46 protein-coding genes (2 of these 46 running past the window's edge) are annotated in these 57,671 nt (G+C 38.0%); 18 read left to right on the top strand and 28 right to left on the bottom strand.

What is annotated here, in order from left to right; genetic code table 11:
* The 5 genes in view from G3I01_RS15530 to G3I01_RS15510 are tightly spaced (at most 2 nt apart) and all read left to right on the top strand, a layout consistent with a single transcriptional unit that may run on beyond the window.
* Positions 1 to 1,277, top strand: the end of a protein-coding gene (locus G3I01_RS15530) for a VCBS repeat-containing protein (RefSeq protein ID WP_219549360.1). The gene continues 2,014 nt to the left of window position 1, outside the view; the window shows 1,277 of its 3,291 coding nt (coding positions 2,015-3,291); its start codon lies beyond the left edge, outside the window; it ends in the stop codon at positions 1,275 to 1,277.
* Entirely contained in the window at positions 1,270 to 4,578 is a 3,309-nt protein-coding gene (locus tag G3I01_RS15525; RefSeq protein ID WP_219549358.1) for a VCBS repeat-containing protein, read from the top strand. The genes G3I01_RS15530 and G3I01_RS15525 overlap by 8 nt, the downstream gene beginning before the upstream one ends.
* Positions 4,571 to 7,855, top strand: a complete 3,285-nt coding sequence (locus tag G3I01_RS15520) for a VCBS repeat-containing protein (protein WP_219549356.1) — start codon at positions 4,571 to 4,573, stop codon at positions 7,853 to 7,855. Before G3I01_RS15525 ends, G3I01_RS15520 begins: the two co-directional genes overlap by 8 nt.
* Complete coding sequence (locus G3I01_RS15515; protein ID WP_219549354.1) at positions 7,852 to 9,213, top strand: vanadium-dependent haloperoxidase; 1,362 nt, start codon at positions 7,852 to 7,854, stop codon at positions 9,211 to 9,213. The genes G3I01_RS15520 and G3I01_RS15515 overlap by 4 nt, the downstream gene beginning before the upstream one ends.
* 2 nt (positions 9,214 to 9,215) lie before the next feature.
* Positions 9,216 to 10,136: a hypothetical protein gene (locus G3I01_RS15510; RefSeq protein WP_219549352.1), complete on the top strand. Its 921-nt coding sequence runs from the start codon at positions 9,216 to 9,218 to the stop codon at positions 10,134 to 10,136.
* 10 nt (positions 10,137 to 10,146) lie between these two features.
* On the opposite strand, the gene G3I01_RS15505 is transcribed toward G3I01_RS15510, so the two are convergent.
* Complete coding sequence (locus G3I01_RS15505) at positions 10,147 to 11,019, bottom strand: YegS/Rv2252/BmrU family lipid kinase (protein ID WP_219549350.1); 873 nt, start codon at positions 11,017 to 11,019, stop codon at positions 10,147 to 10,149.
* A gap of 71 nt (positions 11,020 to 11,090) precedes the next feature.
* On the opposite strand from G3I01_RS15505, the gene G3I01_RS15500 reads away from it, so the two are divergent.
* Positions 11,091 to 12,056: an App1 family protein gene (locus G3I01_RS15500; RefSeq protein WP_219549348.1), complete on the top strand. Its 966-nt coding sequence runs from the start codon at positions 11,091 to 11,093 to the stop codon at positions 12,054 to 12,056.
* 56 nt (positions 12,057 to 12,112) lie between these two features.
* Here the strand turns inward: G3I01_RS15500 and G3I01_RS15495 are convergent, their stop codons facing one another.
* The 4 genes from G3I01_RS15495 to G3I01_RS15480 all read right to left on the bottom strand — a co-directional run bounded on the left by G3I01_RS15495 (position 12,113) and on the right by G3I01_RS15480 (position 17,077).
* Positions 12,113 to 12,967 (bottom strand): dienelactone hydrolase family protein, encoded by an 855-nt coding sequence (locus tag G3I01_RS15495; RefSeq protein WP_219549346.1) that lies wholly within the window; start codon positions 12,965 to 12,967, stop codon positions 12,113 to 12,115.
* A 15-nt stretch (positions 12,968 to 12,982) separates the two neighbouring features.
* Positions 12,983 to 14,335 carry a M28 family metallopeptidase gene (locus G3I01_RS15490; RefSeq protein WP_219549344.1) on the bottom strand — a complete coding sequence of 451 codons (1,353 nt, stop codon included), beginning with the start codon at positions 14,333 to 14,335 and terminating at the stop codon, positions 12,983 to 12,985.
* A 105-nt stretch (positions 14,336 to 14,440) separates the two neighbouring features.
* Entirely contained in the window at positions 14,441 to 14,725 is a 285-nt protein-coding gene (locus G3I01_RS15485) for a YtxH domain-containing protein (protein WP_257710649.1), read from the bottom strand.
* Between the two features lie 138 nt (positions 14,726 to 14,863).
* On the bottom strand, positions 14,864 to 17,077 hold the full coding sequence (locus tag G3I01_RS15480) for a bifunctional alpha,alpha-trehalose-phosphate synthase (UDP-forming)/trehalose-phosphatase (protein ID WP_219549340.1): 2,214 nt from the start codon (positions 17,075 to 17,077) through the stop codon (positions 14,864 to 14,866).
* A gap of 95 nt (positions 17,078 to 17,172) precedes the next feature.
* Here G3I01_RS15480 and G3I01_RS15475 point away from each other — a divergent pair, with 95 nt between their 5' ends.
* Positions 17,173 to 18,969 (top strand): glycoside hydrolase family 15 protein, encoded by a 1,797-nt coding sequence (locus G3I01_RS15475; RefSeq protein ID WP_219549338.1) that lies wholly within the window; start codon positions 17,173 to 17,175, stop codon positions 18,967 to 18,969.
* Here G3I01_RS15475 and G3I01_RS15470 read toward each other — a convergent pair.
* The 9 genes from G3I01_RS15470 to purL all read right to left on the bottom strand — a co-directional run bounded on the left by G3I01_RS15470 (position 18,966) and on the right by purL (position 34,977).
* Positions 18,966 to 20,012 (bottom strand): mechanosensitive ion channel domain-containing protein, encoded by a 1,047-nt coding sequence (locus G3I01_RS15470; RefSeq protein WP_219549336.1) that lies wholly within the window; start codon positions 20,010 to 20,012, stop codon positions 18,966 to 18,968. The two genes, G3I01_RS15475 and G3I01_RS15470, sit on opposite strands and share 4 nt — an antisense overlap.
* An 88-nt stretch (positions 20,013 to 20,100) precedes the next feature.
* Positions 20,101 to 21,861 (bottom strand): mechanosensitive ion channel domain-containing protein, encoded by a 1,761-nt coding sequence (locus tag G3I01_RS15465; RefSeq protein WP_219549334.1) that lies wholly within the window; start codon positions 21,859 to 21,861, stop codon positions 20,101 to 20,103.
* 121 nt (positions 21,862 to 21,982) lie between these two features.
* The gene (locus tag G3I01_RS15460) at positions 21,983 to 23,038 is read right to left on the bottom strand and encodes a M43 family zinc metalloprotease (protein ID WP_219549332.1); all 1,056 of its coding nucleotides are present in this window, start codon (positions 23,036 to 23,038) and stop codon (positions 21,983 to 21,985) included.
* 159 nt (positions 23,039 to 23,197) lie between these two features.
* Positions 23,198 to 25,006, bottom strand: a complete 1,809-nt coding sequence (locus G3I01_RS15455; protein WP_219549330.1) for an acyl-CoA dehydrogenase family protein — start codon at positions 25,004 to 25,006, stop codon at positions 23,198 to 23,200.
* 110 nt (positions 25,007 to 25,116) lie between these two features.
* Complete coding sequence (locus G3I01_RS15450) at positions 25,117 to 26,307, bottom strand: acetyl-CoA C-acyltransferase (protein WP_219549328.1); 1,191 nt, start codon at positions 26,305 to 26,307, stop codon at positions 25,117 to 25,119.
* Between the two features lie 61 nt (positions 26,308 to 26,368).
* Entirely contained in the window at positions 26,369 to 28,774 is a 2,406-nt protein-coding gene (locus tag G3I01_RS15445) for a 3-hydroxyacyl-CoA dehydrogenase/enoyl-CoA hydratase family protein (RefSeq protein ID WP_219549326.1), read from the bottom strand.
* 18 nt (positions 28,775 to 28,792) lie between these two features.
* Positions 28,793 to 29,245 carry a MarR family transcriptional regulator gene (locus G3I01_RS15440; RefSeq protein ID WP_219549324.1) on the bottom strand — a complete coding sequence of 151 codons (453 nt, stop codon included), beginning with the start codon at positions 29,243 to 29,245 and terminating at the stop codon, positions 28,793 to 28,795.
* A gap of 160 nt (positions 29,246 to 29,405) precedes the next feature.
* The gene (locus G3I01_RS15435; RefSeq protein WP_219549322.1) at positions 29,406 to 31,187 is read right to left on the bottom strand and encodes an AMP-dependent synthetase/ligase; all 1,782 of its coding nucleotides are present in this window, start codon (positions 31,185 to 31,187) and stop codon (positions 29,406 to 29,408) included.
* A gap of 124 nt (positions 31,188 to 31,311) precedes the next feature.
* Entirely contained in the window at positions 31,312 to 34,977 is a 3,666-nt protein-coding gene (purL, locus tag G3I01_RS15430) for a phosphoribosylformylglycinamidine synthase (RefSeq protein ID WP_219549320.1), read from the bottom strand.
* A gap of 134 nt (positions 34,978 to 35,111) precedes the next feature.
* Here purL and G3I01_RS15425 point away from each other — a divergent pair, with 134 nt between their 5' ends.
* Positions 35,112 to 35,678, top strand: coding sequence for a DUF4377 domain-containing protein (locus G3I01_RS15425; RefSeq protein WP_219549318.1), 567 nt, complete (start codon positions 35,112 to 35,114; stop codon positions 35,676 to 35,678).
* A gap of 26 nt (positions 35,679 to 35,704) precedes the next feature.
* Here G3I01_RS15425 and G3I01_RS15420 read toward each other — a convergent pair whose 3' ends face one another.
* The gene (locus G3I01_RS15420; protein WP_219549316.1) at positions 35,705 to 36,916 is read right to left on the bottom strand and encodes a methyltransferase domain-containing protein; all 1,212 of its coding nucleotides are present in this window, start codon (positions 36,914 to 36,916) and stop codon (positions 35,705 to 35,707) included.
* A gap of 158 nt (positions 36,917 to 37,074) precedes the next feature.
* Here G3I01_RS15420 and G3I01_RS15415 point away from each other — a divergent pair, with 158 nt between their 5' ends.
* Positions 37,075 to 38,139, top strand: a complete 1,065-nt coding sequence (locus G3I01_RS15415) for an oxidoreductase (protein WP_219549314.1) — start codon at positions 37,075 to 37,077, stop codon at positions 38,137 to 38,139.
* Positions 38,140 to 38,213: 74 nt separating this feature from the next.
* Here the strand turns inward: G3I01_RS15415 and G3I01_RS15410 are convergent, their stop codons facing one another.
* The 3 genes from G3I01_RS15410 to G3I01_RS15400 are packed head-to-tail and all read right to left on the bottom strand — an operon-like array spanning position 38,214 to position 39,785.
* Entirely contained in the window at positions 38,214 to 38,669 is a 456-nt protein-coding gene (locus G3I01_RS15410) for a hypothetical protein (RefSeq protein WP_219549312.1), read from the bottom strand.
* A 2-nt stretch (positions 38,670 to 38,671) separates the two neighbouring features.
* Positions 38,672 to 39,205, bottom strand: a complete 534-nt coding sequence (locus tag G3I01_RS15405; RefSeq protein WP_219549310.1) for a hypothetical protein — start codon at positions 39,203 to 39,205, stop codon at positions 38,672 to 38,674.
* 31 nt (positions 39,206 to 39,236) lie between these two features.
* Entirely contained in the window at positions 39,237 to 39,785 is a 549-nt protein-coding gene (locus tag G3I01_RS15400) for an RNA polymerase sigma factor (RefSeq protein ID WP_219549308.1), read from the bottom strand.
* 352 nt (positions 39,786 to 40,137) lie between these two features.
* Here G3I01_RS15400 and G3I01_RS15395 point away from each other — a divergent pair, with 352 nt between their 5' ends.
* Positions 40,138 to 40,506: a hypothetical protein gene (locus G3I01_RS15395; protein ID WP_219549306.1), complete on the top strand. Its 369-nt coding sequence runs from the start codon at positions 40,138 to 40,140 to the stop codon at positions 40,504 to 40,506.
* A gap of 32 nt (positions 40,507 to 40,538) precedes the next feature.
* On the opposite strand, the gene G3I01_RS15390 is transcribed toward G3I01_RS15395, so the two are convergent.
* The 4 genes from G3I01_RS15390 to G3I01_RS15375 are packed head-to-tail and all read right to left on the bottom strand — an operon-like array spanning position 40,539 to position 45,645.
* Entirely contained in the window at positions 40,539 to 42,362 is a 1,824-nt protein-coding gene (locus tag G3I01_RS15390) for an ABC transporter ATP-binding protein (RefSeq protein ID WP_219549305.1), read from the bottom strand.
* Between the two features lie 10 nt (positions 42,363 to 42,372).
* The gene (locus G3I01_RS15385; RefSeq protein ID WP_219549303.1) at positions 42,373 to 44,103 is read right to left on the bottom strand and encodes a phospho-sugar mutase; all 1,731 of its coding nucleotides are present in this window, start codon (positions 44,101 to 44,103) and stop codon (positions 42,373 to 42,375) included.
* 49 nt (positions 44,104 to 44,152) lie between these two features.
* Entirely contained in the window at positions 44,153 to 45,112 is a 960-nt protein-coding gene (locus tag G3I01_RS15380) for a glycosyltransferase family 2 protein (RefSeq protein WP_219549301.1), read from the bottom strand.
* 14 nt (positions 45,113 to 45,126) lie between these two features.
* Positions 45,127 to 45,645: a DUF4199 domain-containing protein gene (locus G3I01_RS15375; protein WP_219549299.1), complete on the bottom strand. Its 519-nt coding sequence runs from the start codon at positions 45,643 to 45,645 to the stop codon at positions 45,127 to 45,129.
* Between the two features lie 149 nt (positions 45,646 to 45,794).
* Between G3I01_RS15375 and G3I01_RS15370 the strand changes: the two genes are divergently transcribed.
* Positions 45,795 to 46,049 (top strand): type B 50S ribosomal protein L31, encoded by a 255-nt coding sequence (locus tag G3I01_RS15370; RefSeq protein WP_108171751.1) that lies wholly within the window; start codon positions 45,795 to 45,797, stop codon positions 46,047 to 46,049.
* A gap of 121 nt (positions 46,050 to 46,170) precedes the next feature.
* The gene (locus tag G3I01_RS15365; protein ID WP_219552849.1) at positions 46,171 to 47,343 is read left to right on the top strand and encodes a GlmU family protein; all 1,173 of its coding nucleotides are present in this window, start codon (positions 46,171 to 46,173) and stop codon (positions 47,341 to 47,343) included.
* On the opposite strand, the gene G3I01_RS15360 is transcribed toward G3I01_RS15365, so the two are convergent.
* Positions 47,340 to 47,555: a hypothetical protein gene (locus G3I01_RS15360; protein ID WP_219549297.1), complete on the bottom strand. Its 216-nt coding sequence runs from the start codon at positions 47,553 to 47,555 to the stop codon at positions 47,340 to 47,342. The genes G3I01_RS15365 and G3I01_RS15360 overlap by 4 nt on opposite strands.
* Positions 47,556 to 47,749: 194 nt before the next feature.
* On the opposite strand from G3I01_RS15360, the gene mtaB reads away from it, so the two are divergent.
* On the top strand, positions 47,750 to 49,081 hold the full coding sequence (mtaB, locus tag G3I01_RS15355) for a tRNA (N(6)-L-threonylcarbamoyladenosine(37)-C(2))-methylthiotransferase MtaB (protein ID WP_219549295.1): 1,332 nt from the start codon (positions 47,750 to 47,752) through the stop codon (positions 49,079 to 49,081).
* Here the strand turns inward: mtaB and G3I01_RS15350 are convergent.
* Positions 49,078 to 49,374 carry an N-acetyltransferase gene (locus G3I01_RS15350; protein ID WP_219549293.1) on the bottom strand — a complete coding sequence of 99 codons (297 nt, stop codon included), beginning with the start codon at positions 49,372 to 49,374 and terminating at the stop codon, positions 49,078 to 49,080. The two genes, mtaB and G3I01_RS15350, sit on opposite strands and share 4 nt — an antisense overlap.
* 11 nt (positions 49,375 to 49,385) lie before the next feature.
* Positions 49,386 to 50,099, bottom strand: coding sequence for a pirin family protein (locus G3I01_RS15345; RefSeq protein WP_219549291.1), 714 nt, complete (start codon positions 50,097 to 50,099; stop codon positions 49,386 to 49,388).
* Positions 50,100 to 50,200: 101 nt separating this feature from the next.
* Between G3I01_RS15345 and G3I01_RS15340 the strand changes: the two genes are divergently transcribed.
* Complete coding sequence (locus G3I01_RS15340) at positions 50,201 to 50,908, top strand: alpha/beta hydrolase (RefSeq protein ID WP_219549289.1); 708 nt, start codon at positions 50,201 to 50,203, stop codon at positions 50,906 to 50,908.
* 2 nt (positions 50,909 to 50,910) lie between these two features.
* Positions 50,911 to 51,867 (top strand): lytic transglycosylase domain-containing protein, encoded by a 957-nt coding sequence (locus G3I01_RS15335; RefSeq protein ID WP_219549287.1) that lies wholly within the window; start codon positions 50,911 to 50,913, stop codon positions 51,865 to 51,867.
* Between the two features lie 6 nt (positions 51,868 to 51,873).
* Here G3I01_RS15335 and G3I01_RS15330 read toward each other — a convergent pair whose 3' ends face one another.
* Together G3I01_RS15330 and G3I01_RS15325 are read right to left on the bottom strand one after the other, a co-directional pair.
* Positions 51,874 to 52,575 carry a TlpA disulfide reductase family protein gene (locus G3I01_RS15330; RefSeq protein WP_219549285.1) on the bottom strand — a complete coding sequence of 234 codons (702 nt, stop codon included), beginning with the start codon at positions 52,573 to 52,575 and terminating at the stop codon, positions 51,874 to 51,876.
* 125 nt (positions 52,576 to 52,700) lie between these two features.
* Positions 52,701 to 53,216, bottom strand: coding sequence for a DUF2892 domain-containing protein (locus tag G3I01_RS15325; RefSeq protein WP_219549283.1), 516 nt, complete (start codon positions 53,214 to 53,216; stop codon positions 52,701 to 52,703).
* Between the two features lie 151 nt (positions 53,217 to 53,367).
* On the opposite strand from G3I01_RS15325, the gene rpmH reads away from it, so the two are divergent.
* From rpmH to G3I01_RS15310, 3 genes are all read left to right on the top strand, one after another.
* Positions 53,368 to 53,526 (top strand): 50S ribosomal protein L34, encoded by a 159-nt coding sequence (gene rpmH, locus G3I01_RS15320; RefSeq protein WP_011708966.1) that lies wholly within the window; start codon positions 53,368 to 53,370, stop codon positions 53,524 to 53,526.
* A 117-nt stretch (positions 53,527 to 53,643) separates the two neighbouring features.
* The gene (carB, locus tag G3I01_RS15315) at positions 53,644 to 56,496 is read left to right on the top strand and encodes a carbamoyl-phosphate synthase large subunit (protein WP_219549281.1); all 2,853 of its coding nucleotides are present in this window, start codon (positions 53,644 to 53,646) and stop codon (positions 56,494 to 56,496) included.
* 100 nt (positions 56,497 to 56,596) lie between these two features.
* A complete protein-coding gene (locus tag G3I01_RS15310) occupies positions 56,597 to 56,995 on the top strand; it encodes a DUF423 domain-containing protein (protein ID WP_219549273.1) in 399 nt (132 codons plus the stop codon).
* An 8-nt stretch (positions 56,996 to 57,003) separates the two neighbouring features.
* On the opposite strand, the gene G3I01_RS15305 is transcribed toward G3I01_RS15310, so the two are convergent.
* A protein-coding gene (locus tag G3I01_RS15305) for a bile acid:sodium symporter family protein (RefSeq protein WP_219549271.1) crosses the window boundary here: on the bottom strand, positions 57,004 to 57,671 show its 3' portion. 283 nt of this gene lie beyond the right edge of the window; only the last 668 of its 951 coding nucleotides appear in the window; the start codon falls outside the window, past its right edge; its stop codon occupies positions 57,004 to 57,006.

The raw sequence follows: 57,671 nt of genomic DNA, 5'->3' as shown, positions 1-57,671 counted from the left end.
ATCCTGGTAAAATGTGGCTTCAGGATGCTACCGGTAGTTTTGAAATTGATGAAAGAATTCAAATTAATTCAAAATCCAAAGAACCGGTAGGGCAGGTATTCTTGGATTTCAATAATGACAATGCGCTGGATCTTATTGTTGTTTATGGGGGAGTAGACCCCAATAATATCGATAAGAATTATCCGGAGCTTTACTTAAATAAGCATGGGGATTTGGAAAAAACGAGGATCCTTGAGAATATAGATATCAATGCTTCTGTAATAAGAGCGGCCGATTTTAATAATGATGGTTTTGAAGATATTTTTATCGCTAGTAATTCAGATTATGGAAGTTATGGAGATAGCCAGGATGCGATAATTCTACTCAATGAAAGTGGATCTGGTTTTGTTAGATCAAATGGATTTTCAAGGTCATTGAAAGATCTGGGAATGGCTTATGACGCAAAAATCGAAGATATAAATAATGATGGTTTACCAGATGTAGTGATCGCTGGTCATTATATGCCTTTAACTTTATTGCTAAATAACGCGAATGGAGAATTTATAAAAAAAGAAATAGCGAATACAGAGGGTTGGTGGAACTCTGTTGTGATCGAAGATTTTGATAAGGATGGTGATCTTGATCTCATAGCGGGTAACTGGGGTCTTAATAGCAGGTTGAAGGCTAGCGTAAAAAAACCTTTAAAGCTTTATCTGAATGATTTTGATGAAAACGGGAAAGTAGACCCTATTCTCACTTATTTTTATCAGGGCAGGGAAACTCCTCTGGCCACCAAAGATGAGCTGGCAAAGCAGATCCCTCAATTGAATAAATCCTTTTTATCCTACACTGCTTTCGCAGAAGCAGACTTTAATGATTATTTTTCAAAAGAGAAAATTGATAAAGCGAAATTAAAGAAGGTCGTAACCCTTGAAACTACTTTGTTTGAAAATAAAGGGAATCTTGAATTTTCGAAAAAGACCTTACCAAGGGAAATACAATTTTCTTCTGTCCATGATATTTTATTAACCGATCTGGATAGCGACGGTTTAACAGATCTCGTCCTGGGTGGGAATAACTATCATGTGAATACTCAGTTAGGCAGGTTGGATGCCAGTAAAGGTTTGATTCTTAAAAATAAAGGTGATCTGGATTTTGAATTAATCGGGAACAAACTTTACATTAATGGAGCGGTAAAATCAATAAATAAAGTAAAGGTTTTAAATGAGGATTTTCTCATTTTCGGAATAAACAATGACCAGACACAGTTTGTGAAATACCCCAAATTCAATGATTAAAAGAACGTTTAAAATTTTGATGATCCTTCTGGCGGTTTCCTGCGGAAGGGATACTGAGCAACCTGAAGCACAGCCTTCCGAAGACTTTCTTTTTACTGAAATGCCTTCAGATTCTACAGGAATAGATTTTATTAATAAAGTTGAAAACGAGAAGGACTTTAATATTTTCAATTATAGAAATTTCTATAATGGAGGAGGAGTAGGAATTGGCGATCTTAATAATGATGGTTTGCCTGATGTTTACCTTACTGCTAATAGAAAAAAGAACAAACTTTATTTAAATAAAGGAAATTTCAAATTTGAAGATATCACGGAATCTTCTGGAGCAGAGGGTAGCAAGTCATGGTCTACAGGGGTAACTATGGTAGATATAAATGCCGACGGGTTTTTAGATATTTATGTATGTAATGCAGGAAACCTGGAAGGGGACGATAAAAAGAATGAGCTTTTCATCAATAATGGTGACCTGACTTTTACCGAAAAAGCAGCTGAATATAATCTTGACGATAGTGGTTTTGGTACCCACGCAGCTTTTTTCGATTATGATTTAGATGGAGACCTGGATGTATATATACTTAACAACAGTTTTATTCCGGTAAGTAGTCTTGGCTATGTTAATAAAAGGGAAACCCGAAGTGAAGACTGGGATATACCTGAAGTGCTCAAAGGCGGAGGAGATAAATTACTAAGAAACGACATTGGCAAGTTCACTGATGTTAGCGAGGAGGCTGGAATCTACGGAAGCTTAATCGGTTTTGGTTTGGGTGTTACCATTGGTGATATTAACGGTGATATCCTTCCAGATATCTATGTTTCCAACGATTTTTATGAACGTGATTACCTTTATGTAAACCAGGGAGATGGCACCTTTAAAGAGCAAATAAAGGATTATATGCAGCACCTTAGCCTTTCTTCAATGGGAGCTGATATGGCCGATCTTAACAACGATGGCTTGCCTGAAATATTTGTGACAGATATGCTTCCCGAGGATGATGCACGCCTCAAGGAAACCGGTGATTATGAAAGATATGATCTGTTTCAGCTAAAGAAAAGCAGGGATTTCTATAATCAGTATATGCAAAATACCTTGCAATTAAATAATGGCGACGGTACATTTTCTGAAATTGCCCATTATAGTGGGGTGGCTAAAACCGACTGGAGTTGGGGGGCTTTGTTATTCGACATGGATAATGATGGCTATCGCGATATCTTCGTGAGTAATGGTATTTATCACGATCTTACCAATAATGATTTCATGGATTTTTTCGCCAATGATATCATTCAGAAAATGAGCATTACGGGAAAAAAGGAGGATATAGATAAGGTCATTAATAAAATGCCTTCTACACCAATCCCAAACTATGCGTTAAAGAATGGCAAGGAGCTCGTATTCGAGAACAAAGCCGAGGATTGGGGCTTAGATAATCCAGGTTTTTCTAATGGGGCTGCCTATGCAGACCTGGATAATGATGGGGACCTTGATCTTATTGTAAATAACTTCAATATGCCTGCTTTCGTTTATCGAAATAACAGCGAAAAGGAACAGCAGAACTTTATCAAAGTTAAAGTAAAAGGTGAAGATCAAAATACGATGGCGGTAGGCAGTATAATTGATTTATTCGCTGATGGGGAAATTATAAGGCAGGAATTGATTCCCACCCGTGGTTTTCAGTCTTCAGTAGATTATGTTCAAACCATTGGACTGGGAGATAAAAAGAAGATAGATTCGGTACAGATCATATTTCCAGATAAAAAACGCATGGTGGTAAAAGATCCGGAATTGAATTCCACTTTGGTTCTAGATCAATCCAAAGCCAACCAGAAATGGTCAAAAAGCTTTGAAGATAAAAAGACCTGGTTTGAAGAAATAGATACGAATTTCGAACCTCAAATAGAAGACCGTCATGTAGATTTTGATTATGAAGGTTTGATTCCTAAAATGCAATCCAGGGAAGGTCCCGCCATGGCCGTTGCAGATCTGGATAATGATGGCAACGATGATGTTTATATTGGTGGTGCTTTTGGGACTTCTGGCAGGATCTACCTTCAAGATAAGGCTGGACAACTTAAACAGATAGCTTTTGACGCCGGTGAGAATTTTGAAGATACAGATGCTGAATTTGTAGATATTGATGGTGATAAAGATTTGGATCTTTTAGTAAGCTCTGGAGGTAACTTCAAGAATGCCAGAACTGGTCTTCGCGTATATATAAACAATGGAAATCTTCAATTCAGCGATTACAAAATAGTGGCTTATTCACCGAATAATACCTCCAGCGTAGAAACAGCAGATATTGATAATGATGGAGACATGGATATTTTCCTTGGCGTGTATACCGTTCCCGGGATCTATGGACTTAAGGTTTCAAGTGTACTTCTGGAGAACGATGGAAAAGGAGAATTTAAAGATATTACCGAATCGGCAGCGCCTGAATTAAAGAATGTCGGAATGGTAAAAGCCGCGGTTTTTGAAGATCTGAATGGAGATGGTCAGAAAGACCTGACTGTGGTTGGGGAGTGGATGAGTCCTAAGGTCTTTATGAATCAGGAAGGGAGGTTTAAACTGAAGGAAAATGAGTTATCAGATTATGCAGGGTTATATAATAGTGTTCTAGTGAAAGATCTTAATAATGATGGTTTTCCAGACCTTGTTCTTGGAAATAGGGGTTCAAATGCCAGCTACCAGGCCTCTCAAACTGAACCCGCTAAAATGTTTGTGACAGACTTTGACCTTAACGGGACAACAGAGCAGGTTTTTACCAAAACCATTGAAGGCCGGGATATTCCCTTACATACTAAACGTGAATTGGCCGGACAGATCGTGTCAATTAAGAAAAAGAACATGAAGTTTAGCGAGTATTCGAATAAATCTGTGCAGGAACTTTTTGGATCTGAAATATTGGAAAATGCTGAAGTAAGTGTGATCAACAATTTTAAAAGTATTATAGCCTATAATGACGGAAAAGCTAATTTCAGAATAGAAGCCCTGCCGCCTCAGGCTCAATATTCCTGTATTTGTAGTATTAGTTCTGGTGATTTTAATAATGATGGAAACCGGGATTTGATACTTGCCGGGAACAATTATTCATTAAAACCCCAGTTTGGAAGGCTGGACGCCAGTTTTGGTACTATATTACTGAATGATAAAGAAGGTTTTAAGGTTGCAGATTCAGAAGATTCAGGATTGCTTTTAAAAGGCGAGGTTAAATCAATGAAATGGCTGAAAGATAAGAATGGCAATGAATACCTGCTAGCAGGAATCACCAATGCCAAACCCAAATTATTTAAGCGTAATGAGTAAAATTTCATGGGGCTTTCTTTTATCAATTTTGATCCTTCTTTCTTCCTGTGCAAAGGAAAAAAATGAAAATCTGGTGAAGGATAAGGATCATCTTTTTACCAAACTGAGATCTGAAGAAACTGGCATTGATTTTCGAAACGACCTTACCGAAACAGATTCTTTAAACATCCTGGAATACCTCTATTATTACAATGGAGGTGGAGTTGCGATTGGTGATATCAATAATGATGGTTTGCAGGACATCTTTTTCACCTCGAACCAGGAAAAGAACCGTTTATTCCTTAACCAGGGAAGTATGAAATTTCAGGATATTTCAGAATCTTCAGGGATTACGGGTAATTCAGATTGGAATACCGGGGTGACCATGGCCGATGTTAATTCTGATGGACTACTGGATATTTATGTTCTTGCCGTAAGTGGAATTCACGGTTTAAAAGGGAAGAACGAATTATTCATAAACAACGGTGACAATACTTTCACTGAAGCTGCCGGGAAATATGGTATAGGATTGGAAAATTACGGGACGTCGGCCTCTTTTTTCGATTATGACAATGATGGTGATCTGGATCTCTATGTTTTGAACCACGCTGTGCATACAGATGAATCCTTCAGTCCTTCTAATATCAGGGAAAGACGATCAGAATCTAGCGGTGATAAATTGTTCGAATTCAGGGATGGAAAATTCTATGATGTAAGTGAAAAAGCCGGAATTTATGGAGGTCCTAATGGTTATGGTCTGGGAATAGCTACTGCCGACATGAATAATGATGGTTACACAGATATCTATGTGAGTAACGATTTTCATGAAGACGATTACCTGTACATGAACAATGGAGATGGGACTTTCACTGAACAGATAAAAAATAAAATGACCCAGGTTAGCCGATTTTCGATGGGTAGCGATGTAGCAGATATAAACCACGATGGCTATCCAGATATTTTATCGGTAGATATGTTACCGGAGGATGAGACTGCCTTAAAGGCATCTGTTGGCGATGAAGATATTAATATCTTAAATCTCAGGATGAAATATGGTTATCACCGTCAGTTTAGCCGTAATATGCTGCAGTTAAATAATCGTGGTGAGAATTTTCAGGAAATAGCCTTGCTAAGTGGAATTGAGGCAACAGATTGGAGTTGGTCTCCTCTCTTTGCCGACTATGATATGGACGGAGAAAAGGATCTTTTCATTTCCAATGGAATCGTGCGCAGGCCTAATAACCTTGACTATATAAAATTTATCTCTAATTCGCAGATCAATAAAAAAAGTAATGATTCTGAATTTATGGATAAGGAGTCTTTGAATTTAATGCCTGAAGGGAAGGTGAATAATTATTTTTTTCAAGGAACAGCCAACCTGGATTTTGAGGATCTTTCTTCAGAATGGGTGATTGCTGAGGCTTCCTTTTCAAATGGTAGCGCCTATGGAGACCTGGACAATGACGGTGACCTGGACCTTGTAACCAATAACATAAATGCTGAAGCCTTTATTTATGAAAATTCGGCTTCTGAAAGGAACAACTTTCTCAGGATCCAGTTGAAAGGGAAGGAAGGGAATACATTTGGGCTAGGGGCAAAAGTATATGCGTTTAATGAAGGGAAATTACAGTATCAGCAGCTCTTTAATAGTAAAGGATTTCAATCTTCCTCAGAACCTATAATTCATTTTGGTTTCGGAAATGCCATGACTGTAGATTCCCTGCATATTATCTGGCCTACAGAAGAATTTCAAAAATTATATGAGGTTAAGACAAATCAAAAAATGATCTTGAGTCCGCCTGAAAATTCAGATAAGGCGAGGTTTGTATTAGAAGAATCTAAAGAAGGCAAGATGTTTGAACCCATAGATAGCATCCCGGGTTTCCTTTACAGTCATAAAGAGAACTCCTATAATGACTTTGATCGGCAAAAGCTTATTCCTTATCGAATTTCAGATGAAATGCCGGTAGCAGCCACTGGAGACCTTAATAATGATGGTTTAAAGGATATTTTTATAGGAAATTCCAGGGGAGTTAAGTCAGAGGTCTATTTACAAAACAAGGCTGGTCTTGAAAAGGCAGATTTTCCATTTCTTAACGAAACTACCAATGCGGAAGTTCGCGGAGTGGAGATCGCTGATTTTAATAATGATGGTAAAAATGATCTTTTTTATGTAACCGGCGGTGGAGAGTTCAATGGAAAATTTGATGTATTAAAAGATAATTACTGGATCCAAAATGATGGTGGCTGGAAAAAGATCGAGCTCCCAGAATATTATTCAGATGCCGGGGTGGTTGTTTCTGCAGATATGGATAAGGATGGCGATCTTGATATCTTCGTAGGAGGACGCGCTATTGCTGGTGATTTTGGTAAAACCCCTGAATCATTCTTACTGGAAAACATAAACGGTAATTTTCGGCTTGTGGAGAATGACGAGCTCAAAAATGCCGGTATGATCACAGATGCGGTTTGGAATGATATGGATGGGGACGATTTTCCAGAACTTATTCTGGTAGGGGAGTGGATGGCCCCGAGGATATTCAAAAATACTGAGGGTAAATTAAATCCTTTAAGTGATTCAGAATTGGATAACTTAACCGGACTGTGGCAGGCAATAGAACCTTTTGATATAGATGGCGATGGTGATCTTGATTACCTTCTCGGTAATTGGGGATTAAATTCCAAATTCAAGGCCTCTGCTCAGCAACCTTTAAGAATGTATTACGGAGATATCGATGAAAATGGAAATTCGGAAACCATTCTTGCCAGGAATATCAATGGTGAATATTTCACTTTTGCCGGGTTAGATGAGCTAACCGCGCAGATGAATTTTTTAAAGAAAAAATTTCCTAATTATAAGAAATTTGCAGGCAAAAATATAGAAGAGATCTTCGGTGAATCCCTTGATAAATCGACGATCCTGGAAATAAGAACAATTGAATCTGGCTATTTAAGAAATGATGATGGAAAAATGGTTTTTATTCCATTTAACAAAAATTTACAATTTGCACCTATAAATACTATATTAGTACAGGAAAATCTTGTACAGAATGCTGAAATAGCGATCCTTGGAGGTAATTATTTTGGTGTCACCCCTTACCATGGAGCATATGGAGCCTTTCCCGGTGCGGTGATTACCTCTGGGGGGAAAATTAAAACTAAGGACAGAACCGGAATTGATTTTACCGGTAAACCTGTAAACAGGCTAATTGAAATAAATATTAATAGTATTAAATACTTGATCGGATTTGTGAACGATGCAGAACCGATAATTTATAAATATCATGATCCCGAATGAAGCTTTTAAATAATACAATATTAGTAACGATTTCCCTGCTTCTTTTTATTTCATGTAAAAAGGATGAACCAATTGTGGTATCCTCTGAAGATTATCATATCGCTGTTGATAAACTTACAGAGATACAGGTGCATGATATCTTTTCACCACCGGTAGCAAGCAGGATCTACGCCTATTCAAATATCGCGGCCTATGAAGCCTTACAGGCGGGTGAAACAGAATATTCCAGCTTAGTAGGACAGGTAAATGAACTTACTCCTATACCTGCACCAAAAGATACTGCTGGTTTGAATCCCAGGATTTCTTCTATCGTTGCATTTTATGAAATTGGGAAAAGTCTGATCTTTTCTGAAGATCGCATTGGCAATTTCCGGGATAGTATCTATAAGAGCTGGGAAAAAAAGAATCCTGAAAGTTTTAGAAAATCTAAAGAATATGGGTTACAGGTGGCACAACATATCAAAGGTTGGATGAGTAAAGATAATTATGCTGAAACTCGTACCATGCCCAAGTTTTCGCTGTATACAGATGATGAAAGCAGGTGGCAGCCTACTCCGCCTTCCTATATGGACGGGATTGAACCACACTGGATGAAAATTAGACCTTTTGTGATCGATTCGGCTAATCAATTTAGACCTGCTCCTCCGCCGGAATTTTCGATGGAACCGGATTCTGAATTCTATAAGGAACTGGTTGAAGTATATGAGGTTAAAAAAGAAATGGATGAAATTGGGGACAGTGATAAAAATGAAAAGCTTGAAATAGCTAAATTCTGGGATTGTAATCCTTATGTATCCACGCAGAAGGGGCATTTAATGTTCGCAACAAAAAAGATCACTCCTGGAGGTCACTGGATCGGGATCACAAAGATTGCCTGTAGAAAATCGAATTCAGATTTTGAAAAAACGGTCTACGCTTATACAAGAACGTCAATTGCAATGGCCGATGCCTTTATTAGTTGCTGGGATGAAAAATATCGTAGCAACCTGGTAAGACCGGAAACGCTTATTAATAAATATATTGATGAAAATTGGTCGCCTGTATTACAGACTCCGCCTTTTCCTGAATATACCAGTGGACATTCTGTAGTTTCGGGTGCTGCTGCGATGGTTCTAACCGATATTTTCGGTGATAATTTCTCTTTTGAAGACGATACCGAAACTCATTATGGTCTTCCTGTAAGGACTTTCAATTCTTTCAACGAAGCTTCAAGGGAAGCTGCAAATAGCAGGTTATTTGGTGGCATTCACTACCGGGCAGCTATAGAGGTTGGTTTAAAACAGGGGCGTGAACTAGGTACATTTGTAGTAGAGAATTTAAAATTAAGCCCCAATAAACAAAGTCTGGCTTCAAATTGAACATGAAAAAAAATCTAATTGCCTTACTGGTCCTTTGCATTGCCGGTCTTGGCTGGTATCTATTTATTAAAAAGTACGATTATCAATTCGAAACTACCGCCAGGTATGGCCCGGGAGCAGTTTTATATGAGCTATCGGAATGGAAAAAACTGAATTCTTCCGGAAACTCAGGAGACATTGAGATTGTAGACAGAACCGACTTTAATTCGCTGACCCAGCGCATTAAATTAGATAGTGCCAATTCTCTTGAGCTCAAGTGGGAGCTGGAGAAATTAAATGACAGTTCAACTGCTATAACGCTTAATGTTTTATCTGATAAAAATAAATTAGGAAATCGTATAGATATTGTAAACCCGTTTCAAAATAGTAGTTATATAGATACTTTAAAGCAGAATATCTTAAGTTTTAAGCGGGAGCTAAAGGATCATCAGGAACAATATAAAATAACTCCGGAAAAGGAAGTTACGAATACTCCTGAAATGGAATGCATTTGTAGTTCTTCCAATAATATATCTCTTACAGGAAAGGCAGCAGAAATGATGCGTACGATTTCAGTTCTGGAAAATTACATTCTTAAGAATAAAACAAACCTACGCGGCTATCCATTTCTAAAGGTAACCAACTGGGATCGGGATAAAGATCTTATAGATTTTGATTTTTGCTTTCCGGTGGAGGATATAAGTCACCTAAAAGAGACACAAAATATCCAGTTAAAGAAATACCCTTCTGAAAAGGCGCTGAAACTTATATTCAATGGGAATTATCGTCTTTCTCATGTTAGCTGGTTCGATCTTATCTCTATGGCTAAAGACCTCGGGCTGGAGGTAGAGGAAGGCCCAATGGAGATCTATTACGATAATCCTAAAATAGATAGTGATCATATGAACTGGAAGGCAGAAATATTCCTTCCTTTAGCTAAATAGAGAGTAGGAACTACGGGATAGCTATTCTCAATTTTTCCGGGATCATTTTGATCTCTATCTGTGTCTCCTTGCCAATATATTCACCGTCTACCTGAAAAGAAACAGGTTTTTTACAAATTACATTCGCTTTTTTTGCCGGGACGATCTCAACAAATTCTGGATCCAGATCGGTTTCATTTCTTAGAGTTTTAAGTATTTCTCCAAGGCTCAATTTCTTGAAGATCAGGATTTCAAATATTCCATCATTAGGAACTCCATTTGGATTCACGTTTGCCCCGGTGCCATATTTCTTAACATTGGCAAATCCCAGTAAAACTGCCTTTGCTTCTCTGCAAAAATCTTCGGTTTCAATAAGGAAGTCGAAAGGATATTCGCTCTGAATCAGAGTCGGGATAGATTGTATCAAATACCCGAACTTTCCTCTAATAGAAGAATTCTCATAATTCCTGATGAGTTCAGCATTAATGCCCAGATCGCTCATATGCAGACAGATAATATCATTTAAGCAAAGCAGATCTAGATCTATATAATGATCTCCCAGGGCGACCTCTATCTGGGCGTTAAGTTCTTCAGGAAGTTCAAAATTTACGGCTAAACCATTAGCAGATCCTGCAGGTATTATCCCGAGCGTGAGATCGTATTTCTTAATGGCTTCTGCAACCATGTTAATGGTGCCATCTCCACCAGCAACAAGTACCCGGTCAATTTTATTCTCTTTAATCTCTGACTGAATTTTTTCTACATCATTTTCTCCGGTAGTCATATACATATGAAAACCCGCCTGGATCTCTGCCATATGTTCCTTTACCCTGGAAATGATCCTTTTTTTGTCAGTATGCCCTGAAATAGGATTTACAATCAATAAAACTTCCTTAAAATTCATTCTGTAATCTTTATGAAACGCCTAAAATTAAGTATTTTGGATTGAAGGAATTTTAAAAAAAGGCCAATATTTTGAAACTAGACCTTAAGTTGTACCGTGGATATGTGAATGATGAAGAACTTGTAGTTTTCGGACATTTATTTGAATCCTGGGCGCCAGATAAATTCAGTATTGATAAGAAAGGTATTAAGCATGCGCATGCTATACTTCATAAATTCAGGATCAAGCCTCTGGAAAATTTTAAGGTCAGACTAAAGTTCAGAGATCTGGACGTAACTACGAAGACCCAGAAGGACGGTTATTTTAGATTTACCATTCCGTATAATACTCCGCTAGAACCAGGCTGGCATGAATATGAAGTGACTTGCAAAATGTATGAGTTTGGGATGATAGAAAAAGGTGAGCTTTTAAAACCTTATCCAAGTAAACTGGCCATAATATCAGATATAGATGATACTTTCCTGATATCACATAGTAATAGTCTTTTTAAAAAGCTTTACGTGATGCTTTCCAAGAACATCAATAAAAGAAAGGTGTTTGACGATGTGGTGAAACATTATACTCGGCTTAGTCAGGCCGGACAGAACAGTAAAGAGGCGACGAACTCCTTTTTCTATGTTTCCAGTAGCGAATGGAATTTATATGATTTCATCGCTGAATTTGCCGATATGCATGAACTTCCGAAGGCAGTAATCAAGCTTAAAAAGATCAAGACTGGATTACGCGATTTTGTAAGTACTGGAAGGGGGAACCACGATCATAAGTTTATTAAGATCAAGGATATTATTTCGTTCTATCCCAACCTTAAATATGTGCTTCTTGGTGATGATTCACAGCATGATCCCTATTTATATGAAAGGATCTGTAAAACCTTTCCCATGAATATCAAAGCTGTTTATATAAGGCAAACCACCAGTAAGCAGAACGGAAAGGTTCAGAAGGTTTTGTCTAACCTGGAAACTCTGAATGTTAGTACCTGCTACTTCAGAGATAGTGAAAAAGCTATCCACCATTCGGAAAGGGAAAACATCATTTAGGATATTACCACAAAGTCAATTTTCCGACCCCAGAAATAATCATTTCGAAAGATTTCCTATTTCAGGTTTTTAAGTAATCTGTCCCAGGCCTGGTCATGGGCTTTTTTATTACCCGGCTCACCATCTGGTTGATGCCCACTTCTCATAAAGGCATGGCCGGCATTATCATAGATCTTATAGTCATAAGTCTTTCCGGCTGCTTTCATATACTTTTCAGTTTCTTCAATAGTAGAGTTGACCCTGTTATCATTTTCTCCATAATATCCGTAAACGGGTGCATTGATATTTGAGAATACTTCTTCATCTTTTGGTGCAGTCCCATAAAATACATGAGCTGAAGTTATATCAGGATTATTTGTAGCGTATCTAAAGGTTTGTGAGCCTCCCCAGCAGAAACCTACTACGGCAACTTCTCCAGTAGAAGCGGGATCATTTTTAATGTATTCATAAGCTGCATTGAGATCTGCAGTAACCTGATCCTTATCCAGGTCATAGATCGCTTCTCTCGATGCATCAGGATTTTCGAAATCTGTGGTTTTCTTTTTCCCTTCCACGGTATTCGAAATAAGATCTGGAGCTATTACGAGGTAGCCTTGTGCTGCAAGTTTGTCTGCAAACAGACGAGCCCAATCGTTCAATCCCCGGTTTTCATGAATAACTATTACCGGTTTTGCTTTCTCCTTAGATTCTGGATAAACCACAAATGCTTCAAACTCCCTATCGCCATGTGAAAGGGTTACCCATTCATGATGCCTTGGAGAATTTGAAAGTTCGCCTGTTTCAGAGCTCTTATCGTTTACCTGGCTCTTTTCATTTGTTGAAACATCTTCACCCTTTTCACTGTTATTTTTACAGGAAATTAGGAGTGAAAAAAAAAGAATCAACAGGAATCCTGATCTAAGATTTTTCATAATATTGAATATTTCTTATCTAAAAGTGCCCGAAGGAAAAACCACCAGACTCTCATGGCCATTTTTTCCAACAGCTGCAACTCCGAATAAATAGTTATCTATTACAATTCCGTCTAAAGTAAATTCGGTAACATCACCTACAAATCTAGAATGTTGCCATTGTGGGGCAGTGGTATCTCTCCAGTATATCTTATAGCCGGCGATATCTCCGTCTACAGCTTCCCACCTTAATTTTGTATTTGGCTCAACGATTCCTCCAATTTCTACCTTGGCCGGTGCGGGTGGTGCCCAGGCAAGACTTGCGAGGTTTATAGCATTCACTGCAGTTAATTTCTTAGCATACTCAAAATTTACACCTTCAACCACATCCCCATAATTAATACCGTTTTCGGTACGGATGTCCTGATGCTGACGATTGTAGTTCTCATGTGCCTCCATGATTCTTACCCCGGCAAATCCAAGGTCATTGAAAGGCCTGTGATGCCCGCCACGTCCAAACCTGTCTAAACGATAGATCATCATGGGGTTCATCTCTGGCATATAAGTTTCTACATGATCATGAATGTATCTTGCCAATTGTCTGGATATTCCATCAACTTCGCCACCGTAGAACCTTCTCATTTCTCTTTCGCGTTCAGTTTCGGTAGGAGGGACAGGTTCAGAAAAGATCCTGAAACTTCTATTATCAATGACTCCGTCTACGCCTTCAATATTTCCGATCATATCATTATTAAGAATCCCGATGATATCCCAGTTATTCTTTTTGGCATATTCCGCCAGACCTTTTCCTCCGAAAAGTCCCTGCTCTTCACCCGACAGGCCTACATAAATAATACTGCTTTCAAAATTATATTTTGATAACACCCGAGCAGCTTCAATAGTACCTGCCATTCCGCTGGCATTGTCATTGGCACCCGGAGCATCTGTAGTAAAATCCATAGTATTGCTGGCACGAGAATCTATATCACCACTCATAATGACATAACGATTAGGATACTTGGTACCTTTTTGAATAGCGACTACATTTACTACCCAGGCTTCTTTAGGAATACGTTCTCCATCTTCTGGAGTCACATAATCTTTTTGGTAAAAAACATCCAGACAATTATCACATTTAGAGGATATATTTTCAAACTCAGATCTTATCCATCTTCTGGCAGCGCCTATACCACGAGTATCAGAAACGGTATCACTGAAGGTATTTCTTGTTCCGAAGCCAGCCAGTTTTCTAATATCGTGTTCAATACTATCTGCTGAGACTTCATCTATGATATCATATAATCGTTGATCGGTTTCCTGGGCATTAGCAAAAAAGGTTAATCCAGATAGGGTAATAAAAGTTAGGATTTTTCGAGGGGATAATTTCATATTTTTCTTTTTATGAGCCTTCTAAAATACAGAAGTTTTGAGGATATAAAAAAGAATGCCCCGAGAAGTCTCCCCGGGGCATTGAAATATAATATTTTCTATGAATTAACTCGCTACGTCGTGCATTTCTGCTTTAGCCTTGTTAATTTTCTCTTCAGATTTAGAACTTGCTAAATTTGCTTTTGTTCTGGCTTTAAGAGCGTCTACTTTATGATTTATTGAATCTGTAAAGTCGTGGATACTTTTGTTAGCGCCTTTGATATAATCATCTCCTTTTTCAGTGATAGCCTTACGGGTATCTTTTCCTTTTTTAGGTGCGTATAAAAGCCCAACTACTGCTCCTGCAACAGCTCCGGAAACTAATCCTAATAACAATTTTCCTGATTTCATAGTATTTGGTTTTAAATTGGTTCGATTTAAATTCATATGATAAAATTAAGCAGAAAACAGGTCGCTACAATAGCTGATGAGTTAATGTATATTTAAACTTTCAGCTTAATTCCTAATTAATTTAACATTGAATTTTTACTAGAGATTTTCTTTGAATTTTTCAAGTAAAGTTCGAACCTTAGGCGTGCCTTCCACGTAATATCTGGCGCTGGTTTTTTTAATACCAACCTTCACAGTATAGGAAGATTCAGGTAATTCCTGGAACATATATTCATCTGTCCAGTCGTCTCCAATTGCAAAAATGAAATCATAGTCCTTGCCGATCAGTTTTTTTGAAGATGCTTTCCCTTTATTTACATCGCTGCTTTTAATTTCCAGTACTTTATTTCCTTCTAGCACACTCAAACCGCGGTTGGAGATCAATTCTTTGAGCACCGTACTAAGTTCATTGGCACGAATCTCACCTAATTCCGGATCTGCTTTTCTATAATGCCAGGCCAGTGAATAATTCTTCTCTTCGATAAAAGTACCGGGAGTTCTGTCTACAAAATTTTCGATCACAGGTCTTACGGCGTCCATCCATTCACTTTTTACATTTTCAGATAATTCCCATTCCCCGTCGATCTGCCTCATCCAGACTCCATGTTCAGAAATAAGTTCTACAGGAACATCTTTCCACCAGCTTCCCAAAGTATGTTTATCGCGTCCACTAATAAGTATTACATCGGTATTCTCTTGCGCATTAAGAGATCGTATCAATTCTTTTAGGTCCTCATCTGGACGTGCGTTTTCTGGTTTATCCACAAAATTCACCAGGGTACCATCGTAATCTATAAAGAGGACTCTTCTTTTAGCATTTCTAAATTGTTCCATGATATCTTCAGAAATATCTGGTGTGATTCTAATAGATTTAAAGGAATCACGGTTCTCTTTGGTAGCCCGAAGAGCTTTCATAAAATCATTAGCCCATTTTTCAACACTATATCTTCGAAGCCTTTTCTGAAGCATTTTATTTCTCTCGATCTGTTCCTCCTTAGGCATCTCAAAGGCTGTTTTGAGAGCTTCTGAAACCTGCTCGAAATTATTAGGGTTTATTATTAGAGCTTCATTCATTTCGTGAGCGGCACCGGCCATTTCACTTAGAATAAGAACCCCGGTGTGATTTGTCCTGGTGGCAATATATTCTTTCGCTACGAGGTTCATACCGTCACGAATAGGCGTGAGCAGTGCAATATCACAGGTAGTATAAAGGTCTATCAGGTTATTGAAAGGCATGGAACGATAGAAATACCAGATTGGAGTCCAACTCACTGTCGAGAATTTACCGTTTATTCTACCAACCAGTTCGTCTATTTCCCTCTTTAATCTTCTATACTGCGGAACATTTGATCTTGAAGGCACCGCGAGCATCACAAGTCTAACTTTTTCAATATATTCAGGATTCTTATCCAGGAAATATTCGTAAGCCCTAATCCTGTGGGCAATACCTTTGGTGTAATCCAGGCGGTCTATGCTCAGGATCATCTTGGCATCTGGTGTTGCTTCCAGGTGATGATCCAGTCTTCTTTGCAATTCAGATTGATCTGCCGAGGTACTTTCAAAATGATCCAGGGCAGCCTGCTCAAATTTTTTATAATCTATCCCCATCGGGAATGAGTCGACCTTTACAATTCTGTCTGGCAAAGTGATCTCATTAAAATCTACCTGGTGCCTCAAAATACGACTCACCGAACTTAAAAAGTGACGTTCATAGTCATAGGTGTGAAAACCAATGAGGTCTGCACCAAGAACCCCTTTTAAGACTTCATCTCTCCATGGCAGAGTTCTGAAGACCTCGTAAGAAGGAAATGGAATATGGTTAAAGAAACCAATAACCGCTTCAGGTCTTTGTTCTCTTATCATGTTTGGAACTAAGAGCAATTGGTAATCATGTACCCAGATAACATCGCCTTCTTCATAATGCTTCAGGATCTCATCTGCATATTTCTGATTAACCTGCTTGTAGATTCTCCAGTATTCATCATCAGACTCTGTATATTCCATAAAATAATGGAAAAGAGGCCAGATGGTACGGTTGCTGAAACCATAATAAAAACCATCGATCTCATTTGAAGTTAAATGAACAGCCACGCAATTCTCTTCTCTGGCTTTTTTCTGAACATCTTCTTTAAGATCTGCAGGTATTTCTTCTTCAGTTAATCCGGGCCATCCAATCCAAACACTATCTCCATCCTTATGAAATGATTTTAAACCAGTTGCGAGTCCTCCTACACTTGGAGTAACATCCAGTTTGCCATTTTCAATTGAAATTTGCAGTGGTAATCGGTTGGAAATAATGATTGTTTTACTCATAATTATATGTAAATGCTGTTGTGACGAATTTGATTTTTACTAAATTTCCGAAAATCATTTTAGACAGCAATTGATTTATAAGAATTTTTAGATTTATGGATAACCTTGACTATGGTATAATAAGTAACTGTAAAAGCGCTGCTTTAATTTCAAAAACGGGCTCTCTGGACTGGTGCTGCATGCCTAATTTTGACTCTTCAGCTATGTTCGCCAAAATTCTCGATGAGAAAATAGGCGGTAGTTTTGAGATACTTATTGATGATGAATATACGATTAAACAGGAATACCTTTGGGAAACTAATATATTAAGTACTGTTTTTGATAATGGAACTGACTCTTTTCAGTTAATAGATTTCATGCCGAGATATCCAAGGGAAGATGGTTCATATTACGCTCCACCAGATATTATAAGATTCTTCAGGCTCATTGGTGGTAAACCAAAATTTACTATTAAGTATGATCCAAAATTGGATTTTGCAAAGGAGAAGACTTACAACGAGCATAAAGGAGATTATATTAAAAGTTTCACTAAGGAAGGTAAATATGATTCAGCTTATTTCTATTCAAGTTTTAACCTGCAGGATATTCTTGATCAAAAAGAAGTGACTTTAGAGGGCAACGAATATTGCCTGGTGGGTTACCATGAAAAACTGGTTGAGCAGACGCTGGACAGATCTTATTTAAAATTTCAGAGGACCAAGGTCTACTGGATGAACTGGAGCGATAAAACTACCAGGTATACTCATTATGGTAATGAGATCATGCGAAGCGCGCTTGTTCTAAAAGCATTGAGTTATAAAAAATCTGGTGCTGTTCTGGCTGCCGCGACAACTTCACTACCAGAAACGGTAGGAGAGGAGCGTAACTGGGATTATCGCTTTTGCTGGATAAGAGATGCATCTATGGTGATCAAGGTGATGGCAGGGCTTGGACATATCAAATCTGCCAAGGATTTCCTTCAATTCATCATCGATATCATCCCTAATAAGGATGAGAAGATACAGATCATGTATGGCATTAATGGTGAAAAGGAATTAACCGAGCACATTTTAAATCATCTTTCAGGTTATAAGGACTCAAAGCCGGTTCGAACCGGAAATGCTGCCTATATCCAGAAGCAGAATGATATCTACGGAATTCTGATGGAAGTGATCTATCAGCAGTTTTTGATGTTCGAAACTTCTTTGGAAAATTCTGAAGCCTTATGGACGGTTGTTCGAGGCATCGTAATGATCGTAGAAGAAAACTGGAAGAAACCAGATAAAGGAATCTGGGAACTTAGAACTGAGGATCGTCATTTTGTTTTTTCAAAACTCCTTTGCTGGGTTGCCATAGACAGGGCTATAAAGATAGGAGAAGTCTTAAGAATGGGCATCAATGACACCCATTGGAAAGCCCTTAGGGAAGAGATCTATGAAGATATATATAAGAACGGCTGGAATGAAGATAAGCAGGCCTACGTTCAATATTATGGCTCTTCAGACCTTGATGCTTCTACTTTATTGATGCAACCTTATGGGTTTATTGAAGCCGATGACCCGAGATTTATAAGTACGGTTCAGGCTACCGAAAGGGAATTATGTGAAGATGGGCTAATGTATAGATATAAGAATAATGACGATTTTGGGAAACCAACCTCCTCATTTACGATTTGTACTTTCTGGCTAATAGATAGTCTGTATAAAATAGGGGAAAAGAAAAAGGCAAGAGAAATGTTTGACCAGTTGTTGTCTTACAGCAACCACCTTGGATTATTCAGTGAAGATATAGATTTCAAGACCAAAAGATTGCTGGGGAATTTTCCGCAGGCATATTCGCATCTTGCATTGATTGAAACTGCAGCAAATTTCAGTAAAGGAATTGCGACCGAAGGAATGATGTTCCAGGATTAATCTTCAACTTCCTTATTGATCGTAATTCTAGCTTTAGGAAGGGATTGAGGGTAATTGTTTTGAATAAACTCCATTAATTTCTCCCTTAGGTAAACTCTAAGATCCCAGGCGGTAGGCGAATCTTTGGCACTAACCAACACCCTTAATTCAACCGATTTTTCGGTGGTGTTGGTAACCTGAAGTACATCTACCTTGCCATCCCATAGGTCGGTTGAATTCAGAAGTCTGGTTTGCTCTTTTCTAATGGCATCTACAGGTAATTCATAGTCTACATAAAGAAATACGGTACCTAGAATATCAGCAGAAGTTCGCGTCCAGTTCTGAAAAGTTTTTTCAATGAAATAAGTAGTGGGCACTACGAGTCTTCTTTTATCCCATACGCGCACTACCACATACGTAAGGTTGATCTCTTCAATCCAACCCCATTCCCCTTCTACGATAACCACATCATCAAGCCGGATTGGTTGAGTTACGGCTATCTGGATTCCAGCGAGGAGAGTACCAATAGCCTTTTGGGCGGCCAGACCAATAATGATCCCTGCAATTCCTGCAGAGGTAAGTACGCTTACTCCAATAGACCGGATACTATCAAAACTCATCAAAGCAATTCCTATCGCCAGGATAACAATAATAAAAATCACAATATTTTCAAGGATCATATATTGTGTATAAACCTTTCTGGCCTTAAGGTTATCTGCACTTCCAACATCATATTTTCGCAGCATCCTTTTCTTAACTACTTTAAATAAAAGGATAAGAAACCAGGCAATACTGAAGATAATCCCAATTATGCTAATATGACCTACGATGGTTTTTGTAGCCTCGAATATAAAAATGTCGCTGATAACCGCGATCTGAGCAAGGAGACAAGCGAGGAAGATCAATAAAGGGATACGGATCTTATGAGCGAAATTTACAGGCAGGATATTTCTGGGGTTTTTTCCAACTTTCTTTAAGATGTAAAAAGCCAGGGAGAAAGTTATTATGAGAATAAGGATCCCAATGATCAGGTAAGTGGTCATGTTCTGTTCAATCGCTAGCATGCTTAAAAGAATTTATTACATAAAGTTATAGTTTATACTACCGGAAGGATAGAAGATAGCCAAATTTAACCTATAAGGTTTTCGAGCCCTATTCCGTTTTCTTTTTATCCTCCAGTTCCACCCGCTCTTTGGTTAGGAAGAAACCATCCTCAAGTTCGGCAATATACTTTACTATTTTTTCCCTTAATTCACAATGCATATCCCAGGTGGTGAGAAAGTCTTTTGCGCTGCAAAGGCATCTAATCTTGATAGATTTACTATCCATTTCGGTTACCTGGACTACGGGAGCTTTGTCTTCATCTCCATCCCATTTATCTGAATTTTTTACCAGTTCTTCAAATTTTGACCTGACCTTTGAAACATCAATTCTGTGATCTGCATACACCTCAACCACCCCAATAGTTTGAGAATTGGTCATGGAAAGATTTTCAAAACTTTCTGAGATCACTGTTTTTAAAGGAATAACAACCCTTCTAAGATCCCATGTTTTTAAGATCATGTAAGTGAAAGTAAGGTCTTCTACATAACCAAAATGATCTTTTATAATCACTGAGTCCCCAATTCTTACAGGTTTAGTGAGGGCGATCTGTACTCCCGCAATAATATTTCCGAGAGTGCCCTGCGCAGCAATACCAACAATAACAGTGGCAATTCCTGCAGAAGCCATAAGAGAAATACCCAGTTTTTCAAGGCTGGGGAATTGAGACAGAATGACCGCTCCACCCGCAATAAAAACGATAAAAATAAATATCCTACGGCCAACAGAGACATAGGTAAGCATTCTCTTGGATTCCTCATTCTCCTCGTCATTTATATCACCAATCTTATGAACGGCGAAAAAATCCATCACATAATCTATAAGGCGCATAATGAGCCAGGTAAATACTCCAATTAGAAGTATAAGAAGGATCGCATAGAATCCTCGTGCCAGAGGTCCGGAAAATGAGATCAGATTATTCAGTAGTAAATAGAATGCAAGCATTCCAACGGCGCCGCCAGTTGGAGAAGCTAATCTGTTGGCAATGTTCTTTATCCAATACTTATTGGTGCCAGAGAAGATCTTTATTATGAGAAAGGAAACAAGTTTAGAAATAAGGTATGCAAGCAAAATAAGAAAAAGGGTTCCTATAATTTTCCAAACGGGGACGTCGAAAATTTGAAAACTGATCCATTTAGGCATCATTGTTTCTAATTTTCTTGGCCCGTAAATATCATAGAGTCGTTCGGTATTCTCAACCGTTTGGGCTGATATTAGCCATATTGGACTGTGCTCTTTAAACTTTACTCGCTGTAGTCTAAAGGTAACATCTCTCTTTTCCATATCTACCTTTCCAAAGTCTATACTTCTTCTAGGTTTACCCGCTACCGCTTTATTGGTTGAAGTGCTTATATCAATCTGCCCGTCTGGTCTGTCAGACAGTTCTTCCCAGGGAATTGGAACTCTTTGGTTAATGATGAAATTCAATTTTTCAGCTATGATCGCTGCTTCAGAAATCTTAAGGTCGTTTGGCAGTAAATTGAAATTCAGCGCGTATGCTGCAGTTTCAAAATCTTCATTTCTCGCATTTACAATAAAATGTTCCAGAGCTGCCTGCGGGGTTTGAAGATTAAACCTTTCAGGTGGGAAACCAACTCCTTCATTCCAGCGATCGCTCATGTAATATGCCTCATTATAAGAGGCCAGATAATTTTCTCCTAGAGCAGAACTATCCTGAATAACAAATTCTTTGGAAGGCAATTTCTGATCTTCAGATTGATCGACGGTGTCTTTCTCCTGTTGAAAGGCATGGTTGATGGAATAATTCAGGAGGAATATGAAAAATAATAAAGAGGTCCTGGCTGAAGTCATTTCAATTTATTTGGTCTAAAAAGTAAGATACTATAAATTGGAAAAAAAATAGTTAAGACCATGGTAATAAACAAGAAAGCCACCTTTTGAGGTGGCTTTCCAAATATATTGAAGTATTAAATTAGTTAGCAAGGGCTGCTCTTGGTCCACCATCCATAAAGATAGTTCTCATACGAGCTTTCTGACCTTCAGAAAACATATACATACACTCATCATATACATAATCCATGTAATTCATGGTCATATCTGTAGACCTGCAATTAACAGTTGGATAAGAAGGACATCCGTAATTTGGACCATCAGATTCTGGAGTATCTGCTACGAAATCATCTTGTCTACATCTACCATCACCCCAAATGTGGCGAAGATTTAAATAGTGACCAACTTCGTGAGTCGCAGTTCTTCCCTGGTCGTAAGGAGCAGCAACATAGCCTGTATTCCCAAAATATTGAGGAGAGATCACTACACCATCAGTTGCAGCCGGACCTCCTGGGAATTGAGCATATCCTAAGATACCTCCACCAATATTAGCTACCCAGATATTTAAAGTTGTTTCTGGTGATACTGGAGGATATACCGCTTTAACTTCGTCTCTGGTTCCCCATTCAGTCCTTGAATTGCTATGACGATTCACTGCTGCAAGAGTAAAAGAAACCTCAGAGTCTGCTACTAAATCTGCAAATTCTGCAGGGGCGCTACTGGCATCTGAATTGGTTGCTCTAAAATCTGCATTAAGAACATCTATCTGAGAATTGATCTGCTGGTCTGAGATATTCTGCTGAGAGTTGCTATAAACCACATGGACTACAACCGGAATGTTCACGATACCAAGGTTATCTGTAGCTGGTGGTTCAGTTCCACCACCGCCGGTTCCAGGTTTTCCACCTTTCGCGTTCTCAGATTTTGCAAGAATTGAACGCGTATTCTTTTCAATATTGTACATTTTTTCATGCAAACCTTTATTCTCGTTCAGGAGACGATTAAGGTTTTTCATGCTGTAACATTTTTCAGCCGCATTATCAGATCTTTTATCATCTGAAGGATTGGTGTAAAGATAGAAGTCACTCATGTCTACCTGAGCTTCTTGTTGCTCATTTGAAATGGTTTGATCTGGGTCTTGCTCACAAGAAGCAAAAAGGAAGGCAAGGGCAGCCATTCCTAAAAAAACTTTTTTCATAATTAATAGGGTTTTGTTTGATTTGAGCCGAATATATCTAAATTTTTACGGTTCTTTAACGCTATTACAAAGTTTTTGTGACATTTTTAGAATTTTTGCAAATTCCATAAAAAAAGCCACCTCATCAGGTGGCTTTTTCAGTTTAAAATATTGTTTCTTCTAGAAACAATATTTATTTTCTGAAGTCAGTTTTTCAGCAATTGTATTTCTAAGTTCAACAACATTTGGCATGTTGGTATACTTAGTAAATCTTTTAAGACCCATAAGCATCATACGTTGCTCATCGCCTTCAGCAAAAGATCCAATTCCTTCTTTAGCTTTAGTATTCACGATATCTACCGCGTGATATAAGTATAATTTAGCCATGGCGATTTGCTCTTTCTGAGCATCTTCACCAAGACGTTTTGCATTCTTCTCAGCTCTAAGGATACCAGATTCAGCCATATAGATCTCAATTAAGATATCTGCTGCAGCAAGTAATAATTGCTGGTGCTCTTCAAGGTCAGGTCCGAATTTTTGAACGGCACTACCGGCTACCATTAAAAATACCTTTTTAAGTTTTGCAACCATTTCCTTTTCCTCAGCGAATAGCTCTGAATAATCTGGTTTTTCCATAGAAGGAATTCCAGTTAATTCATCAGCAACACTTTTTGCCGGACCTAAAAGATCTACATGACCTTTCATCGCTTTTTTCACTAACATTCCTACAGAAAGCATTCTGTTGATCTCGTTCGTACCTTCATAGATACGTGCGATACGAGCATCTCTCCATGCAGATTCCATCGGAGTATCTGCAGAGAATCCCATACCACCATATACCTGAATACCTTCATCACTACAGTTCTGAACATCTTCTGAACAAGCAACTTTAAGTATAGAACATTCAATTGCATATTCTTCAACTCCTTTTAATTCAGCTTCTGAATGAGAAGCCCCATCTTCAAGGCGAATGTTGATCCTGTCTTCTATATTTTTAGCTGCACGATAAGAAGCGGCTTCACCAACATATGCTGAAGTTGCCATTTCTGCCAATTTAGACTTGATAGCACCAAACTTGGCGATAGGAGTTTTAAACTGAACCCTGTCGTTAGCATATTTCGTAGCAAGATCTGTCACTCTTCTCTGAGCATCAAGAGATGCTGCAGCTAATTTGATACGCCCAATATTCAGGGCATTCATAGCAATTTTAAATCCATTCCCACGCTCAGAAAGCATATTCTCTACAGGAACTTTAGTTTCGTTAAAGAAAACCTGACGGGTAGAAGAAGAGTGGATACCTAATTTCTTTTCTTCTTCACCAAAGCTGATTCCGTTTTCCTTATCGTTTTCAACGATAAATCCGGTAATGTTCTTATCATCTTCTATTCTTGCGAATACGATGAATACATCGGCAAATCCTGCATTCGAGATCCACATTTTCTGTCCGCTGATGCTGTAATATTTTCCGTCATCAGAAAGAACTGCTTTAGTTTTTCCTGAATTGGCGTCAGAACCTGCATCTGGTTCAGTTAGGCAATAAGCCCCAAACCATTCTCCTGTAGCTAGTTTTGGTACGTATTTTTTCTTTTGCTCTTCCGTTCCGTACAAAGTAATTGGCATAGTACCAATTCCTGTATGCGCACCAAAGGCAGTAGCAACAGATCCAGTAGCACCAGAAATATAATCACATACTAACATCGTTGACACGAAGCCCATTCCCAGACCATCATATTCTTCAGGAACGGCAACTCCAAGGAAACCAAGTTCCCCGGCCTTACGCATTACCTCTTCGGTTAATTTGTAATTTTTCTTTTCAAATTCCTCTTTGTGTGGCCAAATTTCACGTTCTACGAATTCCTTAACGGAATCACGCATCATTATTTGCTCCTCATTAAAATCTTCAGGAGTGAATATATCTTCGCTCTTGGTTTCCTTTACCAGGAATTGCCCACCGCGAAGAAGATCTTTATTTGCTGTTTCTGTGCTCATCTTTATTTAGTATTTAGTAGCGAGATCATAGTATTGAGAACCTCACTTTAAATGTTTTATTAATTTTATTATTTCATCGTAATCTCATTACTGAGATCTTAATATCAATTCTAGTTCAAGAATTCAAAAACTCCTGCAGCGCCTTGTCCTGTACCAACACACATGGTCACCATACAATGTTTATTCTTTAAATCGCGCTTACGCATTTCATCAAAGATCTGTACAGATAGTTTGGCTCCGGTACATCCAAGTGGGTGCCCCATAGAAATGGCGCCACCGTTCACATTAAGCTTATCCTTGTTCAGCCCTAATTCCCTGATCACGGCTAAAGACTGAGAAGCGAAAGCTTCGTTCAGTTCAATAAGCTCAAGGTCGTCCTGTTTAAGTCCAGCTTGTTTTAGAGCCTTCGGAATCGCATGAACTGGTCCTATTCCCATAATTCTTGGTTCAACTCCAACTGCGGTGTAACTTACCATTCGGGCAATAGGTTCAAGATTAAGTTCTTTAACCATATCCTCACTCATTACCATTACAAATGCCGCACCGTCACTCATTTGAGACGAGTTACCAGCAGTCACGCTTCCGCCTTCAGCGAAAACCGGTCTAAGTTTATTCAAGACTTCAATAGAAGTATCTTTTCTAGGACCTTCATCTTTATTTACAGTGTAAGATTTGGTCTTCTTTTTACCATCCTCATCTACATAGGTCTCATCGATGGTGATCGGAACGATCTGGTCCTGGAAACGATCTTCAGCCTGAGCTTTGATCGCTTTCTGGTGAGATTGATAAGCGAACTCATCCTGGTCTTCACGAGAGACCTTGTATTTATTGGCAACTGCTTCTGCAGTTAATCCCATTCCCCAGTAATAATCTTCGTTACCTTCTTTAGCTACCTCGTAATCTGGTACCGGCTTGTAACCTCCCATAGGGATATAACTCATGCTTTCTGCACCACCTGCGATCACACAGTCGGCCATTCCACTCTGAATTTTAGCAGTCGCGATAGAAATTGTCTCCAAACCAGAAGCACAATATCTGTTCACTGTCATTCCGGGCACATCTTCGATCTTCAATCCCATAAGAGAGATCAATCTACCAACGTTTAGTCCCTGTTCTGCTTCTGGCATCGCGTTACCTACCATTACATCGTCGATACGAGTTTTATCGAAGTCAGGTAATTTATTCATCATATACTGGATGGTTTCCGCAGCCAGTTCATCAGGTCTTTTGAAGCGAAATACTCCTCGAGGAGCCTTTCCTACTGCGGTTCTGTATGCTTTTACTATATATGCTGTTTTCATTTTTCTTAGTATTTAGATATTAGATTTGAGTTTCTGGATTCGTCTTAATAGTTGCTCAAATCTAATTTCTTAATGGTTTTCCTTTTTTAAGCATGTGCTGAAGCCTTTCCAAAGTTTTTCTTTCTCCTGTAAGGGATAAGAAAGCTTCTCTTTCAAGTTCTAATAAGTATTGTTCACTTACCATCTGGTTTTCAGAAAGATCACCGCCAGCCATTACATAAGCCAGTTTGTTCGCGATCTTCTTATCATGTTCGCTGATATACTTTCCTGCTGCCATCTGGTCTGTTCCAACTAGGAATGCACCTAATGCCTGTTTTCCAAGAACTTTAATATCTGTACGTTCAATTGGTTTAGTATATCCGTTTTCAGCCATTAGCAGCGCATGTTTCTTAGCGATCGCTAATTGTCTGTCTGGATTTACAACTACAATATCTTTTCCTTTCTGAAGAAGGTTCAGGTCATAAGCTTCATATGCTGAAGTTGAAACTTTCGCCATTCCTATAGTAAGGAAGTGTTCTCTTAGTCGGTTTAGTTCTACGTCATCTTTCTGAAAAGTATCAGAAGCTCTAACCGTCATTTCCTTGGTTCCACCACCACCAGGGATCACACCAACACCAAATTCTACTAATCCAATGTAAGTTTCTGCTGCGGCAACAACTTTATCTGCGTGAAGTGACATCTCGCATCCACCACCAAGGGTCATGGCGTGAGGAGCAGCCACCGTTGGAATAGAGGAGTAGCGCATTCTCATCATAGTATCCTGGAAATATTTGATAGCCATGTTAAGCTCTTCATATTCCTGCTCAACCGCCATCATAAATATCATACCGATATTCGCACCAACAGAGAAGTTTTTACCATCATTGGCAACAACCAGTCCCTGGTAATCTTTTTCAGCGATATCAATTGCTTTATTAATTCCGTCAAGAACATCGCCACCAATCGAATTCATTTTACTTCTGAATTCAACGTTCAAGATTCCGTCACCAAGATCTTCTACAACTACGCCGCTGTTCTTGAATACTTCTTTAGATTCTCTGATGTTGTCAAGAATAATGAATGCATCCTGACCAGGAACCTTAGTTTGTTTCTTGTCGTCTATACTATAGTAATAGGTATTGCCTTCTTTTACGGTGTAGAAACTCTTACTTCCGCTTTCCAGCATTTCATTTACCCAGGCAGCAGGTTCGTAACCTTCAGCCTTCATCATTTCGATACCTTTTTCAACACCGATCGCATCCCAGATTTGGAAAGGACCATGTTCCCAACCGAATCCAGCCTTCATGGCATCATCTATTTTATATAGCTCATCTGCGATCTCTGGAATTCTGTTAGATACGTATGCGAAAAGAGCTGAAAAACTTTTTCTGTAAAAGTCTCCGGCTTTATCTTTTCCTTTAACCAGTACTTCAAAACGATCGGCAACATTATCGATGGTTTTTGTCATCTCAAGTGTAGCGAAAGAAGCACTCTTTCTATCGCGATATTCCATAGTATCAAGATCAAGAGATTTGATCTCGCTGGAACCGTCGTCCTTCTTAATTTTCTTATAGAACCCCTGGCCGGTTTTGCTTCCTAACCATTTGTTCTCCATCATGGTATTGATGAAATCTGGTAATTTGAAGAGGTCATGTTGCTCGTCATCTGGAACATTCTCATAAATACCGTTGGCAACATGAACCAATGTATCTAAACCAACAACGTCTACAGTTCTAAAAGTTGCCGATTTCTGGCGACCAATTACCGGACCCGTAAGTTTGTCTACCTCTTCGATAGTCATTCCCATATCCTTAACGGTATGGAAAAGACTCATGATAGAGAAGATTCCAATTCTATTACCTATAAATGCAGGAGTATCTTTTGCTAGAACCGCCTTTTTTCCAAGGAATTTTTCGCCGTACATCTCAAGGAAATCAAGAACTTCCTGAGAAGTTTCTTTCCCAGGAATGATCTCAAATAACCTTAAATATCTTGGTGGGTTAAAGAAGTGAGTTCCACAGAAATGCTTTTTAAAGTCATCACTACGACCTTCGGTCATAAAGTTGATCGGAATTCCGGAAGTGTTCGAAGTGATCAAAGTTCCCGGAGTTCTATGCTTTTCAAGGTTTTCAAATACCTGTTTCTTAATATCAAGACGTTCAACAACTACCTCAATGATCCAGTCTACATCAGCAACCTTATGAATATCATCTTCAAGATTTCCAGTCTTTATCCGTTTTACAAAATCCTTGTGGTAAATAGGAGAGGGTTTAGACTTTACAGACTCCTGAAGTGAATCGTTAACGATCCTGTTTCGGACTACTTCGTCTTCAAGGGTGAGTCCTTTTTTCTTTTCCTTATCATTCAGTTCGCGGGGAACTATGTCCAGAAGTAAGACTTCCACGCCGATATTGGCAAAATGGCAAGCGATACCGCTACCCATTATTCCGGATCCTACAACTGCGACTTTATTAATCCTTCTTTTCATTTGTTGGTGTTTATTATTTTATCTGATATTTATTTCTTCTGTATAAATCTTCTTTTCACTTATCAATTCTAAAATAGTGTTGGCTACTTCAATGAAGGTCTTAAGATCTTTGTCTGAAACATTTTCTTTTACCGCTTCATCAAACCGAAGAACCACTCGTTTAGAATAATCTCTCATCTCTTTACCGAATTCGGTTAAATAGATAAGTACGCTACGCCCGTCATTAGGATTCTTTTTCCTTATGATGAGGCCTTTTTCTTCCATGGTTTTCAAGATCCTGGAAAGACTGGTAGCTTCCATGCCCATTTTGGGGCCAAGTGAGGTAGATGGGGTGCCGTCTTCAGGATCTATGCTAAGTAGGGCAAATCCTGTAGCCATTGTGCTTCCTGCTTTTCCGGCCTCCTCGTTATACATTTTAGAGACTGCCATCCAGGTGGCACGCAATACATAATCTATTGTTTTTTCTTTCATCTGGATTTTGAATGAATCCAAAGTTAGGAAAAATTATTATGCATGCATAATAAAATTCGTTTAAAATATTAATATAGTGAATTAACGGTCTAAATATTCTTAAAACTAAAAAACTCCTCTTATTAGGAGGAGCTTTTTTTATCAAATTCTTAATGTCTAATTAAAACCGACCATATAATTTTTCATAAAGATCTTCATAGCGGTCTCTTATAATCCTTCTTTTTAATTTCATAGTAGGGGTAAGGTGGCCTTCTTCAATAGACCAGGTTTCAGGAGTAAGCTCGATCGTTTTAACTCTTTCCCATTTACCAAATTTCTGATTATAGAAATCTACTTCTTCCTGTATACGTTCCTTCACCAATTTATTATTGGCAATATCTTTTTCGGTTCCTTCACCCAGGTCGATATTTTTACGACGTGCCCAGTCTGTAATAAATTCAAAATTCGGTTGGATTAATGCTGCAGGCATTTTTTCTCCATCACCTACCACCATGATCTGTTCTATAAAACGAGATTGTTTCATAGTATTTTCCAGTAATTGAGGTGCTACGTATTTACCACCAGATGTTTTGAACATCTCTTTTTTCCTGTCAGTGATCTTTAAGAAACCATCTTTATCTATTTCACCAATATCACCAGTATGGAAATATCCGTCGCCATTTATAACTTCTTTAGTTTTTTCTTCATCCTTATAATAGCCCTTCATAATGTTAGGTCCTTTCGCAAGGATCTCTCCATCTTCCGCGATCTTTACCTCTACGTTATCCAGAACTTTACCAACTGTACCAATTTTGAAACCGTGATTTCTTTGATCGTTTACAGCGATCACCGGAGAAGATTCTGTTAGACCATAACCTTCCATTACCGGAATTTCAGCTGCTGCAAAAACACGCGCAAGCCTTGGCTGTAAAGCAGCACTACCTGATACAATAAGCTCAATATTTCCTCCCAGACCTTCTTTCCATTTAGAGAAGATCAGCTTTCTGGCAATTTTTAATTTAGTTTCATACCACCAACCATTGGCACCATAAGGTTCATACTCCAGACCTAGTTCTACCGCCCAGAAGAACAGGTTTTTCTTAATTCCGTCAAGAGCGGTTCCCTTAGCGATGATCTTATCATAAACCTTTTCTAGCAATCTTGGGACTGCCGTGATCACATGGGGTTTTACTTCTTTTAAGTTATCACTTATCTTATCTATGGATTCAGCAAAATAAACCGATACCGAATAATATTGATATAGGTATAATATCATTCTCTCAAAAATGTGACAAACCGGTAAAAAGCTCAGGGCCACAAAGGTACCGGGTTCAAAAGGTACACGTGGAGCACTACCCAGTACATCGCTTACTATATTATCATGAGTAAGCATTACACCTTTAGGTCTTCCGGTAGTTCCAGAAGTATATATTAAAGTAGCAAGGTCATCTGGTTTTACAGCGGCTTTTAATTTTTCAACTTCATCCTGATTTCCTTTATCTTCACCATCCTTCAAGATCTCTTTCCAGCTTTTGCAACCAGAAATGTCATCGAAACTATAAACTTCTTTAAGGTTGGTGGTTGCTTTAATGCGGTTAACCTTATCAAGAACCTCTTGGTCTGATACAAAACAATAAATTGCTCCACTGTGATTTATCACATACTCGTAATCCTCTTCAGAGATCGTAGGATAGATTGGTACGTTTTGTGCTCCCAGTTGCAGGATACCAATATCCATTACATTCCACTCTGTTCTATTAGAAGTTGAAATAACTGCGATCTTGTCATTAGGTTTAATTCCTAATCTCAAAAGTCCCCGGCTAATGGCATTTGCCTGATCTATATATTGTTGAGTTGAAAGTGTTTTCCATTCATTGCCATATTTAGTGGCCAAAGCTTCTTCCAAAGGAAAGTTTTCAAGCTGATAATAAGGGAAGTCAAAGAGTCGTTTAATGTCATTCATCAATTTGAACAATTTATTTATGTGCTTCGCAAAATAGCAAAAAAGGGGGCTACTTCAAATTGATTATGCAAAAAAGAAGGGATGTTTTTAGCATCCCTTTAATTTTATTCATAAAAATTTCTTCTTACTGCTTCTTTTTCAGCCATTTTCTAGCATTTACGAATCCTTCTAACCATGGAGAAACTTCGTCTTTTCTTCCTTTAGGATAATGAGCCCAGTTCCATTGAAAGGTAGATCGTTCTAAATGAGGCATCATTACAAGGTGTCTACCGGTGTCATCTGTTAAAACAGCCGTATTGAAGTGGGACCCATTTGGATTTGCAGGATAACCCTCATAACCGTATTTACCAACGATATTATATTTCTCCTCTTCATACGGAAAGCTGAATTTACCTTCCCCGTGAGCTGCCCAGATCCCGAGTTTCGAGCCGGCAAGAGTTGAAAGCATCACAGAATTATTTTCCTGAATTTCCACAGAAGTGAAATTACATTCAAATTTATGAGATTCATTATGTAGCATCTTTGGTTTCTGCTCATGATCTGGATTTATAAGTCCAAGTTCAATGAATAACTGGCAACCGTTACAAACTCCTAATGATAAAGTATCTTTTCTGGCAAAGAATTTATCGAGAGCTTCCTTGGCTTTTTCATTGTAAAGAAATGCTCCAGCCCATCCTTTAGCACTTCCCAGTACATCTGAGTTTGAGAAACCACCAACCGCTGCAATAAATTGAATATCTTCCAGAGTTTCACGACCGGTAATAAGATCTGTCATATGTACATCCTTAACATCAAATCCGGCTAAATACATAGCTCTGGCCATTTCACGTTCAGAATTCGATCCTTTTTCACGAATGATAGCCGCTTTAATTCTTGGTTTAGTTGAATCCAATTCAGGCAGTTTTCCTGTAAAATGTTCTGGAAACTTGAATTCCAGAGGCTGCTCTTTATAATTATGGTATCGTTCAGTAGCTTTGTCTATCCCGCTTTGTCTCTCATCAAGTAGGAAAGAAGTTTTGTACCAGGTGTCTCTTAATTCAGGAATATTGAAGCTTAGATCTGCTCCGAAATTTTTAATTCTTAGATCATTTCCTTCGGTTACCTTACCTATTTTGAAGAATTCTATTTTCTTTTCTTTAAGAATATCTTCTACCGAGCTGTCTTTTGCCTGGAAGATAATTCCACAGTTCTCATTGAAAAGAAGCTTTACAATATCTTTCTCATTAAGTGCAGAAAGATTGAGATCTGCGCTAAGATTAACGTCTGCAAAACACATTTCAAGAAGGGAAGTGATTAATCCTCCTGAAGCCACATCGTGACCTGCGAGGATTAGATCCTTTTTAACCAATTCCTGAATAGCGTTAAAAGCATCGGCGAATTTTTTGTCATCCTTTATCGTTGGCACTTCGCTACCAACTTTATTCAGGATCTGGGCAAAAGAAGATCCACCCAATTTAAAGTTATCCTGGGAAAGGTTAATATAATAGATATCCCCACCGTCTTTTTGAAGTACAGGCTCAACAACTTTAGTAATATCATTACAATGTCCTGCCGCCGATATTATTACGGTTCCCGGAGAAATTACTTCACCATCTTTATAGCGCTGTTTCATAGAAAGTGAATCCTTTCCAGTTGGAACATTGATACCTAGGGAAATGGCAAACTTTGAAACGCCTTCAACAGCTTCATATAATCTAGCATCTTCACCTTCATTGTTACAAGGCCACATCCAGTTCGCTGAAAGAGAAATTGATTTCAGACCTTTTTCCAATGGAGCCCACACTATATTCGATAAAGATTCTGCAATTGAATTTTTAGAGCCGGCAACCGGATCTACCAATGCGGAAACAGGGGAGTGGCCAATAGAAGTAGCTACACCTTCTTTTCCTTTATAATCCAACGCCATTACTCCACAGTTATTTAATGGTAACTGAAGCGGTCCGGCGGTTTGTTGTTTAGCAACCCTCCCAGAAACACAACGGTCAACTTTATTGGTCAACCAGTCCTTACAGGCTACAGCTTCTAATTGCAACAGTTGCTCCAGGTAATCATGAATTTTCGTTGTGTTATAGCTAACATTCTCGTATTCTCTTTTTACCTTTTTATCTGTCATTATCGTTTTTGGTGAACTACCAAACATATCTGATAGTTCAAGATCCATCGGCTTTTGTCCGGATTTTTCTCCTTCAAATGTAAATCGGTGATCACCAGTGACATTTCCAACTTCATACATTGGAGACCTTTCACGATCTGCTACTCTTTTTAATTGTGCAATTTGGGCCTCTCCAATTACAAGTCCCATTCTTTCCTGTGATTCGTTCCCAATGATCTCCTTTGCAGATAAAGTAGGATCTCCAACAGGTAAGGCATCAAGGTCTATCTTTCCACCTTTTTCTTCTACAAGCTCACTAAGACAGTTTAAGTGTCCGCCAGCACCGTGATCATGGATAGAAACGATAGGATTTTCATCACTTTCTACCATACCTCTAACAGCATTAGCAGCTCTTTTCTGCATCTCAGGATTAGAACGCTGAATAGCATTTAGCTCTATTCCGCTGGAAAATGCTCCAGTATCGGCAGAAGAAACGGCAGCTCCGCCCATCCCGATACGGTAATTTTCACCTCCCAGAACAACAATCTTATCACCTTTATTCGGTATATCTTTTAAAGCCTGATTTTCTTTTCCGTATCCAATACCACCCGCAAGCATAATAACTTTATCATATCCCAGGGAACGATCATGCTCAGAATGTTCAAAAGTAAGTACAGATCCAGAGATCAAAGGTTGCCCGAATTTATTTCCAAAATCTGATGCTCCGTTAGAAGCCTTTATAAGAATTTCCATTGGAGTCTGATACAGCCAGTCCCTTTCTTTCATTCCATTTTCCCATTTCCTGTCTTTATCAAGACGGGAATAAGAAGTCATGTAAACAGCAGTTCCAGCCAGGGGAAGTGACCCTTTACCACCGGCAAGCCTGTCGCGAATTTCACCACCGCTACCTGTAGCTGCGCCATTAAATGGCTCAACTGTAGTAGGGAAATTATGAGTTTCCGCTTTTAAGGAAATTACCGAATCAAAATCCTTGACCTGGTAATATTCAGGAACGTCTGGCGCTTTTGGAGCGAATTGTTCAACTTTAGGCCCTTTAATAAACGCAACATTATCCTTGTATGCGGAAACAATATCATTCGGATTTTCTTCGGAAGTCTTTCTTATAAGTTTAAAGAGAGAAGAAGGTTTTTCCTCGCCATCTATAACAAAGGTTCCATTGAAAATTTTATGGCGACAGTGTTCAGAATTTACCTGAGAGAAACCGAAAACTTCAGAGTCGGTAAGTTTGCGTCCTAATTTATCAGCCAGTCCTTCAAGATAAGCAACCTCTTCAGCATTTAATGCCAGACCTTCCTGCTGGTTATAGGCCGCTATATCATCAACCTCGACAATTGGCGCCGGATTAATATGAATATCAAAGATATCCTGATCTAACGCCTTATACTTTTGAGAAAGCATGGGGTCGAAATCATGAAAATGTTCATCGACTCTTAGAAATTCTTCAATTCTAATAAGCCCATGAATTCCCATGTTCTGGGTGATCTCAACCGCATTGGTACTCCAAGGAGTGATCATGGCTGCGCGAGGGCCAACAAAAAAATCTGCCAATGCAGATTTGTGAATTTGTTGCGTATTTCCAAAAAGCCAGTTTAGTTTAGAGATTTCCTGAGCTGAAAGTTCTGAGTGGGTTTCCACAGCAAAAACCTTTGTAGTTTGGTTTCCGAAGAAAAGGATCATTTAGGTTGTGTTTGTGTTGTTTTTTAAAGCCACAAATTTATGATTTTTTATCGGCTAGATTAAATAATTTAAGAAAGTTAAATTTATAATCATTAGAATATTCATTATCTTAATATGGTCAATCAAAAAATCTCATGCACATTAAACTATATATCATTTTGGTTATTGGAGTTCTCGGTTTTTTCGGGACGAATTCCTGTTCCTTAGTGGGTATAGATCCAGATGATATTGAATTAGTAGAAATGCGGGTAAATCATTATAAACAAACAGCTATAGGAGTAGGTCCTCAATTGGTATACCTGGTACAGGAAGAAGCGAAAATAGGCGATGAAGACTGGAATTATTTCTATGACGAAATTGAAGGTTTTGAATATGAATCTGGGTATATCTATGATTTGAAAGTGAGAAAAATTAAAATTCAGAACCCGCCTCAGGATGCTTCAGATACTAAATTTTTATTGCATAAGGTGATGTCTAAAGAGAGGGTAGATGAAGAGGAAACATTTGATATTAAACTAAAATGGGCAGGTAATAATTTTGTCCAAAATTCTGGACCTGGATATTCAATTCTAAATGAATATAATATAGAATGTGCAGAACTCTGTGAAGAATTGTCTCAGGATCTTGAAAATAATGAAGAATTAACTGGCACTTTTACTCATTTGGGAGATAACAGGCTCAAACTTATTTCAATTCAATAAAAAAGCGACCAAGCGGTCGCTTTTCTTTATTCTTTTTGTAATGATGCCATGTAAAAGCCATCATAACCGCTTTCACTGGAAAGAATACTTTTCTCTCTCAATAGTCTAAATTCTTTACCTGCTTCGGTCTTAAGGAATTTTTGAACTTGTTTTTGATTCTCAGATGGCAATACTGAACAGGTGGCATAAACCAGTTTTCCGCCTTTTTTCACGATCCTGGAATACTTTTCCAAAATTTCAAGCTGAGTGTTCCTTATCTTATCCAGAAAATCTGGTTGTAATTTCCATTTCGCATCTGGATTTCTACTAAGAACTCCCAGGCCGCTGCAAGGTGCATCAATTAGAACTCGATCTGCAGTACCATATAATTTTTTAATTACTTTGGTAGAATCGATGCTTCTGGTTTCCACGTTATGAGCGCCGGCACGTTTAGCTCGTCGCTTTAATTCTTTAAGTTTATTTCCATAGATATCCAATGCGATGATCTGCCCCTTATTCTCCATAAGCGCGGCAAGATGAAGCGTTTTCCCGCCAGCACCTGCACAGGTGTCTACAACGCGCATTCCTGGTTCTACATCAAGAAATTCTGCCACTCTTTGTGAACTGGCATCCTGAACTTCAAAAAAACCATCTTTAAATGCGTTAGTTCTGAATATATTAGCTCTTTCTTTAAGTTCAAGTGCCTCCGGGTAATTCCTGAGATTGGTAGTCTCTATACCTTCTTCTTTCAGCTTTTCAGCAAGTTCCTGAGGGTTGGTCTTTAATTTGTTAGCCCTTATCACTACAGGAGCCTGCTTGTTCAAAGCATGGATCTCATTGGTCCAGACTTTTTCTCCCAGCTCTTCTTCGCCAAGTTCATCCATCCAGTCTGGCACAGATTCCCTGAACTTTCTAATTTTACTTAGTTCATCGAACTTTCCTTTTATACGTCTTTCCGGAGTTTTCTCGAATTGCGGCCAGTCTGGGATCTCAATTCCTCTAAGTACACACCAAACCGCGAACATTCTAAAGAGGTCTTCTCTTTTAAATGGTTCTTTTACCTCAGCGATCTCGGCGTATAATCGCTTCCATCTCACAATATCATAAGTGGTTTCTGCGATAAAACTTCTATCGCGGGAGCCCCAACGTTTATCACGCTTCAATGTTTTTTCAATCACCTTATCGGCATAATTCCCTTCATTAAAAATTTCGGCTAAAGCATCAACGGTAGCAAAAACTAGATTCCTGTGTAGGCGCATAAATATTCTTTAAGGCGGCAAAGTTACGTTTTTTTGAAACGGATTAATTTATATTTGAATCAAATTCTGAATAGTTGGGCTTATGAAGGCCTGCAGCTAAAATGGACAATTTTATACTGGATATGAAAAGATAGAATCGTCCTTAAAATTGAAAATAAATGAAGAAAATAAGTTTTTTACTAATCTTATTAATCGTTGCCTGTAAGAACGATAAGCAGCAATCTGAAAACTTGGATACAATAAAAGATTCCAAGCCGTTTGAATCTGTAGAAGTTGAAGTGATCCTGGAAAACGATTCCTTAAGCATCCGTGCCATCGAGGTGATGGGAAATAGTCTGGCTTTCGCTGCAAATAACGGAACTTATGGTTTGTATAATTCCACCGAAGAGACCTGGAAGATCAACACGCAAAGTTTTGATACTATCAAACCTGAATTCAGAGCAGTGGCTAGTACTTCGAACGATTTTTTCATGTTAAGCGTTGCAAATCCGGCCTTGCTATATAAAACTGGTGATACAGGAAATATGGAAATGGTTTATAAAGAAGAGAATGAAAAAGTGTTCTATGATTCTATGGCATTCTGGAATGATGATGAAGGGATCGCTATGGGAGACCCGGTAGACAATTGTATTTCTATAATTATTACCAGGAACGGAGGTAAAAGTTGGAGAAAGATCGACTGTAAAGATCTGCCAGAATCAGCTGAAGGTGAAGCTGCTTTTGCGGCCAGCAATTCAAATATTGCCATACAGGGGGATAATACCTGGATATTGACGGGAGGTATGAGATCCAGGATCTTGTTTTCTCCTGATAAAGGAAGAAGCTGGGAAGTTTTCGAAACTCCTTTATTGCAGGGAGAGGCCACTACCGGCGGTTATAGTGTGGATTTTTATGATGAGAACAATGGAATTATTATCGGAGGAGATTATACAAAACCAGAGGGTAATAAGAGTAATAAGGCAATTACTAAAGATGGCGGAAGAACCTGGGAGCTAATCGCAGATAGTAAGGAACCGGGATATAAAAGTTCAGTGCGCTATGTTCCAAATTCTAATGCTAACGGCATAATTGCAACCGGATTTACCGGGATACATTACAGTCACAATGGCGGAAAGAACTGGAAGATGCTTTTAGATGAAGGTTTTTATACGTTAAGATTTATCAATGATAGCGTGGCATACGCAGCGGGAAAGGGGAGAGTAGCCAGACTAAAATTCAGGTAAAAAATAATCCGGCAAATAAAAACATCTGCCGGATTAACTACTAACTAACCAAAAAACTAAATATGAATAGTATTCTACTCACTACTATTTGAATCTTTCTGCTCTCTTTTTGAGCGATATTCCTTAATAAGCTTCTTATGGAATTCATCTTCAAGCTTATGAAGTTTAATAATATCTTTTGCTGAAATGATCTGTTTAAGATCTTTGAACAGCTCTTTCTTTATTTTATATTCTTCATTTTCTACGGAAAGGAATTCGTTTATGAGATTTTCAGCTTCATTTTCACTGATGCATTCTACATTTTTAAGATCTATGTGTTCGCGTTTATGTAGATTTCGTCTTTCCTTTTCGTATTTATTGTATATAGGCCAGAATTTTTCAGCTGTTTTTTCATCTAAATTGAGCTCCTGGGTGAAATAAGCCACCTTCAACGCTTTTATGCGTTCATGTTGGGCGTCTTTATCTTCTTCCTGTGAAATAACAGGTAGGGAAGTGAAAAGAATAAAAAATAATAAGATTAACTTTTTCATACTTATTCTAAAATTAAAGTAGGGTCTTCAATATTTTCGTCAATATATTCAAATACAGCTTCAGAATTAACCGCATTAAAATCTTCGTCGTTTACAAGTTGATTGCCGGTTAAAATAAAATCTGAATAGTCTGAAGTATTCAATTCAATATACCCCATGTCGTAACCCTCATCTATATAGTTTTCTAATGCAGAAACTTCTACATCATCCCATCCTAACGGTTCATTGATTCCCGAATCGAAAAAATTACCCAACAACATTACCAAAATTGCAGCAACAGCTGCCGCGTAAAATAAATATTCCTTTTTGAAAATATTTATAACTCGTGGTTTTTCAACTTGCGTTTTAGTGAGTATGGCTTCCTCAATCCCGTTGAAATATCCCTCAGGTGTGATGAACCCACTTTTTTGATTTACTAATTCAATAGATTCCTCGTTTTCGAGTTTGCGCATCATTTTATCTTCAAAACTCCCGAAGTAATCTTCTGGAACTTTGAAACCGGAATTCTGCGAATATTTTTTTCTATTGGTTTTCATTAATACTATGACATTATTTTTAGCTAAAGGTTTAATTTGATTTTAAATATTCCTCTATTTTTTTTGATGCAATATGGTAAGAAGCTTTAAGTGCTCCTTCACTGGTTTCCAGTATTTCGGCCATTTCACGGTATTTTAATTCTTCAAAATACTTCATATTAAAAACCTGTTGTTGTTTATCTGGAAGGGTAGCTATAGCTTTTTGTAGCTTTAATTGAATTTCGTCTCCTTCAAAATAAACATCGCTTTCCAGGTTATCAATGATCTGATTCTGTAATTCTTCAGATGTTATCTGCAATCTTCGGGCCTTATTATTTATAAATGTAATAGATTCATTTGTGGCGATACGATACATCCAGCTATAAAGTTTACTCTCTCCCTTAAACTGTTTAATGTTTCTGAAAATTTTTACGAAGGTATTTTGCAGAATATCATCTGTGTCATCATGGCTTTTAACCATATTTCTAATATGCCAGTAAAGCCTTTCTTTATATAATGATATGAGTTCCCGGAAAGCCTCCGGAGAAGTGGAGCTGTTCTGTAGTCTTTTTACTAATTGATCTTCCGAATTCTGCGACACAGGGATTTTAGTAGCTTTTTTATATGACGTAAAGGTATTGAAAAGGATAAAGTTTATAATATTAAAAATCAAATCTTGTACTGTAGGACTTTTTCACCAATTTCAACTCCATTTATCGATGAAATGCAAATAATAAGGATAAAAAGCTAAAATCTCTTGTTTGCTTCAGCAATTTCTTTATCTTTACAGCATCAGAATGATTTAATCTTTTTTTGCCCCAAACAAAATTGAATTGGATCGCATTATTTTCATTTGCCCCAAAGTGAAAATAATTATGTAAAAATGGATGATATTTAATTATATCATCCATTTTTTTATTTTTGCAAAAATTTAAATCAATATTTCTAATACCATGAAAACTAAAAGATTTATTAGCGCATTCGCCCTTTGTGCTAGTTTGATTATGTCATCCCAAGTAAATGCACAATCTGAAAATAATGTTGAAATAGGGGATGTTCTTAAAATTGGTAAGGCTGATAATTACCAGTACACTCATGTTGATTTTCCTAAACCAAATTTTATAATTAAAAAAGGTGGAATTGCGAATTATGACCAACTAAGTGGTACTTTGGTTGAAGTAACAAAAATCAGGAACAATGATAAGGGACAGACCACTATAATCTTAAAAAGGAGAGATGGTAAAAAGTTTTTTGGAAGCTTCTCTGAAATTAAAGCAGATTACCAGAAGGCCATAGCTTCTGCAGAATTAGTGGAGAATTAAAAAAAAAAGCCTGGTTAAATTCAGGCTTTTTTTTAATCGAAAGATTGCATTTCTACTAGTTTTTTGTAGGTGCCATTGGCTGCGATCAATTCCTGATGCCTGCCTTGTTCCACAATTTCACCACGTTGCATCACTACGATCTTATCTGCATTCTGAATTGTAGAAAGTCTGTGAGCGATCACCACCGAAGTACGGTTCTTCATCATATTTTCCAGTGCCTTTTGCACAAGTTTTTCACTTTCTGTGTCTAGAGCAGAAGTAGCTTCATCCAGGATCATTACCGGTGGATTTTTCAAAACAGCACGGGCGATAGAAAGACGTTGCTTCTGGCCACCACTTAGCTTATTTCCGCTGTCACCAATATTAGTGTCAAGAACTCCGGGCAATTCTTTAACGAACTCCCAGGCATTAGCAATCTTCAATGCATCAATGATCTCTTCATCGCTGGCATTCTCTTTCCCTAATGTGATATTATTTCTAATGGTATCATTAAAAAGTATAGAATCCTGAGTTACCAATCCCATGAGGTCTCTCAAGGAAGTTTTTTTAATCTGTCGTATGTCATTGCCATCTATCTTAATAGAACCCTTATCAACATCATAGAACCTGGTTATTAAATTGGCAATGGTTGACTTTCCAGATCCAGACTGTCCAACCAATGCTACCGTTTGACCTTTAGGAACAGTGACACTGAAGTTCTTTAGAACTTTTTCATTTTCATAACTGAAATCGATATTTTCAATGCTAATTTCAGAATTAAAATCTTTTTTGTCCAGTGCATTCGGAGCGTCGGTAATAGTAGAAGGAGTCTCTAATACCTCTAATATCCTTTCTGCTGCGGCATCTCCTTTCTTAACACTGTAAGTAGCTTTAGAAATTTGTTTTGCCGGTGTAAGGATATTGTAAGCCAAACCTAAAAAGGCAATAAAAGTGGCGGCATCAAGGCTTTCTTCAACCAGCACCATATTTCCACCAAACCATAGAATTATAACGATCACAAAGATACCGAGGAATTCACTGGTAGGGGAAGCCAGATTCTGTCGATTTACCAGTTTGTTCAGGATATTGTTCAACCTGTTAGTGGATTCCTGAAAACGATGGTAAAATTTTCTTTCGGCATTAAATCCCTTAACGATCTTTAGACTTGATAGAGTTTCCTCTACGATACTCAGGAAATGACCATTTTCTTCTTGCGCAAGATTGGATTGTTTTTTTAGTTGCTTACCTATGATCGAAATAACAAAACCTGCTACAGGAAGAAATATAAAGACAAATAGCGTAAGTTTAGCACTCATCAATAACATTGCTATGATGGTGAAGAGAATGGTTAAAGGTTCTCTCACGATCAATTCAAGTATAGAAAGAAATGAAGTTTGAACTTCATTTACATCTGCCGTAATTCTGGAAATGGTATCACCTTTTCTTTTTTCAGAAAAATAGGATACTGGTAATGCGAGTATCTTCTTGTAAACGGCATCCCTGAGATCTCTCAAAACTCCGTTACGCAGGAAAGTAAGAAAGAAGGAACTAAGATATCCGAAGAAGTTCTTTAAAAAGAATAACAGAACCACAATTCCGCAGATAAAGACCAATGCGGCCACTTCATCTTCATTTACCCGCTGAGTAACTTCATAATTAAAATAGTCTGATACATATTCTTTTGTCTTGTTCAGGCCTTCCCAAACAGGCTTTTTTGATACCCTTTTTGTTTTATCGAATAATACCTGGATGACCGGGATAAGAGCGATAAAGGAAAGTGTACTGAAAATTGCGTATAGAACGTTGCATATAATATTCAGTATCGCAAATCGCTTATATGGAATTGCGAATTGAAGTATTTTACGGAAATAGGTCATTTAAAAATAGTTAGCCCAGTTGTAATTCCTCTCTGATTCGGGCAATTTTATCACTCAATTTTTGATCCTGCTGCTCGTAATTCTCTACCGAGTCAAGATCTGTATTCACACTGATGTAGAATTTAATCTTAGGTTCTGTACCACTAGGCCTGGCTGCGATCTTGGTTCCGCTTTCAGTGTAATAAATGAGCACATTTGATTTTGGAATATCTATTGTATTTTCAGTGCGATCTTGCAGGTTTTTGGCGATAGAAGAATTATAATCTTCAATAAGCACAACCTTTTCACCGTCTATTTCCTCCCAGGGATTTTCACGTAGGTCGATCAACATTTGTTTGATCTCCTTTTCGCCTTCGATACCTTTTTTGACCAGGGAGATCAATTCTTCCTTATAAAGACCGTACTGAGTATAAAGCTGAAGCAATTTATTATAGAAAGAATTACCTTCTCCTTTCATTTTCGCAGCGATCTCGCAAGCGAGTAGGGTAGCGGTTACCGCATCTTTATCACGTACAAAATCCCCGACCATATAACCGAAACTTTCTTCCCCGCCGCCAATAAAATCTAATTCAGGGTGATCTTTGATGAGTTTTGCAATCCATTTGAAGCCTGTCAATACTTCTTTATATTCCACTCCGTAATCCTCAGTAAGATTTTTAAGCATTGGGGTGGAAACGATGGTAGAGGCAACAAATTCATTACCCTTAAGTTTATTTGAATTTTTCCATTCTTCCAGAAGGAACCAGGTCATAACAAGCATGGTCTGATTTCCATTAAGAAGTATCATTTCACCATTAAGATCCCGAACCGCCACACCAAGACGATCACAATCTGGATCTGTACCAATAACAATATCTGCATTTTCTTTTTCTGCAATTTCCAGGGCCATTTTTAAAGCTTCCGGCTCTTCAGGATTTGGAGATTTCACCGTAGGGAAATTGCCATTAGGTTTTCTCTGTTCTTCTACGATATGAACATTGGTAAAACCAGCATTTTCCAATACCTCGGGAACCATAGTAATCGAGGTGCCGTGTAAGGAGGTAAATACGACCTTAAGATTCTCTCGGGCTGAAGCTGGAGTGTCAAAACTTCCATTTTTAACTGAAGCTTCGGCAAATGCCTTATCTACTTCGCTATCAATTTTTACGATCAGATCTTCATTCGCATCAAACTTAATTGCGCTGTAATCCAGATTATTAATTACTTCTATTACTTCTGAATCCTGTGGCGGAACTAATTGACCTCCATCTTCCCAGTAAACTTTGTATCCATTGTATTCCGGTGGATTATGACTTGCAGTCAATACAATTCCACACTGGCAATCCAGATGCTTAACAGCAAAAGAAAGTTCAGGGGTTGGCCTTAATTCTGAAAAAAGAAAAACCTTAATGCCGTTTGCAGAAAATACATCTGCAACAATTTTAGCTAGTTCCTGGCTGTTATTACGACAATCATATGCTATAGCTACTTTAATTTCCTTATTCGGAAATGACTTTTTCAGGTAATTTGAAAGCCCCTGGGTGTTCTTCCCTAAAGTATATTTATTTATGCGGTTAGTTCCCACACCCATAACTCCACGCATTCCCCCGGTTCCGAATTCAGCATTTTTATAAAAGCTTTCCTCCAGTTCTTTAGGGTTCTCATCTATAAGTCTTTTAATTTCAGACCTGGTGTCATTATCAAATATATCGGTAAGCCATTCTTCAGCTTTCTGAAGAATTTCAGGTTTGTTTGTAGCCATAATCAGATTGTTTTGCTGAACAAAAATAATGATTAAAACCAGAATGCTCCTAAATATTAGGAGTGGTTTTCTTTATTAAATAACGTTCTTTATCTCGTTTAGACCTTAGAATTAATTCGCCAAGGAATCCTGCCAGGAAAAATTGAGTCCCTATAACCATTACGATAAGAGCAATATAGAACCATGGGTTGTCTACAACAAGTATGTTGGGGATGCCATGGTATAATTTATAGAGTTTTGATAGACCTATCCATCCTGCAGTGACGAAACCAATAATGAACATCAATACGCCGAGGGCCCCAAAAAGGTGCATAGGCCTTCGGCCAAATTTGGATAAGAACCAGATACTTATGAGATCTAAAAATCCGTATATGAAACGGTTAATTCCAAATTTCGTTGTACCGTATTTCCTGGCCTGGTGTTGAACTTCTTTTTCGGTTATCTTATAAAACCCGGCATTCTTGGCGAGAACAGGAATGTACCTGTGCATTTCGCCATAAACGTCTATATTTTTAATGACCTCTTTACGGTATGCTTTTAGTCCGCAATTAAAATCATGCAATTTAACCCCTGAAGTTTTTCTCGCCGCGGCGTTGAAAAGTTTTGAAGGGAGGTTCTTGGTAATCACATTATCGTAACGCTTCTTTTTCCATCCAGAAACGAGGTCGTTATCATCCTTCATGATCATATCATAAAGCTCAGGGATCTCTTCAGGATTATCCTGTAGATCTGCATCCATGGTGATCACTACGTCTCCTCCGGCCTTTAAAAAACCCGCATGCAGGGCCTGCGATTTTCCATAATTACGATTAAAACGAATACCTTTTACCCTGTCATCATTTTCAGATAAGGCCTCGATCGTTTTCCAGGAGCCATCGGTACTCCCGTCATCAATGAAAATAATCTCGTAAGAAAAGGAATTGGACCGTAAAACCTTTACGATCCAATTATATAATTCTACTAGAGATTGTTCCTCGTTTAAAAGTGGTATAACTACCGATATCTGCATTGCTTATGCTTTATCTATCCTAGAGCAGGATCTTGTTTTTTCAGAATCGCTCCAGTGATCAAAGATATAAGTAATCCGAAGAATAAACTTGATACCAGCGTCATTGTTGAAAAAAACCATGGTTTCATTGTGAATTCGGTCATCTTCATAGTGTCGCTTATCTGCTTATCACTCATGCCCTGGTCTGACATATTTTGATAGGATGTTTCCTTAACCATTTCAATGAATTCTGGATAAACAAAGCTATAATGAATATAGGCATAGATAGCAGCTACAAGACCGCCCACGGCAGCCGTAGCCAATCCAACCTTTAAGGCTTCCTTTATGCTCAGGTAATTATTATTCTTGGATTTGTAGTTATTAATAGCTAAAGCTAAGATCGCAATCGTAACAAGAATGTTTACAACGCCAATGATCCAGTTATCCTGAGAGATATTAAATGCATAGATCAAAACAAGCACTAAAACTGAATAGGCAGCAAGCAATAACCCATATGTATAGGCAATTGATTTAATTGAAGGTGAATTGTCCATTATTTGTTGAAGTTTGATTAGTTTAGCAGTTAGTTAACAAATATAGGAAAACGTTACATTCTTAATTGCAGAAAAAGTTTTTGTAAATTTGTTTGTAATTGAGAAGTTATTATTTAAATTTGCACCTCGAAAATTAAAAGATCAAAGCGATGAAGCAGGGAATCCATCCGGAAAATTATAGACTGGTAGCTTTTAAAGATATGTCTAACGAAGATGTATTTATTACAAAGTCTACAGCAAAGACAAAAGAAAGTATTGAAGTTGACGGAACAGAATACCCGTTGGTAAAACTGGAAATTTCCAGAACTTCTCACCCATACTACACAGGGCAGACTAAGCTTGTGGATAGTGCTGGTAGAATTGATAAATTCAAGAACAAATACTCAAAATTCAAGAAAAAATAATTTTTCCTGTTTTTATAGATATACAAAGCCGCTTTTTAGCGGCTTTTTTATGTTGTTGATTTTAGTATAAATCCTTTATAGTTCTTCAGGAACTATTAATTTTGACAAAATTTCAAAGATGATGAATTATATTCTTTTTGATGGTCCTCAAAGAAATGACCTTCTTCCTTTTACTTTCACCAGGCCGGTTGCAGATATACGTATAGGCGTACTTACCATAAGAGAGAAGTGGGAAAATTTACTTGAAGAAAGAACTTCAACTAAAACGGAAGATCACCTTGCTGGAAAATGGCCTTTAAAGGTTTCTGAAAAGAATATTCTAATAGATTCATCTGTCATTCCAACCAAAAGTCTGGTAGAAAAGATCGTCTCTTTAAATTCCAATGAAAAGCTTATTAAAGGCGATAAGCTTATTGCTTATTTCCAAAGTGGCGAGAAAAATATTGATGTTTCTTCCCTGGAACCGATAAATTTCGAGGAAGAGATTTTAACAGTAGACAACACCTGGGATATATTTTCAAAGAACGGAGAAGCAATAGAGCTTGATTTTGAAATGATTACAAAAGGTAGGAGTTCTGCTAAAATTGATGATTCTAATTTTGTTAAAGCTGTAGAGAACATTTTCATTGAAGAAGGTGCAGTGGTTGAAAATTGCTCTTTAAATGCATCTTCAGGTCCTATTTATATTGGTAAGAATGCTACTATCATGGAGGGTTCTTTAATCAGAGGACCTTTCGCAATTTGCCAGGGTGCGATCATTAAAATGGGCGCTAAGATCTATGGTCCAACTACGGTGGGCCCTTATTGTAAAGTAGGAGGAGAAGTGAATAATTCAGTTTTCTTCCAGAATTCGAATAAAGGTCATGACGGCTTTCTGGGTAATTCTGTCCTTGGTGAGTGGTGCAATATTGGAGCAGATTCGAATAACTCCAATCTGAAGAACAACTATGCCGAGGTAAGGTTGTGGAACTATAATACCGAGAATTTTGCCAGAACAGGTTTACAGTTCTGCGGTCTCATTATGGGTGATCATAGTAAATGTGGGATTAATACCATGTTCAATACTGGAACTGTTGTTGGAGTAAGCGCAAATATCTTTGGAAGTGGTTTTCCTAGAAATTTTATTCCAGGTTTTAGCTGGGGTGGAAGTGCAGGAACAACAACATACAAACTTGAAAAAGCATTGGAAACAATGGAGTTGGTGATGAAAAGGCGTGATGTGGAGCTGACATCGCACGACCGGGATATATTAAAGCATGCTTTTGACTATTCGGCTAAATGGAGAAAAGCCTAAAATTTCAGAAGGGTGACCAATAGAATGAGACATATAAAAAGTATTGCAGAGATCAGTAAAACTCTGTAATGCTTTTTTTTATGCGTAGCAATGATCTGTTGGCGGAACTGTTCCAGGTCTTCTTCAGTGATGCGGCTTCTTTGCATGATGCCTTTGAATTTCCTTTCAGAATTATTTAAAGCGGAGTTCTTTGCTTTACTTTCCAAATCCATGTTGGCGGGATTTGCGCGGCCAAAATCCATAATGTTCTTGTCTAAAAAAGAGTTTGAATATACGAAAAAATGTCCAATTATCTTCTAAGATTCACAGTCTCTTTTAATTACAATGTCCTCATCATTTTACAGAAACATTTTAAACTGGTATCTTTGCAGCCCCAATCTCAAGGTTGGATCTTAAATGAGGGATTATGGACGCAAAGAAAGTCGCATTTTATACATTGGGTTGCAAACTCAATTTTTCTGAAACATCAACTATAGCAAGGTCTTTCGAAAATGAGGGATTTGAAAGAGTGGATTTTTCAGAAGAGGCAGATATATATGTAATAAATACCTGTTCTGTAACCGAAAATGCAGACAAGCGTTTTAAGACCATTGTGAAGCAGGCGCAGAAGGCCAATGAAGATGCTTTTCTAATTGCTGTTGGTTGTTATGCCCAATTAAAGCCTGAAGAGCTGGCTGCAATAGATGGAGTGGATCTTGTTCTTGGTGCCACTGAAAAATTCAAGATCACAGATTATCTTAATGATCTTACTAAAAATGATCATGGTGAAGTTCATTCATGTGAGATCAACGAAGCCGATTTCTATGTTGGTTCCTATTCAATTGGAGATCGAACCAGGGCTTTTTTAAAAGTTCAGGATGGTTGTGATTATAAATGTACTTATTGTACAATACCGTTGGCTCGTGGAATCTCGAGAAGTGATAAGCTGGAGAATGTATTAAATAATGCAGCTGAAATTTCTGAACAGGGAATTAAAGAGATCGTTCTAACAGGAGTGAATATAGGGGATTACGGAAAAGGTGAATTCGGTAATAAAAAACACGAGCATACCTTTTTAGACCTGGTAAAAGCCCTGGATGAAGTTGACGGAATAGAAAGATTAAGAATTTCTTCTATAGAGCCGAACTTGCTTAAAAACGAAACTATAGATTTTGTATCCCAGAGCAGGACCTTTGTACCTCATTTCCATATTCCTCTTCAAAGTGGAAGTGATGAGATCCTGAAGCTTATGAGAAGGCGATATATGAGCGATCTCTATGTGGACAGGGTTCGCCGAATAAGAGAGGTAATGCCGAATGCTTGTATAGGTGTTGATGTTATCATTGGTTTTCCAGGAGAAACAGATGAACACTTTCTGGAAACTTATAATTTTCTAAATGAATTAGATATTTCCTATTTACATGTGTTTACCTATTCTGAAAGGGATAATACTCCGGCTGCAGAAATGGAAGGTGTAGTTTCAACGAAGGTTCGTAAAAAAAGAAGTAAGATGCTTCGCGGTCTTTCCGCTAAAAAGCGACGCGCCTTTTATGAAAGTCAGTTAGGAAATACCTGCACTGTGTTATTTGAAGGCGAGAATAAGGAGGGCTATATTCACGGGTTTACAGAAAACTACGTAAAAGTTAAAGCACCCTGGGATCCAGGTAAAGTAAACACCCTTCAGAAAATTAAATTAACTGAAATAGATGAAGATGGGCTGGTTAGGTTTGAAGAAGTACCAGCGGCAGTGGCAGTTTAAATATTCATACCTACAGGTAGAAGTTCTTTATATTTTCTTCGGTTTTTTCTCATAAAACCGGCAACTTCAGGGCTTGTAGGAACTACACTTGTATTTCTTTCTTTAATTTCAGCAAGTACTGCAACAATAAAGTCTTCCTGTCTGTGTTCAGTTCCATCAGGCATTCTCATTTTTGTTAAGAAGATCTTTCTTTCCTGTTGAGAATATTCAATGGTCGCTAAAGTACCGTTGATAGTAGTTTCAAATTGCCTTTGAAATTCATTGTCTGTAATTACTAAATCTTCCTTGCTCATTTCTTTAAATTTTAGTTCATAGATACTTCAATAAGAAGCACTTTTGAAGGTTTTTTGAACCCCATGGAAATTTTATCTGTTTCCCAAATTCCAATGGCATCACGTTTCTTAAGCAATGTATCTGCAACATTGGCTTCACCTTCGATAAGAAAAACATAAACCCCGTGGTGTTCATTCTTTAATACATACTCAATTTTCCTGCCAGTCTCAAAATCACCTAAATGCAAATAGGCTTGCTGGTTAATAAAAAGGGAGTTATTAGATTGATCAGACCTTGGAGAAACTACATTTATAAGCTGGTTCTCTTTCATAAGATCTGAAAAATCTTTCTGGTCATATCTAGGCTCTAAACCGTTCTTTTTTGGAAAGATCCATATCTGTAACAAATTCAGTTCTTCGTTGGAGGAATTGAATTCACTGTGTTCAACTCCCGTTCCAGCACTCATAACCTGAACCTCACCGGCTTTTATCACAGCGTTGTGGTTCATGGAATCTTTATGTCTTATTTCACCTTTTAAAGGAATAGAAATAATTTCCATGTTCTTATGTGGATGAGTGCCAAAGCCCTTTCCTGCTTTTACAAGGTCATCATTTAGAACCCTTAATTGCCCGAATTGGACTTTATTTGGATCAAAAAAATTAGCGAAGCTGAATGAATAATTAGCGTCGAGCCAGCCGTAATTGGCTTTCCCCCGCGAAACTGCAGGATGAAATACTTTTTCCATTTTTTGTGGCTTGGTAAATTTGAAAGTCAAGTATTATGCAGTAATTTTGATTGTTAAATTTACAACTAAATGCCAGCAATCTTTGTTATATACATGTTAAAATGAACCAGGAACAAAAGCTTACCCATGTGTATTTAATGCCTGGTATGGCAGCCGATTCTGCGATCTTTGAGAATATTTCTCTTCCAGAAGATGAATTCAAGGTTCATCCTCTTAAATGGGAGATACCTCATGTTGACGAAAGTCTTGAGAAATATGCTAAAAGAATACTGAGATATGTTAAACATTCTGAACCCGTGTTAATAGGTGTATCCTTTGGCGGGGTAATTGTACAGGAAATGGCAAAGTATATAGAGGTTGAGAGGCTTATAATTATATCCAGCGTAAAATGTAGCGACGAATTACCTCCCAGAATGAAATTTGCCTCAAAAACGGGTCTATTTAAACTTATACCGACCGGTCTGGCAGATTATGTAGATTACTTTGAGAAGATCGCCGTGGGAGATTTTCTAAAGAAACGGGCCAGGTTGTATAAGCAATACATCTCTATTACAGATAAGCAGTACCTCAATTGGGCGATAAAGAATATGGTTAATTGGAAATGTGATAGACCCGATGAAAAAGTGATTCATATTCATGGAGATCGGGATGAGGTTTTTCCTATAAAAAATATTCATGGAGCAATTAAGATAAAAGGGGGAACCCATATAATGATTATCAATCGTTTCCGTTGGTTTAATGAGAATCTACCCGAATTGATTAGTACCGGGAAATTAAAAAAGAAAGAACAAACAAAACAAGTTAATTAGCTATGAAAATATTAAAAAGTGCTTTACTGGTTGTTGGGTTATTAACGATATGCGCTGTAAGCATTAATGCGGTGCAGCGTGGAGATAGCGAAAGTTCAGTAGAGAAAATGATGAAAGTGAATGTAGATGATAAGAGTGTTGCAGATTCCTACAATATTAAAGCCCTTCCTATGCCAGATAATCTCAGTTTCGCAGGCGAAGGAGTTCCTCTCGAAGATCCGGATATCTACGAAAGAATGGATCGTGAGCTACTTGTAAATACCTATTGGCAGTCTAACGCCTTATTATTGATAAAAAGAGCGAATAAGTATTTTCCGGTGATCGAGCCTATTCTTAAAGAAGAAGGAGTGCCAGATGATCTTAAATACCTCGCAGTTATAGAAAGTGGACTTACTCAGGCAGTTTCTCCGGCCAAGGCAGTTGGTTTCTGGCAAATTATGGAGGGTACAGGTAAAGATTATGGTCTTGAGATCAATGCGAATGTTGATGAAAGATACCATATCGAGAAATCAACCAGGGTAGCGGCAGATTATTTAAAAAAGGCAAAAGAAAGGTTTGGTTCCTGGACTTTGGCAGCTGCTTCATACAATGCTGGTCAATATGGTGTAGATAAGCAGTTGGAAAGACAAAAGGTTGATGATTATTACGACCTTTTACTTGGTGAGGAAACCGGGAGATATGTTTTCAGGATACTTGCATTGAAAGAGATTATGAATCATCCTGAGAAATACGGATTTAATTTTGAAGAATCAGATCTTTACAAGCATATTCCGGTTGCAAAGGTTAAAGTAGATACAGTGGTTAAAGATTTCCCTGATTTCGCGGCCAAATTCGGGATCAATTATAAGATATTAAAGGTGCATAATCCTTGGCTTCGAGATGATCACCTTAAGAATGCTTCGGGAAAAACCTACTTCATCGACATTCCTGAAAAAGGTAATTATCCTGAAATAAATTAAATATCATTATTCAGCCTGAACGTTGTCTGCGTAAATTCCTTCATATCCCTTAATCAGGTTTTGGGAAATAGAAGTTTCAAGAGCGATATAATTTTCACGGTAAGCGGTTTCCTCTTCGGTTTGCAGGGGAGGAAAAACGCTTCTTAGTATATCCATGATCTTTTTATCACCAGAGATAAGGAAACAGGTTGGAAGGCCTAGGGAGTGTTTTAATTGCTTAACAACGTAAGCTCCGTTGTTCTGACTTTCATCTACATAAACCACTGAAATATTAGTAGAGAATTTCTCTGCTAATTCACGTACTTTATCGCGCTTGTCCCAGAATAAGACTACAAAGTCTATTTTATCTTTGTAGGCTTTTGCCAGTTCGTTAATCGCTGGGATCTCACCCTTGCTGGGAACACACCAGGAAGCGTAAGTAATAAGAAACACCGGTTTTTTATAATCATAAAGTGCTACTTCCTTCTTTTTTAAATTTCTAAACTTGAAATTGTCCATATAAGAACCTTCAAGATGGGTGCTGGTGAAATTTTCAAAAAGTTCTTTTCCTTTTTCGTAGTCATTGAATCGATAAGCGAGATCAGCTTTTCTATTATAATCTGAAAGATGGAAATATAAGGCCTCAGAAAAATAGGTCTTTTCCTGCAGCTCTTGCTGAGAAAATACGGTGGGGCCAATAAATAGAAAAACTAGTAATAGTTTTTTCATGTAATTTTTGGGGCTGGTTTTGTCAAAAGTATATCAGCTTTTTCTTACACGAAAAAAATATCGTTAAAGTACCTATTTATTAGGCAAAAGAGTAAATGTTATTAAAATGTTTATAAGTGGAGCTTCTAGATCTTTTTCATTTGCTCTTTCATCATACGTATCTGATCGTTCATCATACCATGCTTATCAAGCTTTTTTGCTTCATTTAAAAGCATGGTGGCCTCACGTTTTCTACGCTTGGTCATGGCAATCCCTGCCAGGTTCAATTTAGCCATAGCAAGATCATGATCCATGGAAAGACCGAGTTTAAGTGCCCTTTTAAAGAATTTTTCGGCCTGGGTGATATTGGTTTGGGAAACCATAAGGCCATGAAGATACCAATAATAACCCTGTTGCTTTTGAACCAGGGCCTTTTCAGGATCTTTAATTTTATCAAGCCACCTTTTAGCGCCAGGGAAATCCTGCTTCCTTAATTTTAGAAAAGCGAGTAGAATCATTTCATTTTTGAAATAAAGAAAAATGAACATTCCGGCCAGTAAGATCAGCGCAATGCCATTTCCAATCTCTCCTTCAATGAATTGCCAGACCGCTGATGCAAGTATTAAACCGGCTAAAACTAACTTGATATTTTTGTTGAACATTATTTATCTAATTTTTCCAGGCGGCAAAGGTAATAAAAACAATTAAAAATTATTTTAATTTAGTATTTGCAGTACTTAAAAAGCTTTGTATATTTGCACGCAGTTTTAAAGACAGACAAAACGAATTTACAGAAGATAAAAGATATTCACAATGAAAAGAACGTTTCAACCATCTAAAAGGAAAAGAAAAAATAAGCACGGATTCAGAGAGCGTATGGCTAGTGCTAACGGAAGAAAAGTCCTTGCTCGAAGAAGAGCTAAAGGTAGAAAGAAATTATCTGTATCTTCTGAAAACAGACATAAACACTAATGAAAATCAGTGTTCGAAATAATAAAGGTGTTACTTTTTAAGTAACGCCTTTTTTTATACCCAGACGCTTCTTATTTTTAGCCCTAACACAACGTAACGCAAACACAACACATTATTATGCCAAAAAACAACGACATTAAATGCGTTTTAATTATAGGATCTGGACCAATTGTTATAGGACAGGCCTGTGAATTTGATTATTCCGGAACCCAATCTTTACGCTCATTAAGAGAGGACGGAATTAAAACAATACTGATAAATTCGAACCCTGCAACTATCATGACCGACCCATCCATGGCCGATCATGTGTATTTAAAACCCCTTACCACAAAATCTTTAGTAGAGATACTAAAGGATCATCCCGAAATTGATGCGGTGCTTCCTACCATGGGAGGGCAAACTGCTCTTAACCTTTGTATTGAAGCAGATGAGAAAGGGATTTGGTCTGATTTCAACGTGAAGTTGATTGGTGTTGATATAGACGCGATCAATATTTGTGAAGATAGAGAGCAGTTCAAACAACTAATGGGTAGAATTGGGATTCCTGTTGCTCCGGCAAAAACCGTTACTTCTTATTTACAAGGAAAAGAAGTTGCCCAGGAATTTGGGTATCCACTTGTAATTAGAGCATCATTTACCCTTGGGGGAGGTGGGGCCGGATTTGTTCATCGTGCTGAAGATTTTGACGAGATGTTGACCTACGGGCTGGAAACTTCTCCAATTCACGAGGTTTTGATCGATAAGGCATTACTGGGTTGGAAAGAATATGAGGTTGAATTACTACGTGACAAGAACGATAATGTTGTGATTATCTGTACCGTCGAAAATATGGATCCTATGGGGATTCATACTGGAGATTCTATCACAGTTGCTCCTGCTATGACGCTAAGCGATAAGGCATTCCAGAGAATGAGGGATATGGCCATCAAAATGATGCGTAGTATCGGAGACTTTGCGGGAGGATGTAATGTACAGTTCGCAGTAAGCCCAGATGAAAAAGAAGACATTTATGCTATCGAGATTAACCCTCGTGTTTCCAGGTCTTCTGCGTTAGCTTCTAAGGCTACCGGATACCCAATTGCAAAGATCGCTACCAAACTTGCTCTAGGCTATAATCTAGATGAGCTGGATAACCAGATCACCAAATCTACTTCCGCTTTATTTGAACCTTCATTGGATTACGTGATCGTAAAGATACCACGTTGGAATTTCGATAAATTTGAAGGAGCAGATCGCACTTTAGGCCTTCAGATGAAATCTGTTGGAGAGGTAATGGGAATAGGAAGATCTTTCCAGGAAGCGCTTCATAAAGCCACCCAGTCGCTGGAAATCAAAAGAAATGGTTTAGGTGCAGATGGTAAGGGTTATAAGGATTATGACCAGATCATAGATAAGTTAACAAATCCAAGCTGGGATAGGGTTTTTGTGATCTATGATGCTATACAGATGGGGATTCCACTTAGCAGGATACATGAGATCACCAAGATCGACATGTGGTTCTTAAAGCAATATGAAGAACTTCATGCTCTTGATAATGAAATTTCAAAATTTGATATCAACTCACTTCCTAAAGATCTACTCTTAGAGGCGAAACAGAAAGGTTTTGCAGACAGGCAAATTGCTCATATGCTGGATTGTCTGGAAAGTGAAGTATACAACAAGCGTGAGGAACTGGGAGTTAATCGAGTATATAAACTGGTTGATACCTGTGCGGCTGAATTCAAAGCGGAAACTCCATATTATTATTCAACTTTTGAAGAAGGAATTCAATCTAAAGAAGGTGAATTCTATACTGCAAATGAGAGCCAGGTTTCAGACCGAAAAAAGATTATCGTTCTTGGATCTGGTCCTAATAGAATAGGGCAGGGGATTGAATTTGATTATAGCTGTGTGCATGGGGTACTTGCGGCTTCAGAATGTGGCTACGAAACGATCATGATCAACTGTAACCCTGAAACGGTTTCTACAGATTTTGATACTGCAGACAAATTATACTTTGAGCCGGTTTTTTGGGAGCATATATATGACATTATCAGGCATGAAAAGCCGGAAGGTGTTATCGTGCAATTAGGAGGTCAAACTGCTCTTAAACTTGCTGAAAAGCTTCACAGGTATGGTGTGAAGATCATGGGAACAAGTTTTGAAGCCCTGGATCTTGCAGAAGACAGAGGTAGTTTCTCTAAACTGCTTCAGGCACATGATATTCCTTATCCAGATTTCGGAACAGCAGAGAATGCAGAGGAGGCACTTGCCCTGGCAGATGAACTTGATTTCCCAATCCTGGTAAGACCATCTTATGTTCTTGGAGGTCAGGGAATGAAGATTGTGATTAATAAAGATGAGCTTGAAGAGCATGTAGTAGATCTTTTAAGAAAGATCCCTAACAATAAGCTTCTTCTTGATCATTACCTTGATGGGGCTATAGAAGCTGAAGCCGATGCAATTTGCGATGGTGAAGATGTTTACATCATAGGGATCATGGAGCATATCGAGCCATGTGGAATCCACTCAGGAGATTCCAACGCGCTGCTTCCTCCATTTAACCTTGGAGACCTGGTGATGCAACAGATCAAGGATCACACGAAAAAGATCGCTCTTGCCTTAAACACTGTAGGTTTGATCAATATTCAGTTTGCTATCAAAGATGACAAGGTCTTTATTATTGAAGCAAATCCTAGAGCATCGAGAACAGTTCCTTTTATTGCCAAGGCATACAAGGAGCCATATGTGAACTATGCAACTAAAGTGATGCTTGGAGCCAAGAAGGTGAAAGACTTTACATTCAATCCTCAGTTGGAAGGTTATGCGATTAAGCAACCGGTGTTCTCTTTCAATAAATTCCAGAAAGTGAACAAGCAACTAGGGCCTGAGATGAAGAGTACTGGAGAAAGTATCCTCTTTATTGATAGTTTAAAAGATGATGAATTCTACGATCTTTATTCAAGAAGGAAGATGTACTTAAGTAAATAATATATTTTCAAATTTGTAAAAAGTCATTTCGACTGAATTGAGATCCAACTTTTATGTATCTCGGTTCTATTGAAATGACTTTTTTCTTTAATATGCTTTTATGAAAGAATTGGTATTGATCATTGGTGGTATTTATGGTGGCCTTTCGGTTATTTTAGGAGCTTTCGGGGCTCATGCCCTTAAGAAAAAGTTTAATGAAGATCAGCTTAAAAGTTTTGAAACCGGTGTGAAATACCAGATGTACCATGCTATTGTACTAATAATCTGTGGAATTACTTTTCCTTTTCTTTCTGGGTTGCAAATTGTGATGGCCTGGTGTTTTATTATCGGAATTCTACTTTTTTCTTTCAGTATTTATGGGTTAACCTGGAATTCTTCCAGAGGAAAAAAGATTAAAATTTTGGGGCCAATCACGCCGCTAGGAGGTCTTTTGCTGGTAGCAGGTTGGGTTTTATTGACAATTAATCTGGCCAATATCGCGATGTATCTTAATCCTTAGGTTTTCAATTAATCGATCTGTCTTTTTCTATATTTTTCGGCATACCAGGCTACTAATATCAATTGAGTAGAATGATACAGCATTATTGGTAACAATAAAAGGCCGGAACTGGCAGCATTTCCGAATAAAACCCTCACCATTACAGATCCGTGCACCAGAGATTTCTTGGTTCCGCAGAATTGAGCCGCTATTTTGTCTTCAGTATTAAAACCAATGATCTTCGAGAAATAAGCTAGTCCAAAGAAGACCGCAAAGAAAAGAATCAAAACGATAACCGCCATTTTTAATAATTCATCCAATTCTACCGATGCGATAAGGTCTGACGTAAACGAGTTGCTAAAGCTGGAATATATAATTAGAATAATGGTGGTCTTGTCAAAGAGGCTTAATTGCTTGCCATATTTTCTCGCAAAATGTCCAAAGTATCTCTGTAAAAATAAACCTAGCGCTAACGGCAGAATTATTTGCAGACAAAGTTTCTGCAGTACCACGATAAAGTCAAAATCTGCCGATTTTCCCAGGATAAATCCAATCCAGAGTGGTGTAGCTACAATCCCTATAAGCCCTGAAAGACTTGCGTTAAATATGGCAGTTGGTAAATTACCCTTTGCTAAAGCTACCATCACCACAGATGATGATACTGTAGATGGCAAGGTGCCTAAAAAGAAAAGTGCGA

The sequence above is a fragment of the Gramella sp. MT6 genome (assembly GCF_019357415.1).
GTDB lineage: Bacteria > Bacteroidota > Bacteroidia > Flavobacteriales > Flavobacteriaceae > Christiangramia.
The sequence above is the reverse complement of the archived record's forward strand: the minus strand, read 5'-3'. Positions and strand labels throughout refer to the sequence as shown.

Bases quoted from the DNA above. Each gene is read 5' to 3' on its own strand.
- G3I01_RS15525 (WP_219549358.1), top strand. From the start codon at position 1,270: ATGATTAAAAGAACGTTTAAAATTTTGATGATCCTTCTGGCGGTTTCC.
- G3I01_RS15520 (WP_219549356.1), top strand. From the start codon at position 4,571: ATGAGTAAAATTTCATGGGGCTTTCTTTTATCAATTTTGATCCTTCTT.
- G3I01_RS15515 (WP_219549354.1), top strand. From the start codon at position 7,852: ATGAAGCTTTTAAATAATACAATATTAGTAACGATTTCCCTGCTTCTT.
- G3I01_RS15510 (WP_219549352.1), top strand. From the start codon at position 9,216: ATGAAAAAAAATCTAATTGCCTTACTGGTCCTTTGCATTGCCGGTCTT.
- G3I01_RS15505 (WP_219549350.1), bottom strand. From the start codon at position 11,019: ATGAATTTTAAGGAAGTTTTATTGATTGTAAATCCTATTTCAGGGCAT.
- G3I01_RS15495 (WP_219549346.1), bottom strand. From the start codon at position 12,967: ATGAAAAATCTTAGATCAGGATTCCTGTTGATTCTTTTTTTTTCACTC.
- G3I01_RS15490 (WP_219549344.1), bottom strand. From the start codon at position 14,335: ATGAAATTATCCCCTCGAAAAATCCTAACTTTTATTACCCTATCTGGA.
- G3I01_RS15485 (WP_257710649.1), bottom strand. From the start codon at position 14,725: ATGAAATCAGGAAAATTGTTATTAGGATTAGTTTCCGGAGCTGTTGCA.
- G3I01_RS15480 (WP_219549340.1), bottom strand. From the start codon at position 17,077: ATGAGTAAAACAATCATTATTTCCAACCGATTACCACTGCAAATTTCA.
- G3I01_RS15475 (WP_219549338.1), top strand. From the start codon at position 17,173: ATGGATAACCTTGACTATGGTATAATAAGTAACTGTAAAAGCGCTGCT.
- G3I01_RS15470 (WP_219549336.1), bottom strand. From the start codon at position 20,012: ATGCTAGCGATTGAACAGAACATGACCACTTACCTGATCATTGGGATC.
- G3I01_RS15465 (WP_219549334.1), bottom strand. From the start codon at position 21,861: ATGACTTCAGCCAGGACCTCTTTATTATTTTTCATATTCCTCCTGAAT.
- G3I01_RS15460 (WP_219549332.1), bottom strand. From the start codon at position 23,038: ATGAAAAAAGTTTTTTTAGGAATGGCTGCCCTTGCCTTCCTTTTTGCT.
- G3I01_RS15455 (WP_219549330.1), bottom strand. From the start codon at position 25,006: ATGAGCACAGAAACAGCAAATAAAGATCTTCTTCGCGGTGGGCAATTC.
- G3I01_RS15450 (WP_219549328.1), bottom strand. From the start codon at position 26,307: ATGAAAACAGCATATATAGTAAAAGCATACAGAACCGCAGTAGGAAAG.
- G3I01_RS15445 (WP_219549326.1), bottom strand. From the start codon at position 28,774: ATGAAAAGAAGGATTAATAAAGTCGCAGTTGTAGGATCCGGAATAATG.
- G3I01_RS15440 (WP_219549324.1), bottom strand. From the start codon at position 29,245: ATGAAAGAAAAAACAATAGATTATGTATTGCGTGCCACCTGGATGGCA.
- G3I01_RS15435 (WP_219549322.1), bottom strand. From the start codon at position 31,187: ATGAATGACATTAAACGACTCTTTGACTTCCCTTATTATCAGCTTGAA.
- purL (WP_219549320.1), bottom strand. From the start codon at position 34,977: ATGATCCTTTTCTTCGGAAACCAAACTACAAAGGTTTTTGCTGTGGAA.
- G3I01_RS15425 (WP_219549318.1), top strand. From the start codon at position 35,112: ATGCACATTAAACTATATATCATTTTGGTTATTGGAGTTCTCGGTTTT.
- G3I01_RS15420 (WP_219549316.1), bottom strand. From the start codon at position 36,916: ATGCGCCTACACAGGAATCTAGTTTTTGCTACCGTTGATGCTTTAGCC.
- G3I01_RS15415 (WP_219549314.1), top strand. From the start codon at position 37,075: ATGAAGAAAATAAGTTTTTTACTAATCTTATTAATCGTTGCCTGTAAG.
- G3I01_RS15410 (WP_219549312.1), bottom strand. From the start codon at position 38,669: ATGAAAAAGTTAATCTTATTATTTTTTATTCTTTTCACTTCCCTACCT.
- G3I01_RS15405 (WP_219549310.1), bottom strand. From the start codon at position 39,205: ATGAAAACCAATAGAAAAAAATATTCGCAGAATTCCGGTTTCAAAGTT.
- G3I01_RS15395 (WP_219549306.1), top strand. From the start codon at position 40,138: ATGAAAACTAAAAGATTTATTAGCGCATTCGCCCTTTGTGCTAGTTTG.
- G3I01_RS15390 (WP_219549305.1), bottom strand. From the start codon at position 42,362: ATGACCTATTTCCGTAAAATACTTCAATTCGCAATTCCATATAAGCGA.
- G3I01_RS15385 (WP_219549303.1), bottom strand. From the start codon at position 44,103: ATGGCTACAAACAAACCTGAAATTCTTCAGAAAGCTGAAGAATGGCTT.
- G3I01_RS15380 (WP_219549301.1), bottom strand. From the start codon at position 45,112: ATGCAGATATCGGTAGTTATACCACTTTTAAACGAGGAACAATCTCTA.
- G3I01_RS15375 (WP_219549299.1), bottom strand. From the start codon at position 45,645: ATGGACAATTCACCTTCAATTAAATCAATTGCCTATACATATGGGTTA.
- G3I01_RS15370 (WP_108171751.1), top strand. From the start codon at position 45,795: ATGAAGCAGGGAATCCATCCGGAAAATTATAGACTGGTAGCTTTTAAA.
- G3I01_RS15365 (WP_219552849.1), top strand. From the start codon at position 46,171: ATGAATTATATTCTTTTTGATGGTCCTCAAAGAAATGACCTTCTTCCT.
- G3I01_RS15360 (WP_219549297.1), bottom strand. From the start codon at position 47,555: ATGGATTTGGAAAGTAAAGCAAAGAACTCCGCTTTAAATAATTCTGAA.
- mtaB (WP_219549295.1), top strand. From the start codon at position 47,750: ATGGACGCAAAGAAAGTCGCATTTTATACATTGGGTTGCAAACTCAAT.
- G3I01_RS15350 (WP_219549293.1), bottom strand. From the start codon at position 49,374: ATGAGCAAGGAAGATTTAGTAATTACAGACAATGAATTTCAAAGGCAA.
- G3I01_RS15345 (WP_219549291.1), bottom strand. From the start codon at position 50,099: ATGGAAAAAGTATTTCATCCTGCAGTTTCGCGGGGGAAAGCCAATTAC.
- G3I01_RS15340 (WP_219549289.1), top strand. From the start codon at position 50,201: ATGAACCAGGAACAAAAGCTTACCCATGTGTATTTAATGCCTGGTATG.
- G3I01_RS15335 (WP_219549287.1), top strand. From the start codon at position 50,911: ATGAAAATATTAAAAAGTGCTTTACTGGTTGTTGGGTTATTAACGATA.
- G3I01_RS15330 (WP_219549285.1), bottom strand. From the start codon at position 52,575: ATGAAAAAACTATTACTAGTTTTTCTATTTATTGGCCCCACCGTATTT.
- G3I01_RS15325 (WP_219549283.1), bottom strand. From the start codon at position 53,216: ATGTTCAACAAAAATATCAAGTTAGTTTTAGCCGGTTTAATACTTGCA.
- rpmH (WP_011708966.1), top strand. From the start codon at position 53,368: ATGAAAAGAACGTTTCAACCATCTAAAAGGAAAAGAAAAAATAAGCAC.
- carB (WP_219549281.1), top strand. From the start codon at position 53,644: ATGCCAAAAAACAACGACATTAAATGCGTTTTAATTATAGGATCTGGA.
- G3I01_RS15310 (WP_219549273.1), top strand. From the start codon at position 56,597: ATGAAAGAATTGGTATTGATCATTGGTGGTATTTATGGTGGCCTTTCG.